The sequence below is a fragment of the Methylotenera sp. genome, from assembly GCF_030684185.1.
In the GTDB taxonomy this organism is placed as follows: domain Bacteria; phylum Pseudomonadota; class Gammaproteobacteria; order Burkholderiales; family Methylophilaceae; genus Methylotenera.
The window spans coordinates 114,114-170,385 of record NZ_JAUXOY010000014.1 but is presented as its reverse complement, the minus strand read 5'-3'; the positions used below and the strand labels follow the sequence as shown (position 1 = coordinate 170,385).

Here is a 56,272-nt window from a genome sequence, read left to right as displayed (position 1 = left end):
CTCAACCACTAATGCACGACCAGCATCGCGTATCGCTCGCCTCGCCAAAAATAAGCCGTAAAGTTCATGGCCTTTTTGAAAGAGCGGGGTTTCGGGTGAGTTGTAGTATTTGGGCGTATCTTCCGGGTTAATCACCCTTCCGCCAAAACCTATCACCTGGCCTTTTTGATCATGAATCGGAAACATGATGCGGTCACGAAATCTATCATAGCGACGCCCCTGCTCATTCTCAACCACCAGGCCAGCAACACTAAGCGTTTCACTTTCATAATGAGGGAAAACACTTTGCAAATTTTGCCAACCTGCAGGGGCATATCCCACCTGAAACTTAGCCGCCACGTGCCCACTCAAGCCGCGACCTTTTAGATAATCAATCGCTCGGGGTGATTTTTTAAGTTCTGTTTTGTAATATTGAGCAGCCTCTTGCAATGACTCTTGCAAACCCAATACCACCTTGGGTGCAGGCTTGTTAGGGTCACGCGTTTCTTGAGGAACGATTATGCCTACCATTCTGGCAAGCTCATTGATAGCCTCAACAAAACTTAACCCTTGGTACTCCATTAAAAATCCAACTGCTGTGCCATGTGCTCCGCAACCAAAACAATGATAAAACTGCTTGGTTGGACTTACGGTGAAACTGGGAGATTTTTCATTGTGAAATGGACAGCAAGCAGAATAATTAGCACCCGCTTTTTTTAACGGCGTGCACTTATCAATCACATCAACAATGTCGACGCGATTGAGCAGCTCTTGTATAAAGCTTTCTGGAATCAAAATTATCTGCTTATATAATATTTATAGGTAATTCTAGCCTAATTCAGAAAACAAAAAAGGAGCTCATCGCTCCCTTAACATTAACCACTTTAACATTATTAATTTGCCTAAGCTTTCACCTAACCTAAACGCGTTTTAATCAAACCTGAAATCATACCCATATCAGCCTTGCCGGCGACGAGCGGTTTTATAGCAGCCATTACTTTACTCATATCTTTAATACCAGTCGCACCAGTATCAACCACCAATTTTTCTAAAATACTCAGCACTTCAGCTTCAGTAAGTTGCTGCGGTAAATAAGTTTTCAGCACACTAACTTCGTATTTTTCAACATCAGCTAAATCATCTCGATTTGCAGATTCATATGCGGCAATTGAATCACGGCGCTGTTTGAGCATTTTCTCGATAGCAGATATAACATCCGCATCGGTTAACTCAATTCGCTCATCCACTTCACGCTGTTTGATGGCGGCCTGCAATAGCCGAATCGCCCCCAAACGCGCACTATCTTTAGCGCGCATCGCAGTTTTCATGTCTTCCGTGATTTGTAACTTAAGGCTCATTAGACTTACGAACTCGCAGTAATATAGGTATCAAATTTAGCTTGATAATCTGCCATGTGTTCAGTCAATGCAATCTTGTATTGATTGACAAAGTATTCTAAAGCAGCAGCTTTTTCAGCCTCAAAGGTTTCTTTATTACCACATTGCGTAGCAATCAAAAACGTATTAAACCTTGCAGAGGCAAACAAAAAACTAGCATTAACCACACCAAGCTCATTACTTGCTGCCTGCTCATTGGCAAAGCCAATGAACTTATCAGTCATTTGCCAAAATGCTGCATCTGGCTCATTTTCAACTTGATTAGAATCTGCCATCAGACTAACTTAATAAAGTTTAGCTGGAAGCGTTTGTTTTAGTAAACGACGATACTGACGCTTAACAGCAGCAGCAGCCTTACGCTTACGTTCCCAAGTTGGTTTTTCATAGAACTCGCGAGCGCGAAGATCATTCAATAAACCAGTTTTTTCGATTAAGCGTTTAAAACGGCGAAGGGCAACGTCAAACGGCTCATTTTCTTTTACGCGTACACTAGACATTCGTTCTCTCTTATAACAACAATATTAATTAAATAATTTATGCTCAAGTTTCTAAAACCACCTTAGCGTTTTTGGCGCGCAAGGTTGCAAACTGAGAAAAGCCGACCATTTTAATCGCATAATCGTTTTAATTCAATTACTTTTATGCATTTGTGCTGCAAATGCGTAATAATTCAACCTTTCCAATATCTAAGCATTCAAATCAATGCATGAATTTCCAAAATGTTAGGGCTTAATTAATGTTAATTCTAGGCGTTGAATCATCCTGTGACGAAACAGGACTTGCATTATACGATACCGAGCACGGATTGCTTTCACATGCCTTACACTCTCAAGTAGAAATGCACGCCGAATATGGTGGCGTGGTGCCTGAGCTTGCCTCGCGCGACCATATTCGCCGCGTTTTGCCGCTCACAGAAAAGGTGCTTAAAGATGCTAATAAAATACTGCAAGATATTGATGCAATCGCCTACACGCAAGGCCCAGGCTTATCTGGCGCGTTATTAGTTGGTACAAGTTTTGCTGAGTCGCTCGCTTTTAGCTTAAATATTCCAACCATTAACGTGCATCATCTTGAAGGACATTTACTTGCACCTTTACTAGAAAATAATCCGCCAGCATTTCCATTTGTAGCATTATTAGTTTCAGGTGGCCACAGCCAGTTAATGCGTGTGGATGGCATAGGCGAATACAAATTACTTGGTGATACGCTAGATGATGCAGCGGGCGAGGCTTTTGACAAAACCGCAAAACTGCTTGGCTTAGGTTATCCAGGTGGCCCTGCTCTGTCTAAATTAGCGCAAGGCGGTAAGTCCCGCTTTAAACTACCACGCCCACTATTGAATAGTGGTGACTTAAATTTTAGTTTTAGCGGCTTAAAAACGGCGGTACTCACTTTGGTGAATCAACATCAGCCTTTAGATGCCACAACCTCCGCAGATATTGCCTGGGAATTTCAAGAGGCCGTGACTGAAATATTAACGTTGAAATGCATGACGGCTTTGCGCGAAACAGGTTTGGATAATTTAGTGGTTTCAGGTGGCGTAGGTGCCAATTCAAAATTACGTGAAAAATTAAATGCCGCAACCAAACGTAAGTTATGCAAAGTAAGCTATCCGCGTTTAGAATTTTGTACCGACAACGGCGCGATGATTGCCTTTGCAGGTGCAATGCGCCTTAAAGCGACGCAAGGAAATCACAACAAGAATTACAGCTTTAGCGTACGCCCAAGATGGGATTTGGCAGAATTGAAAAAACCCTAAACAGTTATTACTCTGCAAATGAGAATAACTGTTTAGCAACAAGATACTGAAGCTAGTTCAGCATGACATTACTTTTTACCAAACCCCGACTCAGTTCCCGTCAGCAGTTTTTCAATATTGGTTTTATGTCGCCAAATCAAAAATACTGCCATTACTAAAACAGTAATAAAATAGTCCTTATACGCAGACAATAAAAACCATGCGTACACTGGCGCCAGCGCCGCAGCCATGATCGCTGCTAGCGATGAATAACGAAAAATTGCAAACACTAACACCCAGGTTACTATCGCCGCCAGACCAAGTAAAGGTGATAACGCTAGCATAACACCGAGCGCTGTCGCTACGCCTTTTCCACCTTTGAACTTGTAAAAAATCGGATACAAATGTCCGATAAATACGGCTAAACCGACTGAAGCAACTACCCACATCAGCATATCTGAGCGGAGTGCCAACCAGACAGGAATCAAACCTTTAACCACATCACCCAACAAGGTAAGCGCCGCCGCTAATTTTTTACCACTGCGCAGCACGTTGGTTGCACCCGGGTTGCCAGAACCAACTGTACGCGGATCAGGCAAACCAAAAAGTTTACTGACTATAATGCCAAAAGCGACTGAACCCAGCAAATAAGCGGCAACAATCCAAATCACTGGAATCAAAGTAACAGGAATAAAACCTAATTCATTCATTTTGCCAAACCCTCTTGAGATGCTCTAAAATCTATCTATTCACATTCTAAACTATAGCAAAATACTAGCTATATATTTTTAGGCACACTATTTTTATGGACACCATTTTTTTAGAGCAAGTTAAAGTGCAAACCAAACTAGGCGTACCCGAATGGGAACGCATGATGCCGCAAACCATCATTCTAGACATTGAAATTGGCTACGATTTACGTAAGGCCTGTAAAAGTGATGCCATTGTCGACACCATAGACTACGGCGCAGTAGTTAGGCGCATTCACGTAACCTTAAACGAGCATTCCTTTCAATTAGTTGAAGCCTTAGCCGAACATATTTGCCAATTGATTTTAACTGAGTTTGGCGCATTAAGCGTGAAAATTAAGGTGGCTAAACCAGGGATACTGCTTGGACTAAAATCGCTCGGTATTATTATTGAACGAATCAAATAAAATTAACCATATTCGCAAAAGACGCTATTTTTGACACAGAACGAGTAGTGCCTTATTACCTAAAAATAGTTTTTTGTGACTACCGACAATTACTAATATGCAAGTAATAGAGTCTGTAAATAATTCTGTGTAAATGCGGTATTGAGTAATATTCTTGTGGGAGTTAAAGTCGGAATTGCAGCCAGCTAGCTCATCTTACAACCCATGAGCCCGGCATAACAACTTAGGTAATCACCCCCTAGGGTGATGCATACTATGCAACCGTTTCAACCGCTCCCGCGCTACATGCGTATAAATCTGCGTGGTCGAAATATCCGCATGCCCTAATAACATTTGCACCACGCGTAAATCTGCGCCATGGTTCAACAAATGCGTTGCAAATGCATGGCGCAACACATGCGGCGACATATGCTTGTTAATCCCGGCCAACAAGGCATAACGTTTAATCAAATACCAGAAGGCTTGACGCGTCATGGCCTCGCCCCGATTCGTGACAAATAGCGCATCACATAAGCGATTGTGTAATATAACAGGTCTTGCTTCACTTAAATAACGTGAAATCCAATCAACCGCTTCTTCGCCCATCGGCACTAAACGGGTTTTACTGCCCTTGCCTGTTACGCGCACCACGCCATCGCTGACGCTAACCTCGGTGGCCTGTACACCCACAAGTTCGGATACGCGTAATCCGCAGGCATATAGTAGCTCCAACATCGCCCTATCACGCAAACCTGCAGGTTCATTCAAGTTTGGTGCGTTAAGCAGCGCAACCACTTCATCCTCATTAAGGCTTTTAGGCAAACTACGCGGCAGCTTGGGTGATTGTATTTGTATGGTCGGGTCTAGGTTGATTATGTTATCTCGCAATAAATAGCGATAAAATCTTCGCATACTGGCAATCAGGCGGCTGATGCTGCGTGGTTTACTTTGCGGATACTTGACCGCAAGATATTGTTGAATATCGGCTTGATCTACTGTTAATAACTGTTTGTTTTGCTTTGTCAGCCAAAGTGAAAATGAGGTTAAATCCAGCCGGTAACTCTCCAAGGTATTTTTTGATAAACCATCTTCCAACCAGAGGTGATCGATAAATGTATCGAGCAGGTTAGCGTTAGAATCCATCAATCTTGCTTGTCATGTTGGTATATTGCACTCTCATGCTTTAAAAGCCACTTTTTAATTTCAAGGCCATTTTCCAGACCACGCATAAAGCCACCCAAACCATTTTTAGCGACCACACGATGGCATGGAATTACCAATGGCAAAGTATTGGCTCCGCATGCGTTGGCAACAGCGCGGGCACCTGAACCAAGCTTGGTAGCAATATCGCTGTAAGTGAGCACTTGGCCACAAGGAATCATACTGATTTCTTGCCACACCTGACGTTGAAATGGCGTTCCTTTGTCAATCAATGGTAAATTAAAACTATGATGTGCATGAGTAAAGTAAGCCTCAATCTGGGTTGATACTTGATGTGCGATTTTATGTTCCGCAGGTTTTTTATCAAGTTTCTCGGATAATAAAACAATGGCAACATGCAACCCTTGAACAGTAATACCCACCGCGCCAAATGGCGCATCAATCACAGCATCATATTGAACAGGGTGTTTGTTTTTATTTTTCATACGTTAATTTAACTCAATTGCCAAAGTGAAAGCAAATAAAAAAGCTCCAAAACTTATTTAGTTATTGGAGCTTTTTCGTGCTTAGTAACACCTAATTTATTAAAATTTAAGCGCTTTCTGCTGGTGCCATTACTTCTTTGTCACGTGAGAATAATTTCTCTTTAATACGTGCTGATTTACCTGAACGCTCACGTAAGTAGTAAAGTTTTGCACGACGAACATCACCACGGCGTTTAACTTCAATGCTAGCGATTAGCGGTGAGTATGTTTGGAATGTACGCTCAACACCTTCACCTGATGAAATTTTACGTACGATAAATGATGAGTTTAAGCCACGATTACGCTTAGCAATAACAACGCCTTCGTATGACTGCACACGTTTACGTGTACCTTCAACTACGTTTACGCCAACCACTACAGTGTCGCCTGGTGCAAAAGATGGAATCGTTTTACCTAAACGGGCAATCTCTTCCTCTTCTAGCATTTTAATAATATCTGCCATTTTGTTATCCCTTACGGGTTCCTTTTAATTATGAAGATGCTTGTTCCTGCTCTAATTCTGATTTTTCAATCTCTAGGAGCAGCCGTGCTTCTTCTTTCGTCAACGGCCTTGCGGCCAATAAATCGGGACGTTGATCCCGAGTTCTTTGCAATGACATTTTTAAACGCCACTGCTTAATCTTTGCATGATTACCTGAGGTTAACACCTCTGGCACCCTTACACCGTTATATTCTTCCGGCCTTGTATAGTGCGGGCAATCTAACAAGCCATCTACAAATGAATCCTCAACCGCAGAATCACTATCTCCCAAACTACCCGGCAACTGCCTCACTATTGCATCTATCAAGGCCATGGCGGGTAACTCACCACCACTTAATACATAGTCGCCAATGGATATTTCCTCATCCACTTGAGCATCTATGAGTCGTTGATCAACGCCTTCATAGCGACTAGTCAACAGCACTAATCCTTGCTTTTTACTTAATTGCATGACTTTTTCATGCGTTAACGGTTCACCCGCTGGTGAAAGATGGATTACCCAACTCTCTATATTCTTAATAGCCTGCGCTGCTTTCGCTGCAGTGATTGCTTGTTTTAAAGGTTCAGCCAGCATTACCATGCCAGGACCGCCACCGTAGGGTCTATCATCAACTGTTTTATGATTATCAGTAGTGTAATCTCGAGGATTCCAAAACTGTACATCATAAATTTTATGCTGCAACGCTCTGCTGGTAATGCCATATTTTGTAATAGCATCAAACATTTCTGGAAACAGCGTTACTACATCAAACGAAAAAGCCATGACTAGAAATCTGCATCCCAATCCACCAACATGGTTTTTGCTTTTAAATCTACATCAAGCACTACAGATTCAATAAATGGCAACAATCTTTCGTCTTGCTTTACTTTAGAGACTTCTTTGCTTGTAGTTTCTTTTACAAGTTCACCCTTATCCGTATCAAGTTTAACTACCAGTACATCATTTGCACCAGTTTCAAACACATCAACAATCAAGCCAAAGTCTACGTCCTGCTTGTTTTTAACGCGCAGACCAATCAAATCTGACCAGTAATATTCATTCTCTTCAGCTTCTGGCAACTGATCTCTTGGCACCGCTATCTGCTTACCTTTGCAGGCGAGCGCAGCATCTCTATCATCAATGCCTTTCAGCTTAACAACGATAACGTCATTGTGTACTTTGGCAGTTTCAACAACCATTTCACGCCAATCGTCACCTTTGCCTAGCCACCAATTATCGTAGTCAAACAAGCCGTCGAACGCTTCTGTATCTGGCACAACTTTTAGCCAGCCAAAAACGCCATAAGGCGCAACAATGCGCCCCATGACTACCATATTACTTATTGCCAAAATTACTCACAGACTTAAAGCTGACACATGGTGATGTTACATATCACCCAAGTAATTAAATTAAGCGTCTGCAGCTGGTGTTTCAGCAGCTTCTACAGGTGCAGCAGCGGCTTCTGCCTCAGCAGCTTTAGCTGCGGCTGCAGCCTCTGCAGCTTGAGCGGCTTCTTCAGCAGCTTTAGCATCTAATTCAGCTTTGGCTGCATCTGCGGCAGCTTTTGCTTTTGCAGCTTCAGCAGCAGCAATTTTAGCTTTAGCAGCATCAGCTTTAGCAGCATCTTTTGCTTTTGAAGCAATTGCGTGCTCTGGGCCTTTTGAATGAAACTTAACCAAACGTGCAACTGTATCTGACAATTGTGCACCTTGACTTTGCCAATGAGTAACGCGCTCTTGATCTACACGTAGGGCTTCAGCACCCGCTTTGGCTGATGGATTGTAAAATCCAACACGCTCAATAAAGCGGCCATCACGACGATTGCGTGAATCAGCAACTACTAAGTTGTAGAAAGGAGTTTTTTTCGCGCCACCACGAGCTAAACGAATAATAACCATAATCTTTGTTCTCTTTATTGAAAAATTTATCGCAGAAAGGCGCGGATTTTACGTTATTTTTAGTTGTTTTGGCAAGTGCTAATTATATTTATTATCGATTGATTAAACATCACCATCCTAATAAAACAATTATGTCCTTTTTATCCGTGCTTTTTATATCTCGTTGGGTCTACCAAACCAGCCGCCGCAAAGCCCTCGCGCCTTAATCGGCATGAATCACACAAGCCACAAGCTTCGCCGTTACTATCTGCCTGATAACAGGAGACCGTCATTGCGTAATCCACACCCAACTTTGCACCTAACTGAACGATTTGTGCTTTTGTCATATCAATCAGCGGCGCATGTATGGTAATGGTATGACCTTCTACGGCACTTTTAGTGGCTAAATTCGCCATCGCCTGGAATGCCTTAACATATTCGCCACGACAATCTGGGTAGCCAGAATAATCAAGCGCATTCACCCCGATAAAAATATCTTGGCTTTGCAACACTTCGGCCCATGCTAAAGCAAGTGACAACATAATGGTGTTGCGTGCTGGCACGTAAGTAACAGGAATACCCGCTGTTTCGCTTTCCGGCACAGCAATCGCATCATCCGTCAGCGCTGAGCCGCCAAATAAAGATAAGTCCAAGTTAGCAGTTTTGTGTGCTGCAGCGCCCATAATATGAGCAACATTTTTAGCTGCATGTAACTCAGCAATATGGCGTTGATGATAATCCAAACTCAGGCAATAACAATCAAAGCCCTGAGACTTTGCTATGGCAAGACAGGTAGCAGAATCTAGCCCACCAGAAAGCAATACGACTGCATTTTTTTTAACTTTATTTTCCATATTTAAGCCCTGATCTAAACACCCGGCTTCTCGCCCCACAGGATTTTATGCAACTGCACTTGCATACGTACCGGCAATTTATCTGCCAGCACCCATTCAGCAAGCTCGGTAGGACTCACTTGACTATACACGGGTGAAAATAACACAGGACATTTATCTGTAATTTGATGACTAACCAATATTTCTTTTGCCCAGTCATAATCTGCGCGACTGCACAGCACAAACTTTACTTCATCTGATTTTTTAAGATGGGCTAAATTGCCCCACAGATTATTTTTTACTTCGCCTGAACCAGGCGTTTTTACATCCAAGATCACCGACACGCGCTTATCCACAAGACTAATGTCAATGGCACCGCCTGTTTCTAACGACACGCTATAGCCTGTATCACATAATTCTTTAAGCAAAATATGGCAATCTTTTTGCGCAAGTGGCTCGCCACCTGTTACGGTGACATACTTTGTGCCATACGTTACGACTTTAGCCAAAATATCAGTAATTTCCATATTACTGCCGCCACTAAACGCATAAGCTGTATCGCAATACACGCAGCGCATAGGGCAACCTGTCAGCCTTATAAACACTGTCGGCAAGCCAATACGCGACGACTCGCCCTGTATTGAGTAGAAAATTTCGTGAATTTTTAATTTCATTAAATACTTGATTACTAGATTTTCTTATTAACTATAAAAAAATAGCGCCAACTTAAAATTGGCGCCATTATAACTGAAATATGGTTAACTTAATTTCAGCTAACCTGATGTTTTACAGGTAAAACTTACCTAATCGCTTCTAATGCTTTTAAGCGTTTTTGTGCTGCCGGGATTACGTCACTATTAGGAAATTTTGCAATTAAATCTCGTAAGGTTTTTTTGGCGCTTGGCACTAAGCCAAGCTGAATCTGACTATTCGCCATATTCATCATTGCGTCTGGCACCTTGGCGCTTTCCGGATGCTGATCCAACACTTTTTGTTGAGTTGCAATTGCTGATTTATAATTCTTTAAGGCAAACTGAGAATATCCCAAACCATAGGTTGCCTCTGACGCTAAAGTGCTGTTTGGATAGTCTTTTAAAAACTTGTCGTACGCGTTAAACGCATCTTTATGCTTGGATTCTCTGGACAGCCCATTGGCAAGCTCTAGCAATTGATATTCCTGTGTGTTTCTACTGGGTGCCGGCGTGGTTGCTGTAGCGGCATTTGTTGCCCCATCAGCGGCTGGCGTTTGGCCTGCTGCTGTTGGCGCTTCTTCTAATTTACGTAAACGTGTATCAGTATCGCCGTACAAGTCTTTTTGACGCTGTTGCGTAGCATTGACATTATGATTAGCCACTTCAAGCTCACCTTTAAGCCTTGCTACCTCTTGGCTCAAAGTTTCTATTTGATGTTGCATATCACCCAAAACCTGACCCTTGGTAATCGCTTCAATCGCGTCTACACGCTTTTTCAAACCTGCCAACTCGGTCTGAGTGGACTGATTCTGGCTATTCATCGTCGACTCTATTTCTAGAATTTTTTTGCGCGCTTCTTTGTCGTCAAACAAAGCCGCATGGCTATTTATTGCAAATAGCTGCGCAGACAATAGCAAGCTAACCAGAACCAGTTTTTTCATCATCTTTATCTAAACCTTAAATTAAATAATACTTTAAGTATTAGTCGTTCGCGTAAACAATATCGGCACGACGGTTTGTTTTAAAGCAAGATTCATCTGCGCAATTTTCATCCGCTTTTTCTTCACCGTAACTGACAGTTTCTATTTGTGTATCTTGCACGCCAAGTAAATTGAGTGATTTTTTCACAGCTACTGAACGGCGTTGACCAAGTGATAAGTTGTACTCGCGTGTACCGCGTGCATCGGTATTACCTTGCAAAATTACTTTTGCATTGCCATTTGCAAGTAAATATTTTGCATGTGCTTCAATCATTGGACGAAACTCAGCTTTAACTGCATCACTATCAAAGTCAAAATACACATTACGTTTAGATAAAATATTATTTGGATCTTTTAGCGGGTTGTTGCCAGCATCAGTTGCATTGCCGTCAATTGATACTTCTTTAACACCAGAGGTATCAGCGCCGCTTGATGTTGCTGTTTGGCCAGGGCTTTTATCTTCCACTGATGCAGGTTTATCGACCATAGGTGTGCTTTTACAAGCGGCCAATAATAACGCCAGTGCTAGAGTACTTAATAACTTTGTGTTCAATGCTGCTTTGTTCATACTGCTCTCCTTAAAAAAAAACGTTTTAAAATACTATACAAATAACAGATAAAAATAACTTACTTAATTAACGGACCCCAGGCAGGCTCGCGTATATCACCGCCAGACTCATTCAGGCGCTGCTTCACACGTCCGTCAGATGACACAGCAGCTAATGCACCGTGACCTTTTGACCGTGTAGCGTACAACAGCACGCGTCCGTTAGGTGCAAAACTTGGCGACTCGTCTTGTGAGCCTTCACTTAGCAGCTGCACTTGCCCACTACTTAAGTCTTGCAATGCCACACGAAATTTACCGCCATCGTTGCGAATCATCGCTAACGATTTTCCATCAGGTGAAAAGCGCGGGCTGACATTATAAGCGCCTTCAAAGGTCACGCGCTGGGCATCGCCACCACTGGATGAAACCTTATAAATCTGCGGCCTCCCTCCACGATCTGACGTAAAGTATATCCACTTTGCATCTGTAGACCAAGTGGGCTCAGTATCAATCGCGCTACTTTTAGTGATTTGCTGTAAACCAGAGCCATCCGCGTTAATGGTATAGACCTGCGAGTTAGCACCATGGGTGAGCACAATCGCCAGTTTACTGCCGTCTGGCGACCATGCAGGCGCACTGTTATTACCTTTAAAGCTTGCTAAAACTGAACGCTGACCACTTAAAGATTGTACATAAATAATCGGTTTTTTCTTTTCAAAAGAGACATAAGCAATCTTGCTTCCATCTGGCGACCAGGCAGGTGAAATAATCGGCTCTTTTGAAGACAGCATAGTCAGCGGGTTTTCACCATCTACATCAGCTACCTGCAAGGCATAACGCCCATTTGATTTATTAATATAAGCGATTCTGCTCGCAAAGATACCAGTTTCGCCTGTTAGCTTTTGATAAATAACATCCGCAATTTTATGTGCGGTTGCTCTTAATTGATTAGGCGCTATGTTGTACTGCATACCTGCCAATTGTGTTTGCTTAAGCACATCGGCTAGCTGAAAAGTCACTTTCAGGCGATTTCCTGGCAACGCTTCAACCGAGCCTACCGCCATTGCCTGCGCCTGCAAAGCAACCCACTCTGCATATTTGATTTGCCCGATGTCAGTTGGACGGCTGACTACTCCGCCAGTCTCCAATACACGAAACAAACCACTGCGCTTTAAGTCTGCGGCGATGATATTACCGATATTTGTACCACCGCCATCTTGCCCAAATGGCACAATGGCAATCGGCACTTGCTGTGCGCTACCGCCGCTAATTTCTATTTCTAGCGCAGCGTTGGCAATCGATGTAATGAAGAGACTTGCAGAAAATACAGCTAAACTAATTATTTTTGAAAATCTGAGTATATGCATAGGCTATGTTTAATATCTTTATAATTCATTCATTGAAATCTTGGAATTTGACCCGAAAATCTCGTCCATGAGTCTTAATGTTCAGTTGAATTCTACTGTAACCATATTTTGACGCCACTCGATTTACACATTGTTACATTCACTCACATTTTTACACAAAATAAGACTTAAGCTCAGTCGTTAGGTCGGAACTTTAACTTTAAGTTTCTAAATTGTGAAAAAAGTGAAGGGTCACTTGGCAACGGAAGTGGCTGAGAGGCAATAATCGCACGTTCTACAGCTTCATCGCAGGCTTCATTCCCGCTCGATTTAACTAATTTTGGACTGCCGCTTATCTCACCGGTTGGCAGCAAACCAATGTCAAATTTAAGCTCGGGGTTGCCTTCTCCGCATAAAGTTTTATTCACATTACCACGAATTTTAGCTTGAATTTTATTTCTAAACTCATCTAACACACCTGCATTAGTAGCAGCTTTAGCCGACAAAGCTTGTTGATCGCCAGCTGTTTTTTCATCAGCCAAAGCTTCTTGCTGTAGTTTTTTTAAAGCATCTTTTGCTTTTTTATCGCTTATTTGCTTGTCACTATCACGCATTTCATCTTTACGCGTTTCTTCTTGAAGTGCTGCAAGCTGTTTTTTTTGTTCTAATGCTTTGTCTTTTTTAAGTTTTTCTTCTACCTTTTTCTGCTCAATTACTTTTTGTTTTTGTTCAAGCTCCTTTTTCCTCTCCAGCGCAATATCAACCTTAGGATCTTCCCTTTCAACTGGCTTTGGTGGTTCCGGCACTTTTTCGATTGGCTTTGGTGGCGGCTCTACTTTTACTTCCGGCTCCACTACTGGCAGTGGCGGTGGTGGAGTCACAGTGCTATTTGGAATGCTGTCCCACAACTCAACTTCAGTTACATTCAGAACAGGATGCGCTGCTTTCCAATTGAATGAAATCAATAATCCGCCAAGCAAAGCAAGATGAACGGCTATCGCCAACCCGCCTGCTTTCCATGAAACTTCTTTTTCGTACGCTCTAATCATGTGATTTATATTGCTCTTGCCTTACTGAGCTGGCGCTAACAATAGCCCAACCTTATCGACCTTATTTTGTTTCAACAAATCCATAACGCTTATCACATCGTCGTATTTCACATTTTTATCGGCGGCTATTACCACTGAACGTTCAGGTGATTTTTCGAGCGCCTGACGAACAGCTAACAACAATTCATCACGTGCCATTGGCTTATTATCCAACTCTATTTTTTGATTGAGCTTTACCGTTAGCACCACTGGCGGCACTTGATGTTGCACTAAACCTTGCCCCACCTTCGGCAAATCGACGATACCTGGATTAGTCATTGGTGACGTGACCATGAAAATCACCAACAAAACCAACATCACGTCAATGTAGGGCACCACATTGATTTCGTTCATCATGCGGCGTTTTTGTGTACGCGCCATGATTTAGCTCTTTCTTTGCAATATGTTAGTGAATTCTTCCATAAAGCTTTCATAGCGCACCGAAAGCCTGTCAACCGAACTAGCAAAGCGGTTATAGGCAACGACTGCCGGAATAGCCGCGAACAATCCAATCGCAGTTGCCACCAATGCCTCAGCGATACCTGGCGCAACCTGGCTAAGCGTGGCTTGCGCCACGGTAGACAAGCCTCTAAATGCATTCATAATGCCCCATACGGTACCAAACAAGCCAATATAGGGGCTTACAGACCCAACTGAGGCTAAAAATGGCAGGTGCGCATCAAGATCATCCAGCTCACGGTTGTAAGCAGCGCGCATGGCCCGGCGTGAGCCTTCCATGACATCTGAAACCTCCATACGAGACTGCTGTTTATGCCGCGCATACTCTTTAAAGCCTGCCTCAAAAATGCTTGCCATGCCTTGTGGTTTACGGCGGCCAGCAGTAAGCCCTTCATAGAGCTTATTTAAATCTCCGCCTGTCCAGAACGAGTTTTCAAAATTTTCAGCATCTGCTTCTGCACGTTTGATGGTAAAAAATTTGATGAATATATACCACCAGGAAAATAAAGAGGTAATCATTAAAATTAACATCACCAGCTGCACGGGCAGGCTGGCACCCGCTACTAGCGAGAAAATCGACATGTCATTGGCAACACTTACAGTCATAATAGCTCCATTGGTTTATTCTTCATTTGTAATTTTTATCGTTGTATTTTAATCGTTGTATTTTAATCGTTGATTGGCATAATGGCTTGTTTAATCGCTTGCGGAATAGCCACTGGCTTAAAATTTTCCGCGTTCACAAACACAGCCTTTACTTGTGCGTCTATCAGCAACACGCCATCCCGCGTAATGGTTTGCATAATATCCATACTACTGTGCCCCGCTCTAATCAGCGCACAATTCACTACCAGCATATCGTTAAATTTCGCAGGGCTTTTAAAGGCAATTGAAAGGCTGTGGATGACGATAATAACGCCTAATTCATCTTTTACCGTCGTCTGCTCAAAACCCAAATCCCGCAACCACTCAGTGCGGGCACGCTCCATAAAATTCAAATAATTTGAGTGGTAAACCACACCGCCTGCGTCGGTGTCTTCATAATATACGCGTACAGGCCAGCAAAACTGATTGTTACTCATGCTGCATCGCTCTGCCAAACTTCATTACTTAAGTGCTTAGGCATAGGCAAACCAAAATGTTGATACGCCAGATTAGTCGCTACGCGCCCGCGCGGGGTGCGCATTAAATAGCCTTGCTGTATCAAGTATGGTTCAAGTACATCTTCAATCGTATCGCGTTCCTCACCAATGGCAGCTGCCAGGTTATCTAACCCAACTGGACCACCGCCAAATTTTTGCAATACGGCAAGTAACAATTTTCTATCCATTACATCAAAGCCTAATTTATCCACATCCAGCATTTTCAACGCAGCATCTGCAATTTCTGACGACACAATACCGTTGGCTTTCACTTGTGCGTAATCTCGAACACGCCTGAGCAATCTATTTGCGATGCGAGGCGTGCCGCGTGAGCGTCTGGCAATTTCCAGCGAACCCGTATCGGCCATTTCTACTTCCAGCAAGCCAGCACTGCGATGCACAATACGTGCTAGCTCTTCAGCAGTGTAAAACTCCAGTCGTGAAACGATACCGAAGCGGTCTCGCAACGGGTTAGTGAGCATGCCTGCACGAGTGGTAGCACCAATCAGCGTAAACGGCGGCAAATCAAGACGAACACTACGCGCAGCGGGGCCTTCTCCTATCATGATATCCAAACGATAGTCTTCCATCGCTGGGTATAATATCTCCTCAACCACAGGTGAAAGTCGATGAATCTCATCAATAAACAGCACATCGTTAGGCTCTAAATTGGTCAGTAACGCGGCTAAATCACCTGCACGCTCCAATACCGGGCCTGAAGTCTGGCGCATATTAACGCCCATTTCTTTTGCAATAATATGCGCTAATGTTGTTTTACCTAATCCTGGCGGACCAAATAGCAGCACATGGTCTAAGGCCTCGCTACGACCTCGAGCGGCGTTAATAAAAATCTCTAACTGACTACGTGCTTTTTCCTGTCCTACGTACTCGTCTAAAAGCTTGGGGCGTAAGGCGCGCTCTAACGCTTCCTCACGGGGACTCTCGGCATCCGGGGCAATCAGGCGATCAGTTTCTATCATAATTTAATATCTATTGTTATATTGTGGATTTTTGAACGCTAGTAAGCGGCGCTATAAATCTGCATCATTATTTCGCATGTATTTTAGAAAAATTTTCTATCATGCCTTTGACTGTTACAGGGACACCCAAATAAAGGCCTTGTCCATAGTGTACGCCTATGGCTTTTAATTCCCTCAAAATTTCCTCATTTTCTACAAATTCAGCCACAGTTTTAATATTCATCGCCTCTGCCACACTATGAATCGAACGCACCATAGCGTGGTCAATTTTATTGACGTGCATTTCCTTGACGAAGGTACCGTCGATTTTCAAATAATCTACATCAAAATTCTTCAAATAGGTAAATGAAGACATACCACTACCAAAGTCATCTAAAGCAAAACTACAGCCTAATTTCCGTAACGCGCTAAATAGCAATATGGTATTTTTTAAATTGACAATGGCTGCAGTTTCGGTAATTTCAAAGCATATAGCCTCTGGCGGAATTGAGTATTTTACAAACATGTCTTGTATAAATCCAAGCAAACTTTTATCGCCCAGCGAAGTGCCTGATAAGTTAATCGAGAATACATAATCGCACTTTTCAGCATTGATATCTAACATTTGGCGATAAGCTAAAAATACATTTTTAATCACCCATCTATCAATATTGGGCATTAAATGATAACGCTCTGCTGACGGTATGAATGTTGTTGGCAGGATTATTTTCCCATCAAGGTCAATTTTTCTCAGCAATATTTCATAGTGACGAAGTTGATTAACCTGAGCATTTAGCGGCACGATTGGCTGGCAGTAAAGCATAAACTGCTGATCATCAATTTCATCGGTAATGTCAGATATTGCTTCTACCGCACTTCGATGTTGCACCACCTCAATATCGCCGGCATTAAATAAAAAGCTTTGATTTCGACCTGCCGATTTCGCAGAATAACAAGCTGAATCAGCCGCATGAATAATATCGCTGGCATTTTCAAAACCTCGGTTAATCACAACCAACCCTATACTGACACCAATATTAAAAATCTTATCATCGTAAATAAAACGATAATCTCGAATGGTTTTAAGCAGCGCATTATTGATTTGATTCGCATCTGCCAAAGTGCAGTTCTCTAGCAATAGACCGAACTCATCACCGCCTAAACGCGCCAAAGTGTCTCTTTCGCGCATTTTATTAGAAAGCAAAACACTCACCTGCTTGAGCAGTTCATCTCCTGCTGAATGCCCGCAAGTATCATTCACCAATTTAAATTGATCTAAATCCAGATAGCAAAAAACATGCTGGGCATTATTTTCATGCACGCTTTTCAGGCAGCGCTCTAGCCGGACTTCGAACTCGCGACGGTTAATCAACCCTGTTAAATCGTCATGTTGTGCCTGGTATCGCAACATTGAAGTAGCATCATTAATTTTATCCTGCATACTTTCATATGCATGCTTCAGGCTTGTTGACATTGAATTAAAGCCTCTTTGTAAGGTTTTTAATTCGCCACTCGAATTTTCTACTATGGCGTGTGAAAACACACCTTCGCCCACTCTATTTACAGCATGTGCAATCTCCTGGATTGGTTTGGTAATATTTCTACCGATTATCCACGCGAGTAATGCGCTTAGCAGCAGACCAAAAAACCCTATCATGAAAATCTTTACGATTAAATCCTGCTTGATATTTTGCAGTGTCTGGTTACTCAGCTCAACATACACCTGACCAATCTTTTCTGGAATATAGTCTTTTTTAAACTCTAACTCTTTGCTGCTTAAGTTAGAAAAATCATCTATTTCAACCAAGCTTCTGTAAATGGGGTAGGTAAAAATAATACCTTTGTCCTGCTGGAGTTGCTGGAGATTGTCCTTCATTATTTCGGCAATCACTTCTTTGGGTAACGCTCGTCCGCTTAGCGCCAATGTCATCCCTTGATTATCTACCAGCAAGACGGTTCTTAGATCCTGTTCATAGGAAAGCGCTTGTTGCACCAACCTTTGCAGCACCTGGCTGTTACCTGAAATCACGCCGTACTCCGCTGCAGGAGCAAGTTGAGAAGCTATTGTTTTTCCACGATCCTGCAGTGACTGATCCAATACGCCGAAAATGTTAGACACTGCATAGCCAACTAAAATAATGGCAAACAGCAAGGCAGGTATCGTACCTAAAAAAATGACTCTTGATTTAATGCCTAGGTTTTTCATTTTACTTTACCCGCTATAGCCTCTGACTCCAGCATTTTTTTGTAGACAGCCTCTTCATCCTGCAAAGGAATGTTAAGTGAACGCGCTACTTGGTAATTCAACATAATCGAGAAATATTTAGGTGATTGCGGCAATGGCAGTTCACCGGGTGCTTGCTGTGATTTAATTGCAATTTCTGCCGCCTGTTTAGCCAGTTGTTTGCTACTGCTATAAACGGCAGCCAGCCCACCCGCACGCACATAAGATTGAGAATATCCAAAAATTGGTTTTTGATAGCGATAACTGGTTAATAAAATGGGTTGTGCCGTTTCCTGGCTGTAAATTAAAGGGTCAGGTATTGCCACTAACGCATCAGTAGTTTCCAGCAGTTCTTTTAATTTTGGAATTAATTCAGCTTGTTGATTTACATGTCCTTCCAATATGCTAAATCCGCTTTTTTTACCCTCTTCTTTCAAAAAGTCACCATATTGAGATGAAGTTGGCCCCAGTAAAATACCCAGTGTTTTAGCTTCAGGTAAAATTTTCTTAATAAGAGACATTTGCCGGGCGTATGGCTGATCTAATACGATTGCGCTAAAATTACCTAAATCACGCTTACTCTTTAGCAATAAACTATTAAAAACAGGTAATGGCGTAAACACGCCAATCACAGGTGTTGTATGTTTTAACTTGCTTGAAGCCTCCAGTGCTTTTACCCCCAGAGCAATCACTAATTCACTATTTTCTGCTACCACCAACTTCTCTGCCACAGACAGCGTAATCACATTAGTTCTAAGGTTGGTATGTTTTCTTTTGGCCAGCTCGGCTTTAAACTGATCGACAAATTCAAGATTCGCTTGTGTTGGCGCTGTCATCACTATCGTAATGCCGGTATAAGCATGCGCAAAGAATGGCGCGACCAGTCCAATCGCTAGCGTAAAGCCAGCTAATAAATTCAAAAAATATTGATTGATATGTGAAATAACTTGCAAAATTAACTTCTCGAACATTAATAAGCAGCAGTAGCTATACGATTACTACCATCATGATTTTTCCAGCAGCCTCTTGTTTTGCGTGGCAATCCAATGTGTAATTAACGTCAAGCCGACCGCCAATAGTGTCGGACCAAGGAAAATACCGATAAAACCAAAGGCAACTGCACCACCAAGCACACCTAATACAATGAGTAATAATGGTAAGTGTGACGAATGGCTAATCAGAATCGGTTTTATCACATTATCTACGCTACTAATCGCGAGTAAGCCATATAGCGCCATGAAAACCGCCCAGCCGTGATCCCCATGATTATAAAGCCATAAAGAGACACCACCCCATACTAAGGGAGGGCCGACAGGAATAACGGATAAGAAGAAGGTCGCTAACGCTAACAAAATCGGCACGGGTGCCCCAACCACTATAAAGCCCACTAATGCTACTGCGGATTGCGCTAAAGCAGTACCAAAAATACCCAACATCACACCTTTTACAGTACTGCAAGAAAGATGCAACATCTCCTCACCCAACTCGCCACCAAGCCTGCGTACAGCAACTAGCAAACCATCAGCCAGGCGAGCCCCATCACGATAAAAGAAGAAAGCAACGAACACCACAAGTAATAACTGCAATAAACCTCCCGCCACTAATTGCACTGCACGTAAACCAAATGCCCGCATAGGCTCGGAATACTGCCGCAACAGTTTCATCAGCTCTTCGTGGCTGGCAGCTGCCCGCTCCCATGAGTTGCTAATCTGGTCGCCAATGAGCGGAAGGCTACGCATCCAATCCGGGGCATGCGGTTGCAGATTTTGCAACGTAAAGCTCATCTCATCAAATAGCCTCTCTGCAGAATCTGCCATGTTTACGGCAAGATAAGCCATAGGCAGAATCAAAGCAACCAACAATAGTAAGGTCATCGTAATTGCGGCCAAGGTATCACGCTTACCGAAGCTCAACCATAATCGGTGATACAACGGCCAGGTAAACAAACAAAATATGGCAGCAAACAAAACCGCTGCCATGAAAGGCTTCAGCACATAGACGCAGCCAATTACGAGCAAGGCGATTAAAGCGATTCGCGTGACCTGATTAGTATTAATCATTTAAATGATGCCTTTGATTCCGGTTTAAGCGCTTAAGCACATCAAGCAACAATATCAAGCTGAGCCTGTTCATGCTATTTAGTCCGCCATTTCGACATCACTTTAGGCCACAATTTTCGCGCTAGAATAAACATAGGAATACCAAACAATACCCATGGCAATACCATCATAAAAAAAGTAATCACTGCAGCAACACTATTCATCAATACCTGGCCAGCCTCATCTAAAGCGCGTGCCACCGGCGCAAAAAAACCTTGTTCGGTAATGCCTTGCTGCGCAGTAAAATTGATATTCACTGCAACCAACTCGGTTTCTTGTGCCAATACTTTTCGTACACCCTGAATACTATCAAGCTGGCTCTGTGTATTGACCAACTCACGCTGCACCTCAATCAGGTCTTTGAATTTGGCAGATTTGTCACTCAGCATTGCACGCAGGTTATCACGAAATTCTGTGAGGTTTTTAATACGTGCTTCTGCGTCTATCACGGCATCAGTTTTATCTTCGCTATCTCGTTGGTGTTGCAATATTTCAGCATTTTTAGCCAGCCCAGATAGAAAAATCTCGATGGACCTTGGCGGTATGCGAACAGATAAACTCGCGGATGGCGGGCTGTACGGCGTTTCTCGGTTGTAATTCGCGCTTAAAATCTGGCATTTTAATTGTTCACAATGTGCAATCGTTTTATCAAACGCCGTCTGTATTTTCTTGGCTGGAGCTTCTACAGTAAGAGAATGGCGCAGGGCTATGTAGCGTTTTACTGTAGCGTTTGTCGCAGTAGGCTCACTGATTTCTGTGAGCGACTCTTCACCGCCAGAATAATTTTCAGCCATTTTGGCTCTAGTCATATCGCTCGCAGGCATTGGTGCCATGGCTTGGCTTGGCGCCGACGCAACCTCAGCATTGTTTCTTTGTTGCCCGCAAGCCACTAATGAAAGTGTCGCTATTATCAAAAACAATTTACTCAGAACCTTCATTTTTGCTCCAATGTTTTGTTTTATTTTTAGGGGTTTATTTAACACTATTATTTTGATAACGATTTTAAAGCTTGTTTGATGCCGTCTGCCACTGTTGCGTCTGCTGGCAACAGCTTAACTGCAGCCAATGCTTCACGCTCATTGTACCCTAATGAAATTAGTGCATTGAGCACATCGCTACTGGCTGATTTTGGCTGATTGGGATGACTTGCGGTTAAGCCCGAAACTGTGAATTTATCTTTAAGTTCAAGCAGTAGACGCTCAGCTGTTTTTTTACCCACGCCAGGCACGCGTGTCAGCATGGCAGTGTCTTGCATGGCAACGGCTTGCACTAAATCATCAATCGATAAACCGCTTAAAATAGAAAGCGCCGATTTTGCACCAATACCATTCACTTTAAGCAACTGCCGAAACGTCGCGCGTTCCTGGTCACTGCCAAACCCGTACAAAAGTTGCGCATCTTCACGCACTACAAAATGCGTCAGCATCACTACTTTTTCACCAATCGCAGGCAAATTATAAAATGTACTCATTGGCACTTCACACTCATAGCCCACACCGTTGCAGTCTATTAAAACCAACGGCGGTGTCTTTTCCAGCAGAATTCCGTTCAAACGTCCAATCATGGCATCTTCCATAACAACACTAAAGTTAAAAATAAGGCATGACTCAGCATAGCGGCGAGCGTCAACTTAATCGCAGACAATAAATAGGCGGGGGTTGCCGCATATTTTCTTAGCAACAAAGCCGCACGTGCAGAAAATAATAGAGGTAAGACTGACAGGATTGCCAGCATAGGCAGCCTTTCTGCATAAACAAAGAAACCCAGCCAAGCAAACGCCAGACTTGCAAGCAAAGGATAAACCAACACCGCCTGCTCCAAAGGCAACCGAACTACCAGATGGTGTTTTCCAGCCATAGCATCTGCTTTTTTATCCGGAAACTGGTTGATATAAAGCAGATTAGTCACCAGCAAAGCATAAGGCATACCAACGATGATAGGCTGAAATGAAAACGCTTGTCGCTGTACAAAATCTGCACCCACTACAACTCCAATAAAGCCAGCCAACACACATAACTCACCTAAACCACGCCCATTGAGGCGTAACGGAGATGCTGAATAAGCCCACCCAATTAACACACCAAGCGCGCCGATGAGAAGCAGGCCAGCACCAACCATCGAGGATAACCACACACCACCCAACATGGCAACAAGCAATAATAAATAGCCGAAACTGGCAGTCTGATTAGTGGTCAGCACACCATTCTGAATGAATCTGCTGCCACCTGTGAAAGGATATAAACGTTCGGAATTAAGCGCATCGGTGCCGTTAAGCGCGTCAAAGTAGTCGTTGAGTACGTTCACCCCAGCATGCACTAGCAAAGCAAGCAATACGGTTATAAGAGCGGTTTCTAGCTGAAAACTAACACCAGAGTATGCTGCACCAGCCAAGCCCAACAGGCAGGCAGCTAAAGTAGCGATTAAAAATGCAGGGCGGGTAGCGGCAAAGTAACAAGCCAATGGATTTGCATAGCTTGTAACTGATGGCTCAGCTAGATGATTGTTACCCATCAAACCAGCCGCCCGCCACGAACTCGATAACCAGCTGTAGCCAACCTACCCAAGCCCTGCCCACCATGCGCATGACAGATTGCACAAGCTAATGCGTCCGCAGAGTCTGGTTTAGGCGTCGCAGGCAAATTAAGTAAGCGTTTGACCATTTCCTGCACCTGTTCTTTTTGTGCATGACCATTGCCAACGACGGCCTGCTTGACTTGTAAGGCGGTATATTCGGCCACGATTAAATTACGCATCACTGCAGCACTGATTGCAGCGCCACGCGCCTGACCTAACAACAAGGTGGATTGCGGGTTCACATTAACAAATACCTTTTCAATCGCCACTTGGTTAGGCTGATAAGTATCAATGACTTCAAACAAACCATCCAGGATAATTTTCAAACGTGCTGGCAGTTCCTCTCTATCATCTTCACCCTCAATTTTGTTTTTTTTACCACTCGCTGTTTTAATCGTACCACTCGAAATATAAGTGATCTTTTCACCTATTTTTTCGATTACCCCAAAGCCTGTGATGCGCAGGCCAGGGTCTATACCGAGGATACGAATAAACCCCAACTCTTAGTCCACAATCACATTAAATTTGAGTAACATTTTCGGCAAATAATCATCTAGATTTTGGATATGTTCATCATTTAACTCAATCAAATTGAACCCATATTTTTTGTATATTTGTTTCTTTTTTTCTTTGCGCTCTCTGTATTTTGGGTCATTTTCTAAGCCCCAAAATTCGATATAAACTTTACCTGCTGGAACATAAAAATCGCAATAAAGCTCTTCTTCAACAGGTAACAAACGTTCATATGCGTGAACAATACCTGACATATATAACCAATTATCAATTAAGCCCTCTGCCTTAGAGCGAACCCAATGACCATCCATTGCCCTATGAGTCGGTTTGAATTTATCTAACTTATCTCTATAACCTACCTGCTTCTCGTCTTTCGTTTCAGTAGGGACATCCTCCAGCTTGGCTTTTGTTTCTGTGCCTTTATTTCCTAACAGTTCTTGAATTGTATTGGTTAAGATTTTTGAGGTAATGATTGCTTCAGGCCACATAACGAAAGGGACACCAGACTGCCGACTTTCACGGCTTTCTGCATGAAGTTTTTTACCTTGGCTAGTTGGTATCCAGCCTTTTTTTGACCGTTCAATCCAGCCTAACTCTGATAAAACTTGATTTAATTTTCTACTGTTAATGCCAAGTTTTTCACCTAGTGCGGTAGAAGTTAAAAAGTTGTTTTGCTTTGGTTCATCAAGCTCAACTTCCTTAACTTGTTTTGTAACCTTACTTTTGTTTTCCACTAACCAATGCTTATAGCAAAGCGTATAACCAGCTTTTGAAACTGGACTGTCACAGCCAGCCATTGAACATTTAGGCAAGTTGACCATTACTAACCCTCTATCACTGCAGTGGTATAAACATCCTGCACATCGTCCAAATCGTCCAGTGCATCTAATATTTTTTGCATTTTCAATGCATCATCGCCGGTAAACTCCACTTCGTTCATCGGCTTCATAGTGACTTCTGCCATCACGGCTTTAAGGCCTGCGGCTTCCATCGCTTCTTTTACGGCCATAAAATCATTTGGCGGCGTAATCACTTCAATGCTGCCGTCTTCGTCTGTCACAATATCTTCAGCACCTGCTTCCAAAGCGGTTTCCATTACTTTATCTTCGCTCGTACCTGGCTCATATACTAAGCTGCCGCAATGTTTGAACATAAAGGCGACCGAGCCATCGGTACCTAAATTACCACCAAACTTAGTCAGCGCGTGGCGCACATCAGCCACCGCACGCTGCTTGTTGTCGGTAAGACAATCAATGATAATCGCCGCGCCGTTAATACCGTAACCTTCATAGCGAATTTCCTCGTAGTTCACGCCCTCTAATTCGCCCGTACCTTTTTTAATGGCACGCGTTATATTGTCAGCGGGCATGTTCTCTTCTTTAGCCTCTGCCACCGCAGCGCGTAGACGCGGGTTCATGGTAACGTCGCCACCACTTAAGCGCGCCGCTACGGTGATTTCTTTAATGATTTTTGTGAAGATTTTGCCGCGCTTGGCGTCTTGACGACCTTTGCGATGTTGAATATTTGCCCATTTACTATGACCTGCCATGCTGCTTTCCTCTAAGTATATTTTCTAAAAGTATTTCCTGCATTTTAACATAGGCAAACCGTAACTTAAGTAAGTTGATAATCAAGCATGAACTAGGCGTATTCGCGCAGACAGTACAACCAGTACGGCAAGCGGATACAACAACGTTCAGGCTTGATTTGCAACTCACGCCCTTACTCTTGTCCTTGCGCGACATCTATCTGCGTATGTTTACGTATGCTGATGATTGAAATGGTGATTAAAGACAGTGCGATAAAAACCATTCCAATCAATTCATAAGTATCCGGCACTTCATTGAGTTGCAGCCATGCTGCTAATACTCCAATAACAGGCGCTAACATTGAAGCCATACTCGCTACGCCCGCCTGTAATCGTTGTAAAGCATACAACCACAACACCCAAGCCAAGCAACCACTTAGAATCACATTAAAAAGCACGGTCAAAATAAATGTGCTGGTCCACTGTATAGGCGGCGCAGGCAAAATAAGTGCGATGGCTATAATCGGTATGGAGCCCAATAACATTGGCCAAGCGGTAAGATTAAGCAAGTCTAAATGTGGTGCTCGCTTATGAAGTTTCTTTGAGATAATCGCAGATATTGCCCATGAAACCCCTGAACATAGCGCTAAAAACATGCTAAATCCATCAGCTTTAATATGTAAAGGATCAAAAATGAGCACCATGCCAAACAATGCAAACACCACTGCAAGCCATTGCCAGCCTTGCACTTTTTCACCCAGCATTGGCCAGGCAAATAACATTACCCAAAAAGGCATGGTGTAAGTAAGTACCGCAGTTTTACCCGCACCGCCTTCAACCAATGCCCAAATTAACAACCCCGTAAAACCAACCGTTTGCAGTATGCCTAAAACAAGCATAGTGGGAAATTCTTTTAGCGCCAATGGTCTTTTCGTTAAAAAAATCACTAAGAATAGAATAAGCGCGCCTAAAAATGTGCGTAGTGCAGCAAACTGAAATGGGCTAGCGTATTGTACTGCCAACTTCATGACGACCCAGTTATAACCCCAGATAAGCGTGAGTATAAAAAGCGCCAAAAAGGCTTTGAACACTATCTTTTTGTCTGGGGGGTTTTGCATGGCTTAACTTTTCGCCTGTATTTATTGTTTAGCATTTTGCTATAGGCATTATAAGGTGTATATTTTTACTAGTATCAACTGAGAGGGGAATATCATGAAAACATTACAACAATTACTAAGTATAAAAAAACATAAAGAAGTGATTTCAATTGCACCACATCGTCCAGTATTTGATGCTTTAGTGGTGTTAGCTGAGTATAGAATAGGTGCGTTAGTAGTACTTGAAGGCGATAAACTGGTAGGTATTTTTTCTGAACGTGACTACGCGCGGGAAATCGTACTCAAAGGCAAATCCTCAAAAACCACGCCTATAAGCGAGGTGATGTCGACCAGCATAACGACCACAAAACCCAGTGACACTGTAGAACAAGCAATGTCTATCATGTCTGAGAAGCGCATTCGTCACTTGCCAGTACTTGAGGACGGTAAAGTCATTGGCATGCTGTCTATTGGCGATTTGGTGAAAGAAACGATTGATTATCAACAAAGGCTTATCAAACAACTTGAAAGTTACATTACTGGCTAACTGTTTTGCATGGTTCACGTTACAACAGTGTTTATTTGCCGTGAACCATGGCTTTGATTAAATTTCTGCCCTGCAGTTTTGAAACGACCACCACCGCCAGCAAATGTAATATAACCATCGCTTGCAGTAAATAAGACAGCACCTGATGAACATCCACAGGCCAGTCTTCACCCCAGAACTGATCGGTACGGCTAAGCCAACCTGTCAGTGCGAGAAATATGATAACTAGCCACATGACATAAACCGCGCACTGACCAAGCGGGTTATGTCCTCTATGATGAGAAATTTTTCCAGCTACAAGTTCTTTTAAGTGCATCTTGATATCTGCAATTTTTGGCAGATAAAACTTTGAGGTCATCGACCGGCTAAACCATAAACCATCTGCAATTCGCAACAGCACGAGAGCCACACATGCGTAACCGATGAACCTATGCCAAAAGCCTGACTCATTAAAAAAGCTAATGAGTACGCCTGTAGCAACCGCCCAATGGGTTAACCTGACAAGCAGCGGCCATGTGCTGTCATTGGTTTTAAGTAAATCTGCTTGCATCGGCAATTTATTCGACTTGCTTACTTTTCAATTTCAGCTTTAACAATCGCCAGCGTCTTGGTATCGAAGTAAATCTCTACTTTCTTACCTTGTTTGTTGCGACCATATATCTCATAACAATTACCATCCACTTTAAACTTTTTGATGATGTACCCCTCTTCACTCAACGTTTGTTTTAGCGTGGCTTCTGAGGCCCACTCTTCCTTTGGGTACACTTTGCAATCCGCCCCCGCAAAGGCCTGCAGTGGTAACACGGTTAATAGTGCTAATAGTAATTTCATCTTTTATCCTTTGTTAAATTATTCAAAAATTTTCCAACTTTAATCGCCTTAAGATTTTCAGCCCCAGACAGTGCCATCGTCATTTCCAGTTCATCACGCATCAAACGTAAAACATGTGCCACGCCTAGCGCACCACAGGTTGAAAGTCCCCAAACATAGGGGCGTCCTACCATCACGGCATCTGCCCCGAGTGCTAACGCTTTAAAGGCGTCTTGACCACTGCGTATGCCGCTATCAAACAACACATTGGCTTTACCAGAAACCAATTTTACAATTTCAGGCAGCATCTCAAGACTGCCAGGTACCCCGTCCAGCACCCGCCCTCCGTGGTTAGAAACTACTAAACCGTCACAACCCAAACTTAGCAATTTTTTTGCGTCATCAAGATGCAAGATCCCTTTGACCAGCAAGGGCTCATTGAGCTGGTTACGCAGCCAAGCCAAATCATCCCAAGTAGGCGCTTGCGTCATCCAACCGTCAAACACCATACTTGAGTTAAACGGCACAGCAGACATAGGCAGCGAAGCCTCAAGATTAACCGCACTAATACCATCAGGCAATTGCATCACCGCTTGTTTAACTGGAGCATCTACGGTGAACATTACCGCACTATAACCTGCAGCTAATGCACGCTTAAGCAAATGCAGAGTACGCGGCCTGTTGCCCTGCCAATACAGCTGGAACCATAAAGCCTGCCCGCTTGCTTTTATAATTTCTTCCAGCGTCTGACTGGCGAGACTACTCACCACCATCTGTCCAGACTGTGCATTTGCCGCCATTGCGCTCGCCTGTTCACCATCAGGATGAAATAAACGCTGATACGCTATCGGTGCCAACAGCAAAGGATGCTCAAACTGCTGCCCGAAGATGTTCAGCCGCGTATTCCCGCCCTTAACTTCGGCTAAAGGTCGCGACATCAGTTTCACATCATCTAGCGCCTGTGCATTAGCTTGCATGGTTAAACCTTTACCACTGCCTTGTTCCAAATAACGCCATACCTCTGGCGTTAGGCGCAGTTGCCCATACGGCAAATAGTCAGTAGCGGATTGCACTCCTGATGGTGTAGTCTGTAACTTGGAAAGTAGCGCTGTCATTCAGCCCAATGCCTAAGCAAGTTGTGATAGACCCCAGTTAAATGTACAACTGGTTCAGTTTCGCCTACTTGATGGCGCAACTGCATCAGCGACATGTCCATGTCGTATAGTAAACGGCGCTTTTCAGCATCGCGCACCATGCTTTGAATAAACATAAAGCATGCCACTCTTGCGCCTTCCGTCACCGGATTCACCTTATGTACCGAAGAAGATGGATAGATTACCAAGCTACCGGCATTCAACTTCACCGCATGACGGCCAAAGGTATCTTCGATGATGAGTTCGCCACCGTCATATTCATCAGGTTCCGACAAAAATAAGGTAGCAGAAACATCCGCTCGCACATAACCACCACCATCCGGCGGCATACGCATGGCGTTATCGACATGAAAGCCATATTGATTAGCCTCACCGCTATATCGGTTAAAAAAAGGCGGCAAAATTTTAGAAGGTAGCGCCGCGGTAAAAAATAAGGCGTTACGATTAAGCGCCATTAACACCAACTGCCTCAATGCACGTATTTGCGGCGCACTCTCGGGCAACTGCTGATTATTTTTTACCGTTGCGGCTTGTGTGCCAGCCGTTACCTTGCCATCTACCCAGTCGGCACTTGCAAGCAAGCGCCTAGCCTCGGCAAGTTCTTCAACAGTCAATAAATCCGGCACATGCTGCAACATCATCTAACCCTTAATCTATACCTTAAAATTTGAACTCAGTCGTTATAATGGCTGTTCTGCTATTACCCGGCACACTAAAACCACCGTTGTCATAAATCGCATCATAGTAGGTTTTATCCAACACGTTTTTAACATTCAAACGCACCGCCCATTGTTTAGCGTCATATTCCAACATTGCATCTACACGGGCATAGCCTGGTAATTTATTTGGGTCAAATTGTCCATTGGTATACACGTTAGCGGCACTTGCTGCAGATGGCACATAGCCAATGCGCTCACCTTTTGCCTCAATGCCACCGCCAATTTTCCAGTTGCCCAAGAATGAATAAGTCGTCCATAGATTGAATGTTGCTGCAGGTGTGTTACGTGCACGTTTTCCTTCAAATCTTGCGTCAGCGAAAGTAATCACACCCGTCGTAGCATTGATATTTTCCGCAACTTCAAGTATTTTAGCATCCATAAAAGCAAGGCCTGCAAACACTTCCCAGTTCTCTGCTACATAGCCAGATAACTCGAACTCCAGCCCATCGGTACGACGCTTCTTAGTCAGAATCGCTGCAGTAGACTCCAGGTCTGTATTACGCTCCCAGTCTTTAATTGAGCGATATAATGCGGTTCTAAAGGCTAAATCACCGTCATTAAACAGCCATTTAGCGCCAACCTCTACAGTTTTACTGGTTTCAGGCGGTTGTGGTTTGACGGTTAACTGATACAAGTCGGCGGTCGGGCTAAATGAATCACTAAAACTTACATAGTAATGACTCATCTCATTTTGATGCCATGACAAACCAGTACGATAACTATTTTCACCATAACTTAGTTTAGGTGAAGTTGTGCTTGAGTAATCTGCACGCAATTCATCCCGGCGCATGCCTAATAGCAAATCCCACTTAGGAATTAACTCGATGGTATCCTGCACGTAAATCGCATAATTATCAGCCTTGAATTTTACTGGTGTGCCAGTGGTTGCCAACACGCCTTTCTTGTAAAACACCCCGTTAGCCGCAATAGCCGCCGTGAGTGCGGCACCTGTTAAAGTGTAAGGCTGTCCAGTTGTCAGGTTAAATGGTCGTAAACCATGTCGGAATGAATCTTCTTTCAAGTATTCAAGTCCTGTTAAAACTTGGTGCTTCATGCCTACAATGTCAAGCTTGGTGCTAAAATCAGTTTGTAAGTTTAAAGTTTCATAATCCATATCACGCGTTTGGTTGCCACCTACACTGTAATTAGCGCTTGGCATAACGGCATTATTAGGTGTCTTTGCCCAGTAACCACGCTCGTAATCGGCACTTCTCAACTGTGTACGCCATTCTGTGTCTTTAGAAAACTTGTGAGTAAATATTGCTGTACTGATGCTAGTGTCACTGTCATCGAAGTTTTTATCACCTCCATAAAACACCCCGTCGTCAATGTTCGCTCCGGATGCCAAAGTTCTATCAATCGGACGTTTGTTGAAGAATGAAACACCAAAATCCGGCACGTCACCTGTTTTCGTATAAACATGATTTAAAAAAAATTCATTCTCAGTACCTATGCCAGCACCAAAGCTTACTGCTATCCCGCTTCGATCCAAGGTCGGGCTGTCACCATTGGCTGGATTTTTACGATAATTTTCTTCTGACCTATCCATTACGTTTAAACGAATTGCCGCTGTGCCTGTGAGTTGCTTATTAAAATCACCTGTAAACTGGTGGTAATCATATTCACCCAAACTTCCTGATATAACATTGGCATCTGTCAGCTTAGCGGTTTTAGATACCTGGTTAATCACGCCGCCAGCCTGACCGCGGCCAAACAGCATAGCGGCAGAGCCGCGCAACACATCAACCTGTTCCAGGTTAAAGGTTTCCCGATTGTATTGTGCGGTGTCACGTATACCATCTAAATAAATGTCGCCAAAAGTATAGAATCCGCGCAACATCATGTTGTCGCCTGAGCGGCCACCTTCTGCTGCATTAAAGGTAAGCCCTGAAACATTCCGTAAGGCTTCGCGCAATGACCCTACCTGCTGATCATGTAGCAGGTCTCGGGTTAATGTAGTAATTGCTTGTGCAATATCATGCGGATCTTGCAGCACTTTACCTACCCGTGTTTGTGTGGCCTGGTAACCTCTAGCTACAGGTTCTGCAGCCGCCTTTACGTTAACTTCTTCCAGCTCTTTTGGCTCCGCCGTTTTCACATCTTCTGCTACTGCTAATGCAGAATTAAATGTTAATGCCACAGCTAGATATATCGATTTTTGTGTGATATTTTTGTTGCCATACAGTTTCATAGTGTCGCCCTTTTTTATGTTTATTGGCTGGCTAACTAAGTTTTACTCTTACTGGCTGGCTATTATTGATTGCTAATGTATTTTTAACTTATCCTTAATGCTTAGGCTCACTCACAAAACCTAATTTACTGATGCCTGCATTTTGCGCATCGGCCATCACCTCTGCTAAAATTTGATAACGCGTTTCTTTATCGGCGCGTATATTCAACTCTGGCTGTGACTTTTGGTTCGCGATTTGCTGAAGCTTAATTTTTAACTCACCCTGCACCATCGGCGTGTTATTCCAGTACATTTTTCCTGCTGCATCAATAGACACTGAAATTATTTCCAGTTTTTCTGGCAATGGCTGACTACTCGCCTGTGGGAGGTCAATTCTTACTGCATGTGTCAGCAAAGGTGCCGTAATGATAAATATCACTAGCAATACCAGCATCACGTCCACTAGTGGTGTAGTGTTAATCTCTGACATTGGGGCTGTGTGTAATGCAACACTCACGCTGTTTTTGACTCCTATCATGCCGGCACCTCTACACTATGTATACGTTCTTTTGTCATATGCTCTTTAGCATCTAAAGCTGAATTTACTTTATTTTGTTTTGCCGCCATAACTGCACCAGTTGTAAGTAATGTATGCAGTTCATAGCCGAATTTCTCCATGACGCCGTTTAGCTCTCTGTTGCTTCGGACCAGAGCGTTATAAGCTAGTACCGCTGGTATTGCCACTGCCAAGCCCAGCGCAGTCATAATCAATGCTTCACCTACTGGCCCGGCTACCTTATCAAGCGTGGCCTGACCGCTTAAACTAATGCTTGCAAGTGCGTGGTAAATACCCCACACAGTGCCAAACAATCCTACAAACGGCGAAACGCTTCCGACGGATGCCAACACAGTTAGGCCCTGTTCCATTTTTGAATTTTCTTCTGCAATAGTTCGATTCATAGCACGTGCTATGAATTCATCTTGAGTTACCTTATCTGCATTTTTTGCCACGAACGCTTTATGATGTTCTGCAGCAGTTATTGCTTGCCACGCTAAATTTGCCAAAGCTGTTTTATGTTCCAACCTTGAACTAGCTGCTAAAGTTGATGCATTCCAGAAATTTTTAACATAATCTCTGAATGCTTTTTGTGTGCGCCATACTTCTATGCTTTTAGAGACGATTAAATACCAACTGGCTATAGACATCACTAGCAATATTACTGCCACCGTAACTGAAACCGGGCCACCTGCTGCAATAAATTCCCAGCTATTAAACTCATATCCAAGTTGCATTTTCTATCCTTAATTAATTATTAACTTTTAACTTAACTATTCAGCGAAAACTTTATTGGTACTAATACATAAGCACTGATAGGCTGATTACTTCTTTTTGCGGGAATAAAGCTCCATTTTTTTACCGCCTCTATTGCAGCCTGATCTAATTTGTTATAACCACTACTGGTATCTACTTGCACTATCGATGCTAAGCCTTCTTCTGTTACCAGCACTTTTAGCAGCACCCTGCCTTGCTCACTTAAACGCCGCGCTAATGGCGGGTAGGCTGGAGCAGGGTTGTTTAAGTAGGCTGCGCCAAAACGCGGCGGCTCGACCTCTTGTTCAGCCTCTGGTTTAACTGATGTCACTTCTGCCAGCGTTTCAGTCGAAATTGCTATTCTTGCCGCTACAATTTCACTTTCAGCATCTGTTTCAACTGGTAATTTTTCTTTGTTAACCTGCGTTTGCATACTTGTTTCTTTTATATCCTTTTCTACCATTGGAAGCTTTTGTTTTTCAACTGTTTGCTTTTTATGTTTTATTGGCACCGACGCAACAGACTGAATAGGAACAACTTCAGACGTGGCTCTAGGGTTACTTACCAAACTCACCAGCATCGGCGTCTGAAAATCATCGACTTTTACTTGCTCAGGCTTTACCTCAAACAATGCCGAAATACCGAACAAGTGCACCAACATTATCAACGCCAACATTTTGTAGGAAGGCGTTTCATTTTTCATCTCTTCGGACAACAGCTGTCGCTTTGGTACTAAATTATTGATGCTTTGCACCTTGCCACCCTCTGCAACACCATCTGTTTTTTCAGATAACAGTGTGTTATTCACCACTAAATTCAAGTTGGCTTTCATATTGTTTCCAGTGCATAAATTGCGTATTAATCAAACTTGACAGTACTAGAAACAGCCCGCTATTTTGTTAAAATCAACTTACCCTGACTAGTTAGTCGCAAGTAATAATCTTCACCCGCATGCTTAATTACCAATTCACGTGCGCCTGCCAATAGCACCTCACTTGTTGTTGCCCTAATATTGGCTATGCGCGTCTTTAGCACCGCACTCTCTGCCTCATGCAACTTCTGCAGGTTTTTAGCGATGTTTGATACTTTAAAATTATCTTGATTATCTTTACTCATAATACAAATAATAACTATTATCATTTGTATTTGCAAGCTTGTAATACTGCTTATTTGCGATATCTATATTCAATGTAAATTACTCTCTGCTGGGATTGTTTGCTAAAACCGTGCCTTTTCAGTTTTAGCTTTTTTAAACTTTTAAACATTGTGCGGCGTCGTTTATTAACTTACTTAGTGAATCAAGTGACGCTGAATCAATTCTCAAACTAAATGCGCTAATCTCTAACTAAACCACATCGCAAACCTCACAGAATCCTATGGCGCCGCTATCATTCTTCGAAAGTAAAATGCGCGGATGCTGATTTTTAGGTGACATCATCTCCTCATCTATTTCATTAATAAATAAGCTTAAAATAATTCGTCTCGCTTAATCACTCATCAGGCTTTTGTATAATTTAGACATGATGCAACTCAGTTTGCATTACCAACTTAGCAGCAGCTTTACGCATCATTTCATTCATCATAAAAAAATTGCGTGCTTCAAATCTTAACGTGGTTCCACCAATTTCCAATTCGACCATGTCTTTATCTTTGTTATAAAGCACCTTGCACTTTTCATTTCCCACCAACTTTACCTGGCTGATTATTAACTGTCTGCTCATCATTCACTCCTATACTTACACTTTTGTAAATGATAATCATTATCATTTGTAATGTCAACCGATAAATATTCAGTTCCAGTAAAAAAATACCTAAATGCAAGAAAGTATTTACGTAATTGTGTTGATTCCTTTGAGTGACACCAAGTGGTTACCAGCAAACAGCAGGGCTCAGGTAGTAAAAATTACTTAAGTTGTAAAAGTTACTGAAGCATTTCTCATGATTTAACTTACCGCTCAATCATGAGAGTACATAGCGCACCATGCATTAAGTAAGTGCACAATGTTACTCATCAAATGAACAACAAATAAAATAGTAAGTTGATAATTTGATATGAATAAATAAATTTAACTTAAAGGATAATTATCATGTGGACAACACCAGCAGCTACTGAAATGCGTTTTGGCTTTGAAGTAACAATGTACGTTATGAACAAGTAATCTATTGATTCAAAATAAAAAAGGGAGCTTGCGCTCCCTTTTTATTTTAAAAACAACCCACAAAGCTGATTTGAAGATACTGATTTACAGATACTTAGTTTATAAATACCTAGACACCATCGCATTACTTAAATCTTTAGCCGCTATAGGTAAGCGTACAAAGTAACCGCTACCAGAGGCTTCTTGTATATTCTCACCCTTTTTATTGAACATTTGCTCAACGACTAACTCTTGGTTGCCTGTTGGGTGAATGATTTGCAGGCGATCACCTACTCCAAATTTGTTGCGCGCCTCAATATCAGCCAGACCTTTTTCCGCATCGTAAGACACGATATCGCCTACATACAAACTACGGTTTGAGATTGAATAGCCTTGTTTATAATTTTGATGTTCTGCAGTGTGGTGGCGCTGATAAAAGCCATCGGTATAGCCGCGGTTTGCCAGATTCTCTAAATCACTCACCAGATTCCAATCAAATGGGCGACCAGCTACTGCATCATCAATCGCTTTACGATAATTTTGGCATGTACGCGCAACGTAATAACGCGATTTAGTACGCCCTTCAATCTTCAGCGAATCCACTCCCATTTTAACCAGACGCTCCACGTGTTCAATAGCGCGTAAATCCTTACTATTCATGATGTATGTGCCGTGCTCGTCTTCTAAAATCGGCAACAGTTCACCAGGACGGCCTTTTTCCTCAATGAGATAAACATTATCGGCTAGTGGGTGACGGGGCAAACTACCGCAACCAGAAAGGCTGGATTTTTCCATTTCAGCTTTAAAGTCAAATTCACTCAGGCGTATCACGCCCGCTGCATCTTCAGTTGCATCGTGCACTTTGTAATCCCAGCGGCAGCTATTGGTGCAGGTCCCTTGGTTAGGGTCGCGATGGTTAAAATAGCCAGAAAGCAAACAGCGGCCTGAATAGGCAATACACAATGCCCCATGCACAAATACCTCAAGCTCCATGTCTGGGCAAAGCTGACGAATCTCTTCAATTTCATCCAGCGACAATTCACGCGATAAAATCACACGCGTTAAGCCCACACTTTGCCAGAATTTAACTGTAGCGAAGTTGACCGTATTAGCCTGCACAGAAAGATGCACAGGCATCTCTGGCCATTTTTCACGCACCATTTGTATGAGTCCAGGATCAGACATAATCAGCGCATCTGGCTGCATGGCAATCACAGGCGCCATATCCGCCATATAGGTTTTTACTTTTGCATTGTGTGGAGAAATATTACTCGCTACAAAAAACTTTTTGCCGCGCGCATGTGCCTCTTTAATGCCAATATCAAGGTTTGCCATGGTGAAATCATTGTTGCGCGCACGCAAGCTGTAGCGTGGCTGACCCGCGTAAATCGCATCCGCACCATAGTCGTAAGCAGTACGCATGCGGTCTAAATCGCCCGCCGGCGCTAAAAGTTCTGGCAGTTTCATTTATTCACCGATAATTTTTACTAAAACACGTTTCTTTCTTCGGCCATCAAACTCACCGTAGAATATCTGTTCCCAAGGACCAAAATCTAACCGGCCTTCGGTAATTGCCACCACAACTTCTCGCCCCATTAGCTGGCGCTTCATGTGGGCATCAGCATTATCTTCACCAGTATCGTTATGGCGATAACTGCTTACGGGCTCATGCGGAGCCAGCTTTTCCAACCATTGCGTGTAATCATGATGCAAGCCGCGCTCATCGTCATTAATAAACACGCTTGCGGTAATGTGCATGGCGTTGATTAAAACCAAACCTTCTTTTACGCCACTTTCACGCAAGCACTCGTTGACTTGCTCGGTGATGCGAATAAATGCGACTCGAGTTGGCGGGTTAAACCATAACTCCTTACGATAGCTTTTCATTTGCCGGCCTCCATAACAGTGTTTTACATTTTAACACCGCCTATAGCCACCTGTTAATAAAAAATGGCCTCTAATGAGAGGCCATTTAATAACACGTAAACCCTGACAACTAGGCGCTTAACCTTTTACATCAATGTGATGAGTGAACATCTTGCCTTCGTTATCCGTTGCCGTTACTTCCAATGTGCCAGCCTCTTTCGGCACAAAGTTAAATTTGAAGTATGGATCTTCTGCTGTGCCAACGCCTACATCAACCGTCATTACAGGTTTACCGTTGTATTTAAACTCGGTTTTATTGATATAAAAAGCTGGTACATAGCCTTGTGAAACCAAATCACGTTGCAAGCCTGTACGCATAATATGTTTAATATTAAATGTAGCGGTGGTTGGCATCCCGAATTTAACAGGCTGTTCAACATTCAATTTTATTTTACCCGCCGCCGCACGAATGGCTGATTCATCATTTTCAACCATGCCGCCACAACCGCCAGCTGCACGAATTTCACGTGATGCCAAATACAAATTTCCATTTGCATCTTCACCAACTAAGCGTACAAATGCATCCATTTCAAAACGAATACGTGTAGACAAGTTAAAGTCGCCTACTGCATCAGTTAAATGATAAGTAGCCGTCACTGGAATAGGGTTGGCATCGACAAACGAATACAGTTTGACAATTTTAACGCCATTTGCCGCCGCATTATCTATCGTGTAAGTCACTGGTACTTGCGCACCGCTTTCAGCACGTTTTGGTGCGTCGATTTTGATAAAATCAACTTCTTTCATTTCACGTTTTGCAAAAAACGCTTCTTTCATCACTGGCCATAATTTAGGATCAGACTCAGCGCTTGCTGGCGCGCTTACACCAATAGAAATCGCCACGGCTAACAACGCTTTTAATAATGTTTTATTTATTGATTGTTTCATTTTAACAGTCTCCACAGGCTTACATTTATATAAATAATGTTGCTTTAGCGCATTCATTTACAATCCGATGACGCTTTAACAGCACAAACACAAGTGTCACATTCTATGTGGTTTAATGTCAATGTATGTGACAGTGGTCACATTAGAAAATTCAAAAAGAATCCAATAAGTTGAATTTGAGAAAAACTACTCGTTTGCCATATAAAAAAACAGCTCAACACCATTACCCACAGGGTCTTTAAAGTTAATTTGTTTGACACTCAACACAGGCAAATCACGGATTGAATAATTAACATTCAGCGACTTTAAATGCGCTTCAGTCGCAGGCATGTCGGTGCAGGTGAATGAGATGTGGTCTATGGTTGTAAGCACATTGGTCAGCGGCTCACCCTCACCACGATACTCCGCCAAATGCATGACATGTGTATCACCGATGTACAACCAAAAACCACGGCTAGTAAACCCCTCGCGCGGGCCGACCTTTAAACCGACCACATCGCAGTAGAAGTCTTTAAGTTTAAGCATCGTCTCGTAGGGCGTGCGTAGGTTAACATGGTTTAGTTGGGTGACTGGCATAAAGTATCGATTTTGTATGGTATTTATGGGATGATTTTGTTAGAAGAGAAATATAAATTTAGGATTTTTCTAACACTTAACGCCAGCCCAAAAAAAATAAACATCATTGCAATTAAATCAACCATATCCCACGCTTTAGCCATTCTCATATATCCTTCGGATGAACCCAGAATAATGAATCGAATCAGATAAGTTACCGTCATTGCAACAATAACAGTTAAAGCACTTTTTAAATCCTCTAGCTTCCTACGAACATCCCAAAAGGCAGCTTCATAATCGTAACCGGTCATTTTTTCACCCCAAAATGCAATTCGCGATACGAGAACTAGGTACATCCGCGTAGACAGTACGAATAGTACGGCAAGCGGATGTAACGACGTTATCGTGAAGCGAGTGCATTTTAAGCAGTTGGCGTTTGAGAGCGAACTCTGATATGCAACTCCCTCAACTGCTTCTCATCCACTTCATTCGGCGCGTTAGTCATTAGACATTGTGCACGCTGGGTTTTCGGGAAGGCAATCACATCACGGATAGACTCTGCACCTGCCATTAACGTGACCAAGCGGTCTAAACCGAACGCCAGGCCGCCATGTGGTGGTGCGCCGTATTGCAATGCGTCTAACAAGAAGCCAAATTTTTCTTGGGCTTCTTCTTTGCTGATTTTGAGTGCATCGAACACTTTAGATTGCACGTCTTGTTTGTGGATACGTACTGAACCGCCGCCCACTTCCCAGCCATTTAACACCATGTCGTACGCTTTTGAAAGTGCAGCGCCTGGGTTGCTGGTAAGTAGGTCTTCGTGGCCGTCTTTTGGTGCGGTGAACGGATGGTGCAATGCCGCCCAGCGATCATTTTCTTCATCATGTTCAAACATTGGGAAATCCACCACCCACAATGGCGCCCAGGCACGGCCATCCACGTGGCCTTTATCGTGACCGACTTTAAGGCGTAATGCACCTAATGCTTCGTTCACCACTTTGGTTTTGTCTGCGCCAAAGAATACGATGTCACCATTTTGTGCGCCTGTGCGGTCAATAATAGCCTGCAATGCTTTGACATGAATGTTTTTTACGATTGGACTTTGCAGGCCTTCTTCGTTCAATTTAGTCACATCGTTAATCTTGATATAAGCAAGACCCTTCGCCCCGTAAATTTTGACGAATTCTGTGTATGCATCAATCTCACTACGGGCAATTGCCGCGCCATTTGGCACGCGCAAGGCAGCCACTCGGCCGCCCGCCATGTTGGCAGCGCCTGCAAACACTTTAAAATCTACGTCTTTCATGACATCTGAAAGCTCGGTGATTTCCAGCGTTACGCGCATATCAGGTTTATCTGAGCCGTAACGGGTCATGGCTTCATGAAATGACATGCGCGGAAATGCCGCTGGCAAATCAACGTTTTGAACTTTTTTCAACATTTGTCGAATCATTTCTTCAACAATATCCATGATTTCATTTTCAGTCATGAACGATGTTTCAATATCCACTTGGGTGAATTCTGGCTGACGGTCTGCACGCAAATCTTCATCGCGGAAGCACTTAGTGATTTGGAAGTAACGGTCAAAACCTGAAACCATGAGCAATTGTTTGAATAATTGCGGTGATTGTGGCAACGCAAAGAACTGACCTGCATGCACACGGCTTGGCACCAGGTAATCACGCGCGCCTTCAGGTGTTGAGCGCGTTAACATCGGCGTTTCAACTTCAATGAATCCGTTAGTATCTAAATAATCACGCAGGGTTTTCGCCACGCGGTAACGCAACATCATGTTTTTTTGCATCGCTGGACGACGTAAATCAATATAGCGATGTTGTAAACGCACAGTTTCAGTTAAGTTTTCATCATCTAACTGGAACGGCGGCGTGAGTGACGCATTGAGAATTTCAATCTCAGTGGCAATCATTTCAACTTCACCCGTCGCTAAATTAGCATTGGTTGCGCCGTCCGGGCGCGCTTGCACGACACAGGTCACTTTAAGTACATATTCACTGCGTACGCTTTCAGCGATTGAAAATGCGGTTTTTGCATCAGGGTTAATTACGATTTGCGCCATGCCTTCACGGTCGCGCAAGTCAATAAAGATAACGCCACCATGGTCGCGGCGGCGATGCGCCCAACCACATAATGTAACAGTTTGGCCGATGTGTTCGCGGTTTAAATGGCCGCAGTAATGTGTACGCATAGTATTAAGTCTTGTTGAGTAGTCAGTTAAGTGAATGAATAGTTTTTATATAAAATGGGGGTATATCGTTTAATCTTTAACAAGTAATTTAGCTTTTAATTTAGGTGAGGGTGATACTACCCCCATCGAAATAATATACTTCAGCGCCTCATCAACGGTCATGTCCAGCTCAACCACATCTGCACGCGGCATCATCAAAAAATAGCCTCCAGTAGGATTCGGTGTTGTAGGCACATAAACGCTCAGAAAATCACCAGTCAAATGATTCGCCACATCACCACCCGGTTGCCCTGTGATGAAAGCAATTGTCCAGGCACCCTCACGCGGAAACTGCACCAAGACTGCCTGGCGAAAAGCATTACCAGAATCTGAAAATAGCGTATCAGATACTTGCTTAACACTGGCGTAAATAGACTTCACCACGGGCACCCGCGCCAGCATGGCTTCCCACAGCAAAATGAGCTGCTTACCAAAAAAATTGGTGGCAATTAAGCCGGTCACAAAAATGATAAACAAGGTGAGTAAAGCGCCTACGCCCGGAATCTCTAGCCCCAATTGCGCTTTAGGTCGCCAATTTTCAGGAAGCAGAAATAAGCTTTGATCCATCATGCCGATGATGCCAGTGAGCACCCACGCGGTAATGAACAGCGGGACCAGCACCAGCAGACCCGTAATAAAATATTTTTTCATACGTTTCGTGAAGAAGCTTTAATGGCAAGCGCAGCCACTGGCACAAGCGGCCGGCGAAGCTACAGTTTCAGACTTTTTTTCTACCGATGACTCGCTACCCGAACTCTCAGTTTTGCTTGAAGGCGCTTTATTACCGCCGTTTTTAAAGTCTGTGGCATACCAGCCGCTGCCACTTAGCTGAAAGCTTGGCGCAGACAATTGTTTACTAAAAGTTTCAGCGCCACATTGTGGGCAAGCTTCTGTGCTTGCTGCGCTAATTTTGCGCATGACTTCTGCTTTATGGCCGCAACTTGTACATTGATAATCGTAAATAGGCATAAAATACCTCAACAAACAGTTAGATAACCGCGAATTATACCTTATTTGGCGACTTGGCTAATCCCAAAAATTTAAGGGATTTTGAAAATAAGTGAATTGTAAAAGAGGGGAAACTAAGAACTGCATAAATTTGTAATGGCTAGTATTTGCTTATGTCCAAAGCGCAAGCGGACTGTAGGTGATTGAAGGAAATCTGTCGTTACTATTCACGCTTTGACTGATAAGCTTATTAAATTCAGCTTGAGAAACTGGCTTGCTAAACAAATGCCCCTGAAAAGCCTTGCAACCGCTTTTACGCAAAAACTCAAGCTGCGCCACAGTTTCAACCCCTTCGGCAATCACTTCCAAACCAAGATTATGCGCCATGCTGATAATGGTTTGTACGATAATTTCATCGTCGCGGTCAACGGCAATATCGCGCACAAAGCTTCTGTCAATTTTGATTTGGCTCAGCGGCAAGCTTTTTAAGTAGATTAACGAAGCATAACCTGTACCGAAATCGTCCATGGCAAAGTTGATGCCAATGGCCCGCAATTCCCGCATTTTTCTGATGGAATCAGCAATGTTGTCGAATACCAGACTTTCGGTCAGTTCAAGCTTGAGTTTATGTGGGGAAATGTCAAACTTGGCGAGCGTTGATTGTATCTGCTCAACGAAATTGGCTTGGCGAAACTGCCTTGCGCTAACATTGATAGCCAAACTAAGGTCTTGCGTCACCGGGTTGTTTTGCCACTCCATCAGTTGCGCACAGGCAGTTTCCAATACCCACTGGCCGATTGGAAGGATGAGTAATGATTCTTCTGCGAATGGCACAAATTGAGATGGGTAAATAAGCCCTTGTTCTGGATGTTCCCACCGAATCAAAGCTTCAGCACCTATAATTTGATTTAATTCATTAACCTGCATTTGCAGCAATAATTTCAATTGACCGCTTTCCAGGGCAAAACGTAAATCATCTTCAAGTGCTGCACGCGCTTCCAGCTCTGCCTGCATCGCAGGGTCAAAGAACCGCAATGTATTCCGACCAGCCTGCTTGGCTTGATACATGGCGGTATCTGCACGTTTCAGCAATTCATCCACAGTCATTTCCTGGCTGTGAAACATACTGATACCAATACTCGGCGTGCTGTAATGGTCAAAATCCTGAATCAGGTATGGTTGACCAAGCACCTTTCTAACCTTCTCTCCTACCACTTCGGCCTGTATCGTCGCCTGCTCAATATCACCACTTAAATATTCCAGGATAACCACAAACTCATCGCCACCTAAACGCGCCACTGTATCCTCACTTCGTACACAAGATTTTAGGCGTTCAGCGACTTCCATCAATAACAAATCGCCTATATCGTGGCCACGTGTGTCGTTGAGTGTCTTAAAATTATCGAGGTCTATAAACAGAATGGCGCTATATGTTTTATAAGCAACTTCCATGTCAAGCATAGATTCCAAACGTTCACGAAGCAATCGCCGGTTCGGTAATTTAGTCAAAGGATCATAAAAGGCCAGGTTGTTAATTTCAAACTCAGCTTTTTTGCGTTCGGTAATATCGCGCAAAAAGCCCACCATCATTCGCGAACCTGTCCAGTCAAACGCGGTAATAGCTAGCTCAACCGGAAATTCCCTACCATTGGCATGCATGGCGTTCAACTCAATACGCTTACCAAGCATTGTAGATTGCCCTGTTTTTCCGAAACGTTCAAATCCTTCTCTATGTGCCTTACGCGAAGCGAATGGAATAATTACGTCTGCAAAGTTTCTACCTATCACTTCTTCACGCTTATAGCCAAAAGTGCGTTCTGCAGCAGGATTGAATTCGACTAGGCTACCCTTTTCATCCATCATTACAATGCAATCCAGCGCACCTTCAACGACTGAGCGCATTTTTTTTTCGCTTTCACTTAAATCATGCAACATGCTTGCGGCAGCGTCATTTGCTGACTTTTCTAAAGTTGAGTGCAGATGCTGTAATTGTGACAGCGCAAGCGCATTATGTCGGGCGAGGCGTTGATCAAACGATGCAGCAAGAATGCCTCCACCAAACCAGAGTAAAGAAACCAAAGACACAATGATTGCCAATGCCGGACTATCAATATGCACGGCTCCTCCCATGCATACGCTGCCAGGTGAGATAGTTACTCCCTGCATGCTGGTGTAATGCATGCCGGAAATGGCCAACCCCATCACCAAGCTTCCCAGTGCAAAACGTACGTATTCCGGTAACTTAATTTGCTCGCCTCTAAACATCATCAGCAAGGCAATCCATGAAGCAGCAATGGCAATAAATATAGAAAGGGCATAAATACCCGGATTGTATGTAATGGCCGGTGACATTTTAAGCGCAGCCATGCCAATGTAATGCATGCTGCTAATACCTGCACCCATAAACAAACCCGCTAAAAATATGCGCGTATTACTCACTGCAGGTGTACGTAAAACGTAAAAACCCAACAAAGCCGCAGCCATTGCAGGCACTGCTGAAAGTAGCGTTAGCGGTAAGTCATAGCTAAGCGGAATTGGCAAGTGAAAAGCCAGCATGCCGATGAAATGCATCGACCAAATGGCCATACCGAGCGTGATGCCTCCGCTGACCATCCAGGCAATTGAGGTGCTGCCTTGGGCGTGCCGCATGCGTGCTGCGTGCGCTAAAGCGGTAAATGAGCCAGCGACGGCTACTATTACCGATAAAGCAATTAGCGATGTATTCCAAAAAATATTCAAGAGTATGGGCTATCTGTCATAATTTTAAGGAAAGCAATATTACATATTATCTTGCAGGCGCTAGAAAGGAATATCGTCTTCAAAATCATCGAATCCTGAACCGCCTGCTGGTTTTGCAGTTGATTGGGCTGGCGCTTGTTTTGCTGATGATTGGTTACTTGGTGGCGCTTGATTGTAATCGCCAGCACTACTGCTTTGGTCCATACCGCCATCATAACTAGCGTTGGATCCGCCGCCATCACGCCCGCCAAGCATTTGCATTTGGTCTGCGATGATTTCTGTTGTGTAGCGGTCCTGACCTTCTTTAGTTTGCCATTTACGTGTTTGCAAGCGGCCTTCTACATATACAGGGCGACCTTTTTTAAGATATTCCCCTGCGATTTCTGCCAATTTGCGATACATCACAATATTGTGCCATTCCGTGCGCTCTTGTTTTGCCCCAGATTTATCTTTCCAGCTATCGGTTGTGGCAATACTGAAGTTACATACCGCTTCGCCGTTTGGCATGAACCTTACTTCAGGGTCTTTACCTAAATTACCGACTAAAATTACTTTATTAACTGACGCCATTTTTATCCTCTCAACAATTTATACACTTGGGCTTCATCCCAATCTTGCGATTTATCTATTTTCAATATCACAGTGCGTTCTTGCGGCAGCACCACAGCCTCCATTACGCCAATAAGCTTAGTTAGCCTGTCTTTTAGAATCGCGGCGTTAGCCGTACTTAACTCTGCGGCGGTTTCATCCAAGCTGTACATTTTGGTTTTTACTGCTGGCGGCGCTTGCATTGAATATGCAAATATTAGCCATAAAAGCATCATTACGCTACAAAAAATAAATACGCTCGCAAAGCCGAATTTATGTGACAAATAACCGCCTAAAGCGCCACCCGCAAAAATACCCAAAGATTGCGCGGTATTATAAACACCCATCGCCGTGCCCTTTGCCGCTGCGGGCGCAATTTTACTAATCATGGAAGGCAGAGAAGCTTCAAGCACATTAAACGCGATAAAGTAAAGGGTGAGTGAAAAAACGATACCCCAGAAATGTTGAATAGATCCTGCAAAAACTAGCTGTGCAAGTAACATAGTAGCCACAGCACCAACAAATACCTGTTTCATTTTAGCTTGTTTTTCAGCATAAATAATCGCAGGCACCATAAACACAAAAGAAGCGACTAATACTGGCAAATAAATATGCCAATGTTGGTTTACTTCGATATTGCCTGATTTAGCAATAGCAAACGGCACCACTACAAACATCGCCATTTGCGCGGCATGCAAGGCAAAAATACCATAATTTAAACGTAATAACTGTTTATTTTTCAGCACATCTTTTAGTTTAGCTGGCGCAGCGCTGGCATCAGAGTGGTAGTGGCTGTGAACTGGATCTGGCACCACAAACTTCACAACAACAATCGCAGCCAGAGTTAAAAATGCCGTCATCACAAATATACCTTGCACGCCTATCCACTGATTTAACAAAGGCCCGCCCACCAGTGAAACGGCAAATGCCACACCAATAGTTGCGCCTATAGTGGCCATAGCTTTGGTGCGATGTTCGTCTCTGGTCAAGTCTGCCAATAATGCTGTAACAACGGCAGAAACTGCGCCTGCACCTTGAATCGCGCGGCCAATAATCACCCCTTCAATATTCATGGCCAAGGCAGCGACCATACTGCCTATAGCGAAAATTGCAAGGCCTAAGTAAATCATGGGCTTGCGACCAAATTTATCAGATGCCATACCAAAGGGTAATTGAAATAACGCTTGCGTAAGGCCATAAGCGCCTAATGCCAGTCCAATCATCAGTGCACTAGGATTATCCGGCAAGGTTGAGGCATAGATTGCAAAAATCGGCAAAATTGAAAACATACCGAACATACGCAAGCCATAAATAGACGCCAGGCTTAAGGTGGCTCGCATCTCTACAGGGGTCATTTTGTCTGACGGAATATCAAGTGACGTCATGGTATCAGCGGCAATATCGGTAAAAAGGTCATGCGTTTGATTGTCTGAATGGTGCTTTGATGTGGACATGAAAACTAAAGGCCTGAAAAATGTTTAGCTAAATATGTAAAAGTAGGTATATTAGCAGGTTGCCCTAAAATTAACCCGAGTGTTTAGTAACAGCATGATGGAATTCATAAAAATACGCGGTGCCCGCACGCACAATTTAAAAAATATCTCACTGGATATTCCACGTAATAAGTTAGTCGTGATTACGGGGCTATCTGGCTCAGGTAAGTCCTCACTCGCCTTTGACACCCTGTATGCGGAAGGCCAGCGGCGCTATGTTGAGTCGCTATCTGCTTATGCGCGGCAGTTTTTAGCGCGCATGGATAAACCTGATGTTGATTTGATTGAAGGTTTATCGCCTGCCATTTCTATCGAGCAAAAATCTACTTCGCACAATCCGCGCTCCACTGTCGGCACCGTGACAGAAATTCACGATTATCTGCGCCTGTTATACGCCCGCGCTGGCGACCCTGAATGCCCGGAACACGGCATTAGGCTTGAAGCTCAAACCGTAAGCCAAATGGTGGATCACGTGTTATCGCTACCAGAAGATACCAAACTGATGATATTGGCGCCCGTGGTGAGTAATCGCAAAGGCGAACAGCTGGATTTGTTTGAAGAACTTAAAGCACAAGGTTTTGTACGTTTACGGATTGATGGCAAGATTTATGAAGTGGATGCTTTGCCACAGCTCACCAAAACTACCAAGCATAGTGTAGAGGTAGTGATTGACCGCATCAAAGTTAAGCTAGACATGAAGCAACGTATTGCCGAATCATTTGAAACCGCATTGCGTTTAGCCGAAGGCAAAGCGATTGCAGTGGAAATGGACACTGACAAAGAGCATCTCTTTTCCGCTAAATTTTCATGCCCGGTATGTGACTACTCACTTGCTGAACTTGAGCCGCGTTTATTCTCTTTTAACAACCCAATGGGCGCATGCCCGACTTGTGATGGCTTGGGCAACATTAACTTTTTTGACCCCAAGCGAGTGGTCGCTTTTCCGCATTTATCGTTGGCTGCCGGAGCGATTAAAGGCTGGGATAGGCGCAATCAGTTTTACTTCCAAATGCTGGCAAGCATCGCCACGCACTATAACTTTAATCTTGATACCGCATTTGAAAAACTGCCGGAGTACATCCAAAAAGTACTGCTCAATGGCAGCGGTAAAGAAGTCATGCCGTTTAAATACCTGAATGAGCGAGGTGTTTTCTTTGAAAAAACGCATACATTTGAAGGTATTTTAAACAACCTTAAACGCCGCTATCACGAAACCGATTCGCAAACTGTGCGCGAAGAACTGGCAAAATACCTGAACTCACAAAGTTGCCCGGACTGTTCAGGCACGCGCTTACGCAAAGAAGCACGCCATGTAAAAGTGGGCAATAAAAATATTCATGAAGTATGCGAAGTGCCACTTAAGTTAGCGCTTACTTTCTTTGATACCCTTGAATTAACTGGTGCGAAACTTACTATTGCTGACAAAATAGTGAAAGAAATTAGCAACCGCTTAAAGTTTTTAACGAATGTTGGTTTGGAATATTTATCACTTTCACGCTCTGCAGAAACACTATCCGGCGGCGAAGCACAGCGTATACGCTTAGCATCTCAAATCGGCAGCGGTTTAACCGGCGTCATGTATGTGCTGGACGAGCCTTCAATCGGCTTGCACCAGCGTGATAATGATAGATTGCTGGACACATTGAAACGCTTACGCGATATTGGTAACAGCGTGATTGTGGTGGAACATGACCAAGACGCTATTATGGCAGCTGATTATGTCGTGGATATTGGGCCTGGCGCAGGCGAGCATGGCGGGCAGATTGTGGCAGAAGGTACGCCAGACCAAGTTAAAGCTAATCCAAATTCGCTTACAGGTGATTATTTAAGCGGCAAAAAACAAATCATTTATAACAAAAAACGCACACAAGCAGACCCTGCACGCTGGCTTAAATTGAGCAACACTACAGGCAACAACCTGAAAGATGTCACGCTCAAACTGCCAGTTGGCTTATTGAGCTGCATCACAGGCGTATCTGGCAGTGGAAAATCCACACTCATTAACGACACTTTATACCGTGTAGTAGCACAACATTTATACGGCAGCAGTACAGAACCAGCGCCGTTTGGCGAGATAGACGGTTTAGCTTTTTTTGACAAAGTTGTGGATGTAGACCAAAGCCCGATTGGCCGCACGCCACGTTCCAACCCGGCAACCTATACAGGTTTATTTACGCCGATTCGTGACTTGTTTGCAGGTGTGCCTGAAAGCCGTGTGCGTGGTTACGGACCAGGACGATATTCGTTTAACGTAAAAGGTGGTCGCTGTGAAGCTTGCCAGGGCGACGGCGTGATTCGTGTTGAAATGCATTTTTTACCCGATGTCTATGTGCCATGCGATGTATGTAAAGGCCACCGTTATAACCGTGAAACGTTAGAGATTCAATTCAAAGGTAAAAATATTCACGAAGTACTGGGCATGACGGTAGAGCAAGCGCACGCGTTCTTTAGTGCGCAGCCTGTCATTTCACGTAAACTCAAAACGCTGCTGGACGTTGGTTTGGGCTACATCACACTCGGGCAAAGCGCTACAACACTTAGCGGCGGTGAAGCGCAACGAGTTAAGCTAGCTTTAGAACTCAGCAAACGCGATACTGGCCGCACCTTGTACATTCTGGATGAACCCACCACTGGCCTGCATTTTGCAGATATTCAATTGTTGCTCGATGTGATTCACCGCTTACGTGATGCAGGCAACACCATTGTGATTATTGAGCACAACCTGGACGTGATTAAAACCGCAGACTGGATTGTAGACATGGGCCCGGAAGGTGGTGACGGTGGTGGTACCATAATTGCTGAAGGCACGCCGGAACAGGTGGCACAAAGTACCGAAAGCTACACGGCCAAATATTTAAAAGCGATGCTGTAATACTAAAGATATTGTTATACGAATTAGAATAGTGCTGATGAAAATACCAAAAAAATACACCAACATTTTATTTGCCTTTGTCATGTCGTTGCTGATGGCACTTATCATGTCTGGCGTATTAACGGCACTATTCGCAGGTGTTGATCAGCAATTCACTTCACATTGGATGCGCGCATTTATTCACGCCTGGCCTGTAGCATTTCCTGCTATTTTCATAGTCGCACCTGTCGTTAAAAAAATAGTTGCAGCTTTAACAGATTAGTCTTAATAAAAGCAGTTTCAACCATTCTACGGCACCTCCACAAAGCGCATTCTGGCTTGTATAGTGGCGGCGCGGCGATTTAAGTAAGCTGTAGAACGGTGCGTATCGTAATAACGAGGATTAGGTATCATGGCAGCCAGCTTTGCGGCCTGACCGCTACTTAGCTTGGAAGCACTGGTTTTATAATAATGCCTGGCCGCAGCCTCTGCACCAAACACGCCGTTGCCCCATTCAATCACATTCAAATAAATCTCTAAAATTCGACGTTTACTCAGAATATTTTCCAGCATTACCGTAATCAGCGCTTCTTCGCCTTTGCGCCAAGGCGTGCGCTTCGTAGACAAAAATAAATTTTTGGCCAGTTGCTGGCTGATGGTAGAGCCGCCTGCCACGATTTTGCCTTTTTTAAGATTTTTTTCGTACGCCTTCTGAATACCGTCCCAATCAAATCCTTCATGGTCAACAAACTTTGCATCCTCTGATGCAATAACAGCGCGCTTAAGATTATTAGAAATTTTAGCGTAATCAACCCATTGATACTTCAGTTCAGCATCCGGCTTAGTCTCTTGAATAATGTTTAAGCGGTCTTCCATAAAGGCGCTGGAGGAAGGATTAAATTTTATCCACCAGAAAATATGCAAAAGTATCCAAAGCTGATACAAAAAAAGTATCATAAAAAACAGCACCAAACCTCGTGTTACATAGCCGCCAAAACCCAATGGGGGGGCATTATGCCGGCTATTTAACATCCACTTTTTCATCGTTTTTATTCTATTTTTTTAAAGCTGGGACAAATTTCTTATTTGCTGCATCACGCTGTGTGTTTCCGGGCGGACACCACGCCAAATATAAAAAGCTTCAGCCGCCTGTTCTACCAGCATACCTAAACCATCTGCCACTTGTGCACCATTATCTTTAGCCAACTTTATAAACAGTGTTTCTCGGCCATACATCATGTCATAGGCCAAACAGTCTTTAGCAAAAATGGTATTGAGTATAGGTAAAGCTGTATCATTTAAGCCAGCTGATGTTGCATTGATAACAATATCAAAAGCCTGGCCTTGCAGCTCTTCAAAAGTACAGGCGCTCAAGATGGTGTTTCCAAATTGTGATTGGGCCTCTACTTTTTTAATCATCCCAATCGCCTTATCCAATGTACGATTAACGACTGTGATTGATTTTGGTTTTGATTTGAACATAGGCTGAAGAACTCCTTCAGCGGCACCGCCAGCGCCAATGAGTAATACTCGTTTTCCTGCAATTTGCACGTTCAGATTCTGCTCAACGTCCCGCACAAGTCCGGCGCCATCGGTATTGTCCGCTGCTATAGTTTGATTTTTAAAGCTTAATGTATTGGCAGCGCCGGCACCTAAAGCGCTACTGGAATACTGATTCGCCAATTGAAATGCCTCAAACTTAAAAGGCACAGTCACATTAACACCCTTGTACCCCTGCTTAATTAGCTCACGAACTGTTTCATCAAAACCATCCAGCGGCGCAAGAATACGTTCATAGCTAATATCTTGCCCTGTTTGCCTGGCAAATGCTTCATGTATCAACGGCGATTTGCTATGCGCAATGGGGTTGCCTATCACTGCATATTGATCAGTCATGCATTAATTAGTCCAAGGCAAGCCAGCATGTTTCCAGCCATTAATCAATGTCCGTTGTTTAAGTTCGTTTGCTTCGCCTTCAAAGCCTTCCAGCATATTATAAGCATTCACAAAACCCAGCTGCTGCGCCACTACCGCTGCATTATGTGAACGTCCGCCAGTGCGGCACATAAATATCACCGTGAGGCTTTTATCTACATTTTCAGCCAGTTGTTTGGCGAAATCCTGATTTTTTACCATACCTGGATAAAACGCCCATTCAAGGTTTAAGGCATTCGGTACCCGACCTACAAGCTCTAGTTCTGCCTGCGTACGCACATCAACCAACAGTACTTCAGGATTTTCCTGCAACAACTCAAACGCCTCACGCGGTGTCAATGCCCCTGCATAAGTTAAATTATTTTCCGCACCGCGCTTTTGAGCTAAAGCTAAAATTTTCTGTTGATTACTCATAAACTCACCTTATCAATTAATTTACTTTTTACTGAATGTCATCATTGACATTTTACATTCAATATTTTTAGCTAAAACACATCTAAAAAAATATAAAAATAATCACTCCCCAAACCAATAATTTTACAGCACTTTATTGGTGCATAAATTACACACTGTGCACCTATATAGTGCTTAGTTTTGGTTTGTATTTTAACACTTCTTTAAAAAAGCCACTGTTTGGTCTTTTCAGATTGGCACGTTTCCTGCTAATCTACTGAGTTGAAATTTTAATTTTTAATCCTGACCCACACCACAATAGGAGATTCTGAATGTCAGTGGAAAATGTAATGAAATTAGTCATCGATAACGACATTAAATTTGTTGATTTTCGTTTTACTGATACGCGCGGTAAAGAACAACACGTTACTGTGCCTGTTTCACACTTCAATGAAGATAAATTTACTGAAGGCCACGCATTTGATGGCTCTTCAATCGCCGGCTGGAAAGGCATTCAAGCATCAGACATGCAATTGATGCCAGATCCAACCACTGCAAATATCGACCCGTTTATGGATGAGCCAACTTTAGTTTTGACTTGCGATGTGGTTGACCCAACCGATGGCAAAGGCTACGAGCGTGACCCACGTTCATTAGCAAAACGTGCTGAAGCCTACTTAAAATCTACCGGTTTAGGTGACACTGCTTACTTTGGCCCAGAGCCAGAGTTCTTCATTTTTGACAGCATTCAATGGGATGTTTCAATGAACGGCAGTTCAGTGCGCATCAACTCAGAAGAAGGCGCCTGGTCTTCAAACGAAAAATTTGAAGGCGGCAATACTGGCCATCGTCCAGGTGTTAAAGGCGGCTACTTCCCGGTGCCACCAGTCGATTCATTGCATGACATCCGTTCAGCAATGTGTATGACATTAGAAGCGATGGGCGTGCCTGTTGAAGTGCATCACCATGAAGTTGCAACGGCTGGCCAATGTGAAATTGGTACTAAATTCAGCACCTTAACGCAACGCGCAGACTGGACGCAAATTCAAAAATACGTAATCCTGAACACAGCTCACGCTTACGGCAAAACAGCGACATTCATGCCAAAACCATTCGCAGGCGATAACGGTAGCGGTATGCACGTTCACCAATCCGTTTGGAAAGATGGCAAAAACCTGTTTGCAGGCAACGGCTATGCGGGTTTGAGTGAGTTCGCGCTTTACTACATCGGCGGTATCATCAAACATGCTAAAGCACTGAATGCGATTACCAACCCGGGGACTAACTCATACAAACGCTTGGTACCACACTTTGAAGCACCAGTTAAATTGGCTTACTCAGCTAAAAATCGCTCTGCTTCTATCCGCATTCCTTTTGTGCATTCTGACAAAGGTCGTCGCGTTGAAGCACGCTTTCCAGACCCAATCGCTAACCCATACCTGGCTTTCTCAGCCTTGCTAATGGCTGGTTTAGATGGCGTACAAAACAAGATTCACCCGGGTGAACCAGCAACTAAAGATTTATACCATCTACCAGCTGAAGAAGATGCAAAAATCCCAACTGTATGCGCTTCGCTAGAAGAAGCATTGGCAGAGCTGGATAAAGACCGCGAATTCTTAACCAAAGGTGGCGTATTTACGAATGACTGGATTGATGCTTACATTGCATTGAAAATGGAAGAAGTGAACAAAGTACGTATGACGCCGCACCCAGTTGAGTTTGGTTTGTACTACTCTTGCTAAGCTGTGATTAGATAGTAAATAAACTAGATAGTAACTAAAAAGGGGCGATAATATCGCCCCTTTTTATTTGGGGCTGACTTAGCTATAAATACGTTCAAACACACCAGGTCAACCCGCACTTAAACCCAGGCGTTAGTTAACTGCATTGCCTAACTTGGTCAACTCTACTAAACTATTGCTATGAAAAAAACTCTGTATTTAGTCACACTCATTGTTATTGCCTTTTCAGGGAGTGCGTTTGCTGAAATTTACAAACGCGTAGATGCTGACGGGCGCATTACCTATTCGAACATCAAAACAAAAGGTGCAACACGTCTGGACTTTGACCCTGATGCAAACACGATATCAAACAGCCGTCCCAAAGGCACAGACAGCGCCCCCTCTGCCAATAAGCGTAGTCCAACGCCTGAAAGTTTTCCTCGGGTTGATAAGCAAACACAAAACCAACGTGATAGTAAGCGCCAGGATATTTTACAAAGTGAACTTGATGCTGAAAAAGTGGCTTTAGAAGAGGCCAAAAAAGCATATGCAGAGGGAGAATCTAAACCTGAAGTATATAAAGCCGCAAATGGGGCAACTATGCGCAACGTACCAAAATTCCAGGAAAAAATGAAAAGCTTACAAGCGGATGTTGATAGCCACGAAAACAATATCAAACTCTTGCAAAAAGAACTTGATAACCTTCGCTAAAAACCTATTTTTCCTACCGCATTTTAACGGCAATCTTTAAATTATAGCCATCATTCAAAGTTGGTCTATCTTTTGCTTTAATCATAGTATTATCATTGATAAACTCGCTTAGAAAGCACTAGTTTAATATTACTATGGTTCAAATTTAATGGTACAACCAACACCAAATCATTTTGCCGGGTTAGAGCATCTGGCTACGGCAATCATCCTGCTCGATGAAAATCGCCGTGTGGTATACATCAATCCGGGTGCTGAAATCATTTTTGCTTTTAGCTCCACGCATGTAACCGGCATGCTGATAAGTGATGTATTTCCCGATTGTGAAATTTTAATGCTGGCCATTAAAAACGCCATTTCCCAGCAAAGCCCGTTTCGAGAGCACGAATTTACCATCACCACCAATCGGCATCATTCTTTTGCCGTCACCTGCACTGCCACGCCGATTGATGACCCCAATGCCTGTTTGATACTTGAGTTTCAGCAAATGGACGCCCAGCTCCGCATAGCGCGTGAAGAGCGCATGCTCATACAACAGCAGGCCAACGCAGAATTACTGCGAAACCTCGCGCACGAGATACGCAATCCGCTCGGTGGCCTGCGTGGAGCTGCGCAATTACTTGAACACGAACTACCGTCACCCAGTTTGCGCGAATACACCCAAGTGATTATTAAAGAGGCTGATCGCCTGCAATCCCTGATGGATAGATTGCTGATACCGCATCGCGCCCCTAAATATCAGCCAACCAATATTCATGAGGTGCTAGAGCGGGTACGAAGCTTATTGTTGGCCGAATCGCCCAAAGCTGTTCTTATTAAGCGTGATTATGATCTAAGCTTGCCTGAGTTAATTGGCGACCGTGAAAAGCTCATACAAGCAGTGCTTAACATTGCACGCAACGCGGTACAAGCCATGCAGTCACACCACACACCTGCTAGCCAGATTACCTTTAGAACGCGCGCGGAACGTCAAGTCACATTAGCCAGAAAGCGTTACCGTGTCGCAATTAAACTTGAAATCATTGATAACGGTCCCGGCATTCCGGCGGACATTCGTGACCGTATTTTTTACCCGCTGGTTTCTGGCAGCGAAGGTGGCTCAGGCCTAGGCTTAACACTTGCACAAACATTTATTACCCAGCACCACGGCATGATTGAATGCGAAAGCGTGCCGGGCAACACCTGCTTTACCATTTTATTACCGATAGAAACATCAGCAATTAAGCCCGCTGCAAGTAAGCAATAAGTAAGTAAGTAATAAGTGATTAAGTAATAAGTGATTAAGCAATAAATATAACAACATTCGCGGCTACAAGCCGCTCCAACATGAGCTTTCTGTAGGAGCGGCTTGTAGCCGCGAAACAATAGGATAAATATGAAACCAATCTGGATCATCGACGACGACAAATCAATCCGCTGGGTGTTTGAAAAAGCCCTGGCACGCACTGACTTAGAATTTAAAACCTTTGCATCGGTCGCCGAGGCACTTAACGCGCTAGAGCGTGATCAGCCGCAAGTTGTGGTCAGTGATATCCGTATGCCTAATGGCTCAGGATTGGATTTTTTAAGCGAAATCAAGCAAAAATTTCCTGATATTCCCGTCATTATCATGACGGCATATTCAGATTTAGAAAGCGCAGTTGCTGCATTTCAGGGTGGTGCGTTTGAATATCTGGCAAAGCCATTTGATGTTGACCAAGCCATTGATGTAATTAAACGCGCAGTGGAAGAAAGCACCAGACAAGCGCCAGAAACGATAGCGATTGAAGAAACACCCGAGATTATTGGTCAAGCGCCTGCCATGCAAGAGGTTTTTAGAGCCATAGGCCGCTTAAGTCGCTCACATGCCACTGTACTTATCAATGGCGAATCAGGCAGCGGTAAAGAGCTTGTAGCGCGGGCACTGCACCGCCATAGTCCGCGCGGCGACAAGCCATTCATTGCCATTAACACCGCTGCAATCCCTAAAGACTTGCTGGAATCAGAGTTGTTTGGTCACGAACGTGGCGCATTTACTGGTGCTCAAGCGGCAAGACGCGGCCGATTTGAACAAGCCGA

General features: G+C 43.5%; 65 protein-coding genes (2 of these 65 only partly in view). 10 read left to right on the top strand and 55 right to left on the bottom strand.

The window, feature by feature from the left end:
• The 4 genes from dnaG to rpsU all read right to left on the bottom strand — a co-directional run.
• A protein-coding gene (gene dnaG, locus Q8J82_RS03470; protein WP_305327772.1) for a DNA primase crosses the window boundary here: on the bottom strand, positions 1–774 show its beginning. 966 nt of this gene lie to the left of the window's left edge; 774 of the gene's 1,740 nt are visible here — the first part of the coding sequence; it begins with the start codon at positions 772–774; the stop codon falls past the left edge of the window.
• A 119-nt stretch (positions 775–893) separates the two neighbouring features.
• Positions 894–1,337, bottom strand: a complete 444-nt coding sequence (locus Q8J82_RS03465) for a GatB/YqeY domain-containing protein (protein WP_305327771.1) — start codon at positions 1,335–1,337, stop codon at positions 894–896.
• A 5-nt stretch (positions 1,338–1,342) separates the two neighbouring features.
• Complete coding sequence (locus Q8J82_RS03460; RefSeq protein ID WP_304909530.1) at positions 1,343–1,651, bottom strand: DUF3144 domain-containing protein; 309 nt, start codon at positions 1,649–1,651, stop codon at positions 1,343–1,345.
• Positions 1,652–1,660: 9 nt separating this feature from the next.
• Positions 1,661–1,873 carry a 30S ribosomal protein S21 gene (rpsU, locus tag Q8J82_RS03455; RefSeq protein ID WP_013149160.1) on the bottom strand — a complete coding sequence of 71 codons (213 nt, stop codon included), beginning with the start codon at positions 1,871–1,873 and terminating at the stop codon, positions 1,661–1,663.
• A 239-nt stretch (positions 1,874–2,112) separates the two neighbouring features.
• On the opposite strand from rpsU, the gene tsaD reads away from it, so the two are divergent.
• A complete protein-coding gene (gene tsaD, locus Q8J82_RS03450; RefSeq protein WP_305327770.1) occupies positions 2,113–3,135 on the top strand; it encodes a tRNA (adenosine(37)-N6)-threonylcarbamoyltransferase complex transferase subunit TsaD in 1,023 nt (340 codons plus the stop codon).
• Between the two features lie 68 nt (positions 3,136–3,203).
• On the opposite strand, the gene plsY is transcribed toward tsaD, so the two are convergent.
• Positions 3,204–3,824 (bottom strand): glycerol-3-phosphate 1-O-acyltransferase PlsY, encoded by a 621-nt coding sequence (gene plsY, locus Q8J82_RS03445; RefSeq protein ID WP_304909532.1) that lies wholly within the window; start codon positions 3,822–3,824, stop codon positions 3,204–3,206.
• A 95-nt stretch (positions 3,825–3,919) separates the two neighbouring features.
• On the opposite strand from plsY, the gene folB reads away from it, so the two are divergent.
• Complete coding sequence (gene folB, locus Q8J82_RS03440) at positions 3,920–4,270, top strand: dihydroneopterin aldolase (RefSeq protein WP_305327769.1); 351 nt, start codon at positions 3,920–3,922, stop codon at positions 4,268–4,270.
• Between the two features lie 231 nt (positions 4,271–4,501).
• On the opposite strand, the gene xerD is transcribed toward folB, so the two are convergent.
• The 26 genes from xerD to Q8J82_RS03310 form a co-directional block, all read right to left on the bottom strand.
• Positions 4,502–5,392, bottom strand: a complete 891-nt coding sequence (gene xerD, locus Q8J82_RS03435) for a site-specific tyrosine recombinase XerD (RefSeq protein WP_305327768.1) — start codon at positions 5,390–5,392, stop codon at positions 4,502–4,504.
• On the bottom strand, positions 5,392–5,895 hold the full coding sequence (locus Q8J82_RS03430) for a methylated-DNA--[protein]-cysteine S-methyltransferase (RefSeq protein WP_304891801.1): 504 nt from the start codon (positions 5,893–5,895) through the stop codon (positions 5,392–5,394). Before Q8J82_RS03430 ends, xerD begins: the two co-directional genes overlap by 1 nt.
• A 106-nt stretch (positions 5,896–6,001) precedes the next feature.
• Positions 6,002–6,397: a 50S ribosomal protein L19 gene (gene rplS, locus Q8J82_RS03425; RefSeq protein WP_304891800.1), complete on the bottom strand. Its 396-nt coding sequence runs from the start codon at positions 6,395–6,397 to the stop codon at positions 6,002–6,004.
• Between the two features lie 28 nt (positions 6,398–6,425).
• A complete protein-coding gene (trmD, locus tag Q8J82_RS03420; RefSeq protein ID WP_304891799.1) occupies positions 6,426–7,199 on the bottom strand; it encodes a tRNA (guanosine(37)-N1)-methyltransferase TrmD in 774 nt (257 codons plus the stop codon).
• 2 nt (positions 7,200–7,201) lie between these two features.
• Positions 7,202–7,750: a ribosome maturation factor RimM gene (gene rimM / locus Q8J82_RS03415; protein ID WP_304891811.1), complete on the bottom strand. Its 549-nt coding sequence runs from the start codon at positions 7,748–7,750 to the stop codon at positions 7,202–7,204.
• Positions 7,751–7,825: 75 nt separating this feature from the next.
• The gene (rpsP, locus tag Q8J82_RS03410) at positions 7,826–8,314 is read right to left on the bottom strand and encodes a 30S ribosomal protein S16 (RefSeq protein WP_305253241.1); all 489 of its coding nucleotides are present in this window, start codon (positions 8,312–8,314) and stop codon (positions 7,826–7,828) included.
• Between the two features lie 140 nt (positions 8,315–8,454).
• Positions 8,455–9,147 carry a 7-cyano-7-deazaguanine synthase QueC gene (queC, locus tag Q8J82_RS03405; protein WP_304891797.1) on the bottom strand — a complete coding sequence of 231 codons (693 nt, stop codon included), beginning with the start codon at positions 9,145–9,147 and terminating at the stop codon, positions 8,455–8,457.
• A 14-nt stretch (positions 9,148–9,161) separates the two neighbouring features.
• Positions 9,162–9,800 carry a 7-carboxy-7-deazaguanine synthase QueE gene (gene queE, locus Q8J82_RS03400; RefSeq protein WP_305327174.1) on the bottom strand — a complete coding sequence of 213 codons (639 nt, stop codon included), beginning with the start codon at positions 9,798–9,800 and terminating at the stop codon, positions 9,162–9,164.
• A 125-nt stretch (positions 9,801–9,925) separates the two neighbouring features.
• Entirely contained in the window at positions 9,926–10,762 is an 837-nt protein-coding gene (gene ybgF, locus Q8J82_RS03395) for a tol-pal system protein YbgF (RefSeq protein ID WP_304891795.1), read from the bottom strand.
• A gap of 37 nt (positions 10,763–10,799) precedes the next feature.
• Entirely contained in the window at positions 10,800–11,366 is a 567-nt protein-coding gene (gene pal, locus Q8J82_RS03390; protein WP_305327175.1) for a peptidoglycan-associated lipoprotein Pal, read from the bottom strand.
• Positions 11,367–11,425: 59 nt separating this feature from the next.
• Positions 11,426–12,712 carry a Tol-Pal system beta propeller repeat protein TolB gene (gene tolB, locus Q8J82_RS03385; RefSeq protein WP_305327176.1) on the bottom strand — a complete coding sequence of 429 codons (1,287 nt, stop codon included), beginning with the start codon at positions 12,710–12,712 and terminating at the stop codon, positions 11,426–11,428.
• 173 nt (positions 12,713–12,885) lie between these two features.
• Positions 12,886–13,740, bottom strand: coding sequence for a cell envelope integrity protein TolA (locus tag Q8J82_RS03380; protein WP_305253274.1), 855 nt, complete (start codon positions 13,738–13,740; stop codon positions 12,886–12,888).
• 21 nt (positions 13,741–13,761) lie between these two features.
• On the bottom strand, positions 13,762–14,160 hold the full coding sequence (locus Q8J82_RS03375; RefSeq protein WP_304909041.1) for an ExbD/TolR family protein: 399 nt from the start codon (positions 14,158–14,160) through the stop codon (positions 13,762–13,764).
• Positions 14,161–14,163: 3 nt separating this feature from the next.
• On the bottom strand, positions 14,164–14,844 hold the full coding sequence (gene tolQ / locus Q8J82_RS03370; protein WP_304909042.1) for a protein TolQ: 681 nt from the start codon (positions 14,842–14,844) through the stop codon (positions 14,164–14,166).
• Positions 14,845–14,906: 62 nt separating this feature from the next.
• Entirely contained in the window at positions 14,907–15,320 is a 414-nt protein-coding gene (gene ybgC / locus Q8J82_RS03365) for a tol-pal system-associated acyl-CoA thioesterase (protein WP_304909043.1), read from the bottom strand.
• The gene (gene ruvB / locus Q8J82_RS03360; protein WP_305327767.1) at positions 15,317–16,360 is read right to left on the bottom strand and encodes a Holliday junction branch migration DNA helicase RuvB; all 1,044 of its coding nucleotides are present in this window, start codon (positions 16,358–16,360) and stop codon (positions 15,317–15,319) included. Before ruvB ends, ybgC begins: the two co-directional genes overlap by 4 nt.
• Positions 16,361–16,427: 67 nt before the next feature.
• Complete coding sequence (locus Q8J82_RS03355) at positions 16,428–18,545, bottom strand: EAL domain-containing protein (RefSeq protein WP_304891787.1); 2,118 nt, start codon at positions 18,543–18,545, stop codon at positions 16,428–16,430.
• Positions 18,542–19,534 carry an ABC transporter substrate-binding protein gene (locus Q8J82_RS03350; RefSeq protein ID WP_305327766.1) on the bottom strand — a complete coding sequence of 331 codons (993 nt, stop codon included), beginning with the start codon at positions 19,532–19,534 and terminating at the stop codon, positions 18,542–18,544. Before Q8J82_RS03350 ends, Q8J82_RS03355 begins: the two co-directional genes overlap by 4 nt.
• A 33-nt stretch (positions 19,535–19,567) precedes the next feature.
• Positions 19,568–20,623 carry an AI-2E family transporter gene (locus Q8J82_RS03345; RefSeq protein ID WP_305327765.1) on the bottom strand — a complete coding sequence of 352 codons (1,056 nt, stop codon included), beginning with the start codon at positions 20,621–20,623 and terminating at the stop codon, positions 19,568–19,570.
• A gap of 74 nt (positions 20,624–20,697) precedes the next feature.
• On the bottom strand, positions 20,698–21,600 hold the full coding sequence (locus Q8J82_RS03340) for a DUF4349 domain-containing protein (protein ID WP_305327179.1): 903 nt from the start codon (positions 21,598–21,600) through the stop codon (positions 20,698–20,700).
• 47 nt (positions 21,601–21,647) lie between these two features.
• The gene (gene ruvA / locus Q8J82_RS03335) at positions 21,648–22,226 is read right to left on the bottom strand and encodes a Holliday junction branch migration protein RuvA (protein ID WP_304907907.1); all 579 of its coding nucleotides are present in this window, start codon (positions 22,224–22,226) and stop codon (positions 21,648–21,650) included.
• Positions 22,223–23,173 carry a prenyltransferase gene (locus Q8J82_RS03330; protein ID WP_304907908.1) on the bottom strand — a complete coding sequence of 317 codons (951 nt, stop codon included), beginning with the start codon at positions 23,171–23,173 and terminating at the stop codon, positions 22,223–22,225. Before Q8J82_RS03330 ends, ruvA begins: the two co-directional genes overlap by 4 nt.
• Positions 23,173–23,736: a crossover junction endodeoxyribonuclease RuvC gene (ruvC, locus tag Q8J82_RS03325; RefSeq protein ID WP_304907909.1), complete on the bottom strand. Its 564-nt coding sequence runs from the start codon at positions 23,734–23,736 to the stop codon at positions 23,173–23,175. Before ruvC ends, Q8J82_RS03330 begins: the two co-directional genes overlap by 1 nt.
• A gap of 3 nt (positions 23,737–23,739) precedes the next feature.
• Positions 23,740–24,570 (bottom strand): hypothetical protein, encoded by an 831-nt coding sequence (locus tag Q8J82_RS03320; protein WP_304907910.1) that lies wholly within the window; start codon positions 24,568–24,570, stop codon positions 23,740–23,742.
• Between the two features lie 2 nt (positions 24,571–24,572).
• Positions 24,573–25,298: a YebC/PmpR family DNA-binding transcriptional regulator gene (locus tag Q8J82_RS03315; protein ID WP_304907911.1), complete on the bottom strand. Its 726-nt coding sequence runs from the start codon at positions 25,296–25,298 to the stop codon at positions 24,573–24,575.
• A 173-nt stretch (positions 25,299–25,471) separates the two neighbouring features.
• A complete protein-coding gene (locus tag Q8J82_RS03310; protein WP_304907912.1) occupies positions 25,472–26,395 on the bottom strand; it encodes a DMT family transporter in 924 nt (307 codons plus the stop codon).
• Positions 26,396–26,489: 94 nt separating this feature from the next.
• Here Q8J82_RS03310 and Q8J82_RS03305 point away from each other — a divergent pair, with 94 nt between their 5' ends.
• A complete protein-coding gene (locus tag Q8J82_RS03305; RefSeq protein WP_304907913.1) occupies positions 26,490–26,921 on the top strand; it encodes a CBS domain-containing protein in 432 nt (143 codons plus the stop codon).
• A gap of 31 nt (positions 26,922–26,952) precedes the next feature.
• Here Q8J82_RS03305 and Q8J82_RS03300 read toward each other — a convergent pair whose 3' ends face one another.
• From Q8J82_RS03300 to Q8J82_RS03255, 10 genes are all read right to left on the bottom strand, one after another.
• Positions 26,953–27,471, bottom strand: a complete 519-nt coding sequence (locus Q8J82_RS03300) for a cytochrome b/b6 domain-containing protein (RefSeq protein WP_304907914.1) — start codon at positions 27,469–27,471, stop codon at positions 26,953–26,955.
• Between the two features lie 20 nt (positions 27,472–27,491).
• Positions 27,492–27,752: a PepSY domain-containing protein gene (locus Q8J82_RS03295; protein ID WP_304907915.1), complete on the bottom strand. Its 261-nt coding sequence runs from the start codon at positions 27,750–27,752 to the stop codon at positions 27,492–27,494.
• Entirely contained in the window at positions 27,749–28,846 is a 1,098-nt protein-coding gene (locus Q8J82_RS03290; RefSeq protein ID WP_305253216.1) for an alpha-hydroxy acid oxidase, read from the bottom strand. The genes Q8J82_RS03295 and Q8J82_RS03290 overlap by 4 nt, the downstream gene beginning before the upstream one ends.
• A complete protein-coding gene (locus Q8J82_RS03285) occupies positions 28,843–29,523 on the bottom strand; it encodes a Fe2+-dependent dioxygenase (protein ID WP_305327954.1) in 681 nt (226 codons plus the stop codon). Before Q8J82_RS03285 ends, Q8J82_RS03290 begins: the two co-directional genes overlap by 4 nt.
• 22 nt (positions 29,524–29,545) lie before the next feature.
• On the bottom strand, positions 29,546–31,795 hold the full coding sequence (locus Q8J82_RS03280) for a TonB-dependent siderophore receptor (protein ID WP_305327764.1): 2,250 nt from the start codon (positions 31,793–31,795) through the stop codon (positions 29,546–29,548).
• Between the two features lie 94 nt (positions 31,796–31,889).
• On the bottom strand, positions 31,890–32,312 hold the full coding sequence (locus Q8J82_RS03275; RefSeq protein WP_305327763.1) for a biopolymer transporter ExbD: 423 nt from the start codon (positions 32,310–32,312) through the stop codon (positions 31,890–31,892).
• The gene (locus Q8J82_RS03270; RefSeq protein WP_304891273.1) at positions 32,309–33,067 is read right to left on the bottom strand and encodes a MotA/TolQ/ExbB proton channel family protein; all 759 of its coding nucleotides are present in this window, start codon (positions 33,065–33,067) and stop codon (positions 32,309–32,311) included. The genes Q8J82_RS03275 and Q8J82_RS03270 overlap by 4 nt, the downstream gene beginning before the upstream one ends.
• A 32-nt stretch (positions 33,068–33,099) precedes the next feature.
• Positions 33,100–33,918, bottom strand: coding sequence for an energy transducer TonB (locus tag Q8J82_RS03265; protein ID WP_304907918.1), 819 nt, complete (start codon positions 33,916–33,918; stop codon positions 33,100–33,102).
• A gap of 59 nt (positions 33,919–33,977) precedes the next feature.
• Positions 33,978–34,202 (bottom strand): hemin uptake protein HemP, encoded by a 225-nt coding sequence (gene hemP, locus Q8J82_RS03260; RefSeq protein ID WP_305327181.1) that lies wholly within the window; start codon positions 34,200–34,202, stop codon positions 33,978–33,980.
• Positions 34,203–34,600: 398 nt separating this feature from the next.
• Positions 34,601–34,807 (bottom strand): hypothetical protein, encoded by a 207-nt coding sequence (locus Q8J82_RS03255; RefSeq protein WP_304907920.1) that lies wholly within the window; start codon positions 34,805–34,807, stop codon positions 34,601–34,603.
• Positions 34,808–35,173: 366 nt separating this feature from the next.
• Here Q8J82_RS03255 and pqqA point away from each other — a divergent pair, with 366 nt between their 5' ends.
• Complete coding sequence (gene pqqA / locus Q8J82_RS03250) at positions 35,174–35,245, top strand: pyrroloquinoline quinone precursor peptide PqqA (protein WP_012777389.1); 72 nt, start codon at positions 35,174–35,176, stop codon at positions 35,243–35,245.
• A 99-nt stretch (positions 35,246–35,344) separates the two neighbouring features.
• On the opposite strand, the gene yegQ is transcribed toward pqqA, so the two are convergent.
• The 11 genes from yegQ to Q8J82_RS03195 form a co-directional block, all read right to left on the bottom strand.
• The gene (gene yegQ, locus Q8J82_RS03245; protein WP_305327762.1) at positions 35,345–36,691 is read right to left on the bottom strand and encodes a tRNA 5-hydroxyuridine modification protein YegQ; all 1,347 of its coding nucleotides are present in this window, start codon (positions 36,689–36,691) and stop codon (positions 35,345–35,347) included.
• Positions 36,692–37,111 (bottom strand): secondary thiamine-phosphate synthase enzyme YjbQ, encoded by a 420-nt coding sequence (locus Q8J82_RS03240; protein WP_013149202.1) that lies wholly within the window; start codon positions 37,109–37,111, stop codon positions 36,692–36,694.
• Between the two features lie 117 nt (positions 37,112–37,228).
• A complete protein-coding gene (locus Q8J82_RS03235; RefSeq protein ID WP_304907922.1) occupies positions 37,229–38,038 on the bottom strand; it encodes a quinoprotein dehydrogenase-associated SoxYZ-like carrier in 810 nt (269 codons plus the stop codon).
• Positions 38,039–38,224: 186 nt separating this feature from the next.
• On the bottom strand, positions 38,225–38,614 hold the full coding sequence (locus Q8J82_RS03230) for a VOC family protein (protein ID WP_304907923.1): 390 nt from the start codon (positions 38,612–38,614) through the stop codon (positions 38,225–38,227).
• Between the two features lie 23 nt (positions 38,615–38,637).
• Positions 38,638–38,904 (bottom strand): hypothetical protein, encoded by a 267-nt coding sequence (locus tag Q8J82_RS03225; protein ID WP_304907924.1) that lies wholly within the window; start codon positions 38,902–38,904, stop codon positions 38,638–38,640.
• 110 nt (positions 38,905–39,014) lie between these two features.
• Positions 39,015–40,799: an aspartate--tRNA ligase gene (gene aspS / locus Q8J82_RS03220; protein WP_304907925.1), complete on the bottom strand. Its 1,785-nt coding sequence runs from the start codon at positions 40,797–40,799 to the stop codon at positions 39,015–39,017.
• A gap of 69 nt (positions 40,800–40,868) precedes the next feature.
• The gene (locus Q8J82_RS03215) at positions 40,869–41,489 is read right to left on the bottom strand and encodes a DUF502 domain-containing protein (RefSeq protein ID WP_304891651.1); all 621 of its coding nucleotides are present in this window, start codon (positions 41,487–41,489) and stop codon (positions 40,869–40,871) included.
• An 18-nt stretch (positions 41,490–41,507) separates the two neighbouring features.
• A complete protein-coding gene (locus tag Q8J82_RS03210; RefSeq protein ID WP_304907926.1) occupies positions 41,508–41,807 on the bottom strand; it encodes a zinc ribbon domain-containing protein in 300 nt (99 codons plus the stop codon).
• 150 nt (positions 41,808–41,957) lie between these two features.
• The gene (locus Q8J82_RS03205; protein WP_305327761.1) at positions 41,958–44,525 is read right to left on the bottom strand and encodes a bifunctional diguanylate cyclase/phosphodiesterase; all 2,568 of its coding nucleotides are present in this window, start codon (positions 44,523–44,525) and stop codon (positions 41,958–41,960) included.
• Positions 44,526–44,585: 60 nt separating this feature from the next.
• Positions 44,586–45,095, bottom strand: coding sequence for a single-stranded DNA-binding protein (gene ssb, locus Q8J82_RS03200; RefSeq protein ID WP_304891648.1), 510 nt, complete (start codon positions 45,093–45,095; stop codon positions 44,586–44,588).
• A 2-nt stretch (positions 45,096–45,097) separates the two neighbouring features.
• Complete coding sequence (locus Q8J82_RS03195; RefSeq protein WP_305327953.1) at positions 45,098–46,468, bottom strand: MFS transporter; 1,371 nt, start codon at positions 46,466–46,468, stop codon at positions 45,098–45,100.
• A gap of 196 nt (positions 46,469–46,664) precedes the next feature.
• Between Q8J82_RS03195 and uvrA the strand changes: the two genes are divergently transcribed.
• Together uvrA and Q8J82_RS03185 are read left to right on the top strand one after the other, a co-directional pair.
• The gene (uvrA, locus tag Q8J82_RS03190; protein WP_305327952.1) at positions 46,665–49,478 is read left to right on the top strand and encodes an excinuclease ABC subunit UvrA; all 2,814 of its coding nucleotides are present in this window, start codon (positions 46,665–46,667) and stop codon (positions 49,476–49,478) included.
• A gap of 37 nt (positions 49,479–49,515) precedes the next feature.
• Entirely contained in the window at positions 49,516–49,740 is a 225-nt protein-coding gene (locus Q8J82_RS03185; protein ID WP_304891647.1) for a DUF2798 domain-containing protein, read from the top strand.
• A 26-nt stretch (positions 49,741–49,766) separates the two neighbouring features.
• Here Q8J82_RS03185 and mtgA read toward each other — a convergent pair whose 3' ends face one another.
• The 3 genes from mtgA to Q8J82_RS03170 are packed head-to-tail and all read right to left on the bottom strand — an operon-like array spanning position 49,767 to position 51,806.
• Positions 49,767–50,501, bottom strand: a complete 735-nt coding sequence (gene mtgA / locus Q8J82_RS03180) for a monofunctional biosynthetic peptidoglycan transglycosylase (protein WP_304891646.1) — start codon at positions 50,499–50,501, stop codon at positions 49,767–49,769.
• An 18-nt stretch (positions 50,502–50,519) separates the two neighbouring features.
• Positions 50,520–51,353: a shikimate dehydrogenase gene (gene aroE / locus Q8J82_RS03175; protein ID WP_305327760.1), complete on the bottom strand. Its 834-nt coding sequence runs from the start codon at positions 51,351–51,353 to the stop codon at positions 50,520–50,522.
• Positions 51,354–51,356: 3 nt separating this feature from the next.
• Complete coding sequence (locus Q8J82_RS03170; protein WP_304891644.1) at positions 51,357–51,806, bottom strand: rhodanese-like domain-containing protein; 450 nt, start codon at positions 51,804–51,806, stop codon at positions 51,357–51,359.
• Between the two features lie 311 nt (positions 51,807–52,117).
• On the opposite strand from Q8J82_RS03170, the gene glnA reads away from it, so the two are divergent.
• The 4 genes from glnA to ntrC all read left to right on the top strand — a co-directional run.
• On the top strand, positions 52,118–53,527 hold the full coding sequence (glnA, locus tag Q8J82_RS03165; RefSeq protein WP_304907929.1) for a type I glutamate--ammonia ligase: 1,410 nt from the start codon (positions 52,118–52,120) through the stop codon (positions 53,525–53,527).
• 180 nt (positions 53,528–53,707) lie between these two features.
• Complete coding sequence (locus Q8J82_RS03160) at positions 53,708–54,217, top strand: DUF4124 domain-containing protein (RefSeq protein WP_304907930.1); 510 nt, start codon at positions 53,708–53,710, stop codon at positions 54,215–54,217.
• 148 nt (positions 54,218–54,365) lie between these two features.
• On the top strand, positions 54,366–55,460 hold the full coding sequence (glnL, locus tag Q8J82_RS03155; RefSeq protein ID WP_305327759.1) for a nitrogen regulation protein NR(II): 1,095 nt from the start codon (positions 54,366–54,368) through the stop codon (positions 55,458–55,460).
• A 129-nt stretch (positions 55,461–55,589) separates the two neighbouring features.
• Positions 55,590–56,272, top strand: partial view of a nitrogen regulation protein NR(I) gene (gene ntrC, locus Q8J82_RS03150; RefSeq protein ID WP_304892225.1) — the beginning only. It continues 706 nt past the right edge of the window; the window shows 683 of its 1,389 coding nt (coding positions 1–683); its start codon is at positions 55,590–55,592; the stop codon falls past the right edge of the window.

Excerpts from the sequence above, each read along its gene's own strand:
- Q8J82_RS03465 (WP_305327771.1), bottom strand. The coding sequence starts at position 1,337 with ATGAGCCTTAAGTTACAAATCACGGAAGACATGAAAACTGCGATGCGC.
- Q8J82_RS03460 (WP_304909530.1), bottom strand. The coding sequence starts at position 1,651 with ATGGCAGATTCTAATCAAGTTGAAAATGAGCCAGATGCAGCATTTTGG.
- rpsU (WP_013149160.1), bottom strand. The coding sequence starts at position 1,873 with ATGTCTAGTGTACGCGTAAAAGAAAATGAGCCGTTTGACGTTGCCCTT.
- tsaD (WP_305327770.1), top strand. The coding sequence starts at position 2,113 with ATGTTAATTCTAGGCGTTGAATCATCCTGTGACGAAACAGGACTTGCA.
- plsY (WP_304909532.1), bottom strand. The coding sequence starts at position 3,824 with ATGAATGAATTAGGTTTTATTCCTGTTACTTTGATTCCAGTGATTTGG.
- folB (WP_305327769.1), top strand. The coding sequence starts at position 3,920 with ATGGACACCATTTTTTTAGAGCAAGTTAAAGTGCAAACCAAACTAGGC.
- xerD (WP_305327768.1), bottom strand. The coding sequence starts at position 5,392 with ATGGATTCTAACGCTAACCTGCTCGATACATTTATCGATCACCTCTGG.
- Q8J82_RS03430 (WP_304891801.1), bottom strand. The coding sequence starts at position 5,895 with ATGAAAAATAAAAACAAACACCCTGTTCAATATGATGCTGTGATTGAT.
- rplS (WP_304891800.1), bottom strand. The coding sequence starts at position 6,397 with ATGGCAGATATTATTAAAATGCTAGAAGAGGAAGAGATTGCCCGTTTA.
- trmD (WP_304891799.1), bottom strand. The coding sequence starts at position 7,199 with ATGGCTTTTTCGTTTGATGTAGTAACGCTGTTTCCAGAAATGTTTGAT.
- rimM (WP_304891811.1), bottom strand. The coding sequence starts at position 7,750 with ATGGTAGTCATGGGGCGCATTGTTGCGCCTTATGGCGTTTTTGGCTGG.
- rpsP (WP_305253241.1), bottom strand. The coding sequence starts at position 8,314 with ATGGTTATTATTCGTTTAGCTCGTGGTGGCGCGAAAAAAACTCCTTTC.
- queC (WP_304891797.1), bottom strand. The coding sequence starts at position 9,147 with ATGGAAAATAAAGTTAAAAAAAATGCAGTCGTATTGCTTTCTGGTGGG.
- queE (WP_305327174.1), bottom strand. The coding sequence starts at position 9,800 with ATGAAATTAAAAATTCACGAAATTTTCTACTCAATACAGGGCGAGTCG.
- ybgF (WP_304891795.1), bottom strand. The coding sequence starts at position 10,762 with ATGATGAAAAAACTGGTTCTGGTTAGCTTGCTATTGTCTGCGCAGCTA.
- pal (WP_305327175.1), bottom strand. The coding sequence starts at position 11,366 with ATGAACAAAGCAGCATTGAACACAAAGTTATTAAGTACTCTAGCACTG.
- tolB (WP_305327176.1), bottom strand. The coding sequence starts at position 12,712 with ATGCATATACTCAGATTTTCAAAAATAATTAGTTTAGCTGTATTTTCT.
- Q8J82_RS03380 (WP_305253274.1), bottom strand. The coding sequence starts at position 13,740 with ATGATTAGAGCGTACGAAAAAGAAGTTTCATGGAAAGCAGGCGGGTTG.
- Q8J82_RS03375 (WP_304909041.1), bottom strand. The coding sequence starts at position 14,160 with ATGGCGCGTACACAAAAACGCCGCATGATGAACGAAATCAATGTGGTG.
- tolQ (WP_304909042.1), bottom strand. The coding sequence starts at position 14,844 with ATGACTGTAAGTGTTGCCAATGACATGTCGATTTTCTCGCTAGTAGCG.
- ybgC (WP_304909043.1), bottom strand. The coding sequence starts at position 15,320 with ATGAGTAACAATCAGTTTTGCTGGCCTGTACGCGTATATTATGAAGAC.
- ruvB (WP_305327767.1), bottom strand. The coding sequence starts at position 16,360 with ATGATAGAAACTGATCGCCTGATTGCCCCGGATGCCGAGAGTCCCCGT.
- Q8J82_RS03355 (WP_304891787.1), bottom strand. The coding sequence starts at position 18,545 with ATGAAAAACCTAGGCATTAAATCAAGAGTCATTTTTTTAGGTACGATA.
- Q8J82_RS03350 (WP_305327766.1), bottom strand. The coding sequence starts at position 19,534 with ATGTTCGAGAAGTTAATTTTGCAAGTTATTTCACATATCAATCAATAT.
- Q8J82_RS03345 (WP_305327765.1), bottom strand. The coding sequence starts at position 20,623 with ATGATTAATACTAATCAGGTCACGCGAATCGCTTTAATCGCCTTGCTC.
- Q8J82_RS03340 (WP_305327179.1), bottom strand. The coding sequence starts at position 21,600 with ATGAAGGTTCTGAGTAAATTGTTTTTGATAATAGCGACACTTTCATTA.
- ruvA (WP_304907907.1), bottom strand. The coding sequence starts at position 22,226 with ATGATTGGACGTTTGAACGGAATTCTGCTGGAAAAGACACCGCCGTTG.
- Q8J82_RS03330 (WP_304907908.1), bottom strand. The coding sequence starts at position 23,173 with ATGGGTAACAATCATCTAGCTGAGCCATCAGTTACAAGCTATGCAAAT.
- Q8J82_RS03320 (WP_304907910.1), bottom strand. The coding sequence starts at position 24,570 with ATGGTCAACTTGCCTAAATGTTCAATGGCTGGCTGTGACAGTCCAGTT.
- Q8J82_RS03315 (WP_304907911.1), bottom strand. The coding sequence starts at position 25,298 with ATGGCAGGTCATAGTAAATGGGCAAATATTCAACATCGCAAAGGTCGT.
- Q8J82_RS03310 (WP_304907912.1), bottom strand. The coding sequence starts at position 26,395 with ATGCAAAACCCCCCAGACAAAAAGATAGTGTTCAAAGCCTTTTTGGCG.
- Q8J82_RS03305 (WP_304907913.1), top strand. The coding sequence starts at position 26,490 with ATGAAAACATTACAACAATTACTAAGTATAAAAAAACATAAAGAAGTG.
- Q8J82_RS03300 (WP_304907914.1), bottom strand. The coding sequence starts at position 27,471 with ATGCAAGCAGATTTACTTAAAACCAATGACAGCACATGGCCGCTGCTT.
- Q8J82_RS03295 (WP_304907915.1), bottom strand. The coding sequence starts at position 27,752 with ATGAAATTACTATTAGCACTATTAACCGTGTTACCACTGCAGGCCTTT.
- Q8J82_RS03290 (WP_305253216.1), bottom strand. The coding sequence starts at position 28,846 with ATGACAGCGCTACTTTCCAAGTTACAGACTACACCATCAGGAGTGCAA.
- Q8J82_RS03285 (WP_305327954.1), bottom strand. The coding sequence starts at position 29,523 with ATGTTGCAGCATGTGCCGGATTTATTGACTGTTGAAGAACTTGCCGAG.
- Q8J82_RS03280 (WP_305327764.1), bottom strand. The coding sequence starts at position 31,795 with ATGAAACTGTATGGCAACAAAAATATCACACAAAAATCGATATATCTA.
- Q8J82_RS03275 (WP_305327763.1), bottom strand. The coding sequence starts at position 32,312 with ATGATAGGAGTCAAAAACAGCGTGAGTGTTGCATTACACACAGCCCCA.
- Q8J82_RS03270 (WP_304891273.1), bottom strand. The coding sequence starts at position 33,067 with ATGCAACTTGGATATGAGTTTAATAGCTGGGAATTTATTGCAGCAGGT.
- Q8J82_RS03265 (WP_304907918.1), bottom strand. The coding sequence starts at position 33,918 with ATGAAAGCCAACTTGAATTTAGTGGTGAATAACACACTGTTATCTGAA.
- hemP (WP_305327181.1), bottom strand. The coding sequence starts at position 34,202 with ATGAGTAAAGATAATCAAGATAATTTTAAAGTATCAAACATCGCTAAA.
- Q8J82_RS03255 (WP_304907920.1), bottom strand. The coding sequence starts at position 34,807 with ATGAGCAGACAGTTAATAATCAGCCAGGTAAAGTTGGTGGGAAATGAA.
- yegQ (WP_305327762.1), bottom strand. The coding sequence starts at position 36,691 with ATGAAACTGCCAGAACTTTTAGCGCCGGCGGGCGATTTAGACCGCATG.
- Q8J82_RS03240 (WP_013149202.1), bottom strand. The coding sequence starts at position 37,111 with ATGAAAAGCTATCGTAAGGAGTTATGGTTTAACCCGCCAACTCGAGTC.
- Q8J82_RS03235 (WP_304907922.1), bottom strand. The coding sequence starts at position 38,038 with ATGAAACAATCAATAAATAAAACATTATTAAAAGCGTTGTTAGCCGTG.
- Q8J82_RS03230 (WP_304907923.1), bottom strand. The coding sequence starts at position 38,614 with ATGCCAGTCACCCAACTAAACCATGTTAACCTACGCACGCCCTACGAG.
- Q8J82_RS03225 (WP_304907924.1), bottom strand. The coding sequence starts at position 38,904 with ATGACCGGTTACGATTATGAAGCTGCCTTTTGGGATGTTCGTAGGAAG.
- aspS (WP_304907925.1), bottom strand. The coding sequence starts at position 40,799 with ATGCGTACACATTACTGCGGCCATTTAAACCGCGAACACATCGGCCAA.
- Q8J82_RS03215 (WP_304891651.1), bottom strand. The coding sequence starts at position 41,489 with ATGAAAAAATATTTTATTACGGGTCTGCTGGTGCTGGTCCCGCTGTTC.
- Q8J82_RS03210 (WP_304907926.1), bottom strand. The coding sequence starts at position 41,807 with ATGCCTATTTACGATTATCAATGTACAAGTTGCGGCCATAAAGCAGAA.
- ssb (WP_304891648.1), bottom strand. The coding sequence starts at position 45,095 with ATGGCGTCAGTTAATAAAGTAATTTTAGTCGGTAATTTAGGTAAAGAC.
- Q8J82_RS03195 (WP_305327953.1), bottom strand. The coding sequence starts at position 46,468 with ATGACCCCTGTAGAGATGCGAGCCACCTTAAGCCTGGCGTCTATTTAT.
- uvrA (WP_305327952.1), top strand. The coding sequence starts at position 46,665 with ATGGAATTCATAAAAATACGCGGTGCCCGCACGCACAATTTAAAAAAT.
- Q8J82_RS03185 (WP_304891647.1), top strand. The coding sequence starts at position 49,516 with ATGAAAATACCAAAAAAATACACCAACATTTTATTTGCCTTTGTCATG.
- mtgA (WP_304891646.1), bottom strand. The coding sequence starts at position 50,501 with ATGAAAAAGTGGATGTTAAATAGCCGGCATAATGCCCCCCCATTGGGT.
- aroE (WP_305327760.1), bottom strand. The coding sequence starts at position 51,353 with ATGACTGATCAATATGCAGTGATAGGCAACCCCATTGCGCATAGCAAA.
- Q8J82_RS03170 (WP_304891644.1), bottom strand. The coding sequence starts at position 51,806 with ATGAGTAATCAACAGAAAATTTTAGCTTTAGCTCAAAAGCGCGGTGCG.
- glnA (WP_304907929.1), top strand. The coding sequence starts at position 52,118 with ATGTCAGTGGAAAATGTAATGAAATTAGTCATCGATAACGACATTAAA.
- Q8J82_RS03160 (WP_304907930.1), top strand. The coding sequence starts at position 53,708 with ATGAAAAAAACTCTGTATTTAGTCACACTCATTGTTATTGCCTTTTCA.
- glnL (WP_305327759.1), top strand. The coding sequence starts at position 54,366 with ATGGTACAACCAACACCAAATCATTTTGCCGGGTTAGAGCATCTGGCT.